39 protein-coding genes and 1 pseudogene (1 of these 40 running past the window's edge) are annotated in these 57671 nt (G+C 40.3%); 27 read left to right on the plus strand and 13 right to left on the minus strand.

Annotation, left to right across the window (positions count from 1 at the left end):
• The first annotated feature begins 446 nt into the window (after positions 1 to 446).
• On the plus strand, positions 447 to 1865 hold the full coding sequence (locus H6G68_RS14165) for a serine/threonine protein kinase (RefSeq protein ID WP_190907220.1): 1419 nt from the start codon (positions 447 to 449) through the stop codon (positions 1863 to 1865).
• Between the two features lie 767 nt (positions 1866 to 2632).
• Positions 2633 to 4189 carry an NAD(P)H-quinone oxidoreductase subunit N gene (locus tag H6G68_RS14170; protein WP_190907221.1) on the plus strand — a complete coding sequence of 519 codons (1557 nt, stop codon included), beginning with the start codon at positions 2633 to 2635 and terminating at the stop codon, positions 4187 to 4189.
• Between the two features lie 322 nt (positions 4190 to 4511).
• On the opposite strand, the gene H6G68_RS14175 is transcribed toward H6G68_RS14170, so the two are convergent.
• Entirely contained in the window at positions 4512 to 4913 is a 402-nt protein-coding gene (locus H6G68_RS14175) for an ArsR/SmtB family transcription factor (RefSeq protein WP_190907222.1), read from the minus strand.
• Between the two features lie 139 nt (positions 4914 to 5052).
• Between H6G68_RS14175 and H6G68_RS14180 the strand changes: the two genes are divergently transcribed.
• From H6G68_RS14180 to pstB, 6 genes are all read left to right on the plus strand, one after another.
• Positions 5053 to 7554 (plus strand): heavy metal translocating P-type ATPase, encoded by a 2502-nt coding sequence (locus H6G68_RS14180; RefSeq protein ID WP_190907223.1) that lies wholly within the window; start codon positions 5053 to 5055, stop codon positions 7552 to 7554.
• Positions 7555 to 8008: 454 nt separating this feature from the next.
• Positions 8009 to 9166, plus strand: a complete 1158-nt coding sequence (locus tag H6G68_RS14185) for a sulfate ABC transporter substrate-binding protein (protein ID WP_190907224.1) — start codon at positions 8009 to 8011, stop codon at positions 9164 to 9166.
• A gap of 56 nt (positions 9167 to 9222) precedes the next feature.
• Entirely contained in the window at positions 9223 to 10224 is a 1002-nt protein-coding gene (locus H6G68_RS14190) for a PstS family phosphate ABC transporter substrate-binding protein (RefSeq protein WP_190907225.1), read from the plus strand.
• A 29-nt stretch (positions 10225 to 10253) separates the two neighbouring features.
• A complete protein-coding gene (gene pstC / locus H6G68_RS14195; protein ID WP_190907226.1) occupies positions 10254 to 11195 on the plus strand; it encodes a phosphate ABC transporter permease subunit PstC in 942 nt (313 codons plus the stop codon).
• A 5-nt stretch (positions 11196 to 11200) separates the two neighbouring features.
• The gene (pstA, locus tag H6G68_RS14200) at positions 11201 to 12100 is read left to right on the plus strand and encodes a phosphate ABC transporter permease PstA (protein ID WP_190907227.1); all 900 of its coding nucleotides are present in this window, start codon (positions 11201 to 11203) and stop codon (positions 12098 to 12100) included.
• Positions 12101 to 12171: 71 nt separating this feature from the next.
• Complete coding sequence (gene pstB, locus H6G68_RS14205; RefSeq protein ID WP_190907228.1) at positions 12172 to 13002, plus strand: phosphate ABC transporter ATP-binding protein PstB; 831 nt, start codon at positions 12172 to 12174, stop codon at positions 13000 to 13002.
• 163 nt (positions 13003 to 13165) lie between these two features.
• Here the strand turns inward: pstB and H6G68_RS14210 are convergent, their stop codons facing one another.
• Positions 13166 to 13588 carry a YidH family protein gene (locus tag H6G68_RS14210; protein WP_190907229.1) on the minus strand — a complete coding sequence of 141 codons (423 nt, stop codon included), beginning with the start codon at positions 13586 to 13588 and terminating at the stop codon, positions 13166 to 13168.
• Positions 13589 to 14035: 447 nt separating this feature from the next.
• Between H6G68_RS14210 and H6G68_RS14215 the strand changes: the two are divergent.
• From H6G68_RS14215 to H6G68_RS14230, 4 genes and pseudogenes are all read left to right on the plus strand, one after another.
• A pseudogene (locus H6G68_RS14215) lies at positions 14036 to 14156 on the plus strand (LysR family transcriptional regulator); the annotation flags it as partial.
• Positions 14157 to 14370: 214 nt separating this feature from the next.
• Complete coding sequence (locus H6G68_RS14220) at positions 14371 to 14979, plus strand: DUF1003 domain-containing protein (RefSeq protein WP_190907230.1); 609 nt, start codon at positions 14371 to 14373, stop codon at positions 14977 to 14979.
• A 272-nt stretch (positions 14980 to 15251) separates the two neighbouring features.
• Positions 15252 to 15956, plus strand: a complete 705-nt coding sequence (locus H6G68_RS14225) for a cadmium resistance transporter (protein WP_190907231.1) — start codon at positions 15252 to 15254, stop codon at positions 15954 to 15956.
• Between the two features lie 14 nt (positions 15957 to 15970).
• Positions 15971 to 16594, plus strand: a complete 624-nt coding sequence (locus H6G68_RS14230) for a hypothetical protein (RefSeq protein ID WP_190907281.1) — start codon at positions 15971 to 15973, stop codon at positions 16592 to 16594.
• A gap of 153 nt (positions 16595 to 16747) precedes the next feature.
• Here H6G68_RS14230 and H6G68_RS14235 read toward each other — a convergent pair whose 3' ends face one another.
• Together H6G68_RS14235 and H6G68_RS14240 are read right to left on the minus strand one after the other, a co-directional pair.
• The gene (locus tag H6G68_RS14235; RefSeq protein WP_190907232.1) at positions 16748 to 18442 is read right to left on the minus strand and encodes a putative bifunctional diguanylate cyclase/phosphodiesterase; all 1695 of its coding nucleotides are present in this window, start codon (positions 18440 to 18442) and stop codon (positions 16748 to 16750) included.
• A gap of 149 nt (positions 18443 to 18591) precedes the next feature.
• The gene (locus H6G68_RS14240) at positions 18592 to 20976 is read right to left on the minus strand and encodes an ATP-dependent helicase (protein WP_190907282.1); all 2385 of its coding nucleotides are present in this window, start codon (positions 20974 to 20976) and stop codon (positions 18592 to 18594) included.
• A gap of 117 nt (positions 20977 to 21093) precedes the next feature.
• Here H6G68_RS14240 and H6G68_RS27215 point away from each other — a divergent pair, with 117 nt between their 5' ends.
• Positions 21094 to 22947, plus strand: a complete 1854-nt coding sequence (locus H6G68_RS27215; protein ID WP_242045267.1) for a glycosyltransferase family 39 protein — start codon at positions 21094 to 21096, stop codon at positions 22945 to 22947.
• A gap of 100 nt (positions 22948 to 23047) precedes the next feature.
• Here H6G68_RS27215 and H6G68_RS14255 read toward each other — a convergent pair whose 3' ends face one another.
• Positions 23048 to 24133, minus strand: a complete 1086-nt coding sequence (locus H6G68_RS14255; protein ID WP_190907233.1) for a RuBisCO accumulation factor 1 — start codon at positions 24131 to 24133, stop codon at positions 23048 to 23050.
• A 177-nt stretch (positions 24134 to 24310) separates the two neighbouring features.
• Here H6G68_RS14255 and H6G68_RS14260 point away from each other — a divergent pair, with 177 nt between their 5' ends.
• The 3 genes from H6G68_RS14260 to H6G68_RS14270 all read left to right on the plus strand — a co-directional run bounded on the left by H6G68_RS14260 (position 24311) and on the right by H6G68_RS14270 (position 27569).
• Complete coding sequence (locus H6G68_RS14260) at positions 24311 to 25264, plus strand: response regulator (protein WP_190907234.1); 954 nt, start codon at positions 24311 to 24313, stop codon at positions 25262 to 25264.
• Between the two features lie 242 nt (positions 25265 to 25506).
• Positions 25507 to 26196, plus strand: coding sequence for a bifunctional demethylmenaquinone methyltransferase/2-methoxy-6-polyprenyl-1,4-benzoquinol methylase UbiE (ubiE, locus tag H6G68_RS14265; RefSeq protein WP_190907235.1), 690 nt, complete (start codon positions 25507 to 25509; stop codon positions 26194 to 26196).
• 137 nt (positions 26197 to 26333) lie between these two features.
• On the plus strand, positions 26334 to 27569 hold the full coding sequence (locus H6G68_RS14270; protein WP_190907236.1) for a DUF445 family protein: 1236 nt from the start codon (positions 26334 to 26336) through the stop codon (positions 27567 to 27569).
• 20 nt (positions 27570 to 27589) lie between these two features.
• Here the strand turns inward: H6G68_RS14270 and H6G68_RS14275 are convergent, their stop codons facing one another.
• The 6 genes from H6G68_RS14275 to topA all read right to left on the minus strand — a co-directional run bounded on the left by H6G68_RS14275 (position 27590) and on the right by topA (position 35957).
• On the minus strand, positions 27590 to 28153 hold the full coding sequence (locus tag H6G68_RS14275; protein WP_190907237.1) for a Uma2 family endonuclease: 564 nt from the start codon (positions 28151 to 28153) through the stop codon (positions 27590 to 27592).
• A 117-nt stretch (positions 28154 to 28270) separates the two neighbouring features.
• Positions 28271 to 30862 (minus strand): HD family phosphohydrolase, encoded by a 2592-nt coding sequence (locus tag H6G68_RS14280; protein WP_190907283.1) that lies wholly within the window; start codon positions 30860 to 30862, stop codon positions 28271 to 28273.
• A gap of 192 nt (positions 30863 to 31054) precedes the next feature.
• Entirely contained in the window at positions 31055 to 31963 is a 909-nt protein-coding gene (locus H6G68_RS14285) for an ADP-ribosylglycohydrolase family protein (protein ID WP_190907238.1), read from the minus strand.
• Positions 31964 to 32043: 80 nt separating this feature from the next.
• On the minus strand, positions 32044 to 32544 hold the full coding sequence (aroQ, locus tag H6G68_RS14290) for a type II 3-dehydroquinate dehydratase (protein ID WP_190907239.1): 501 nt from the start codon (positions 32542 to 32544) through the stop codon (positions 32044 to 32046).
• Entirely contained in the window at positions 32522 to 32659 is a 138-nt protein-coding gene (locus H6G68_RS14295; protein WP_177176081.1) for a hypothetical protein, read from the minus strand. The genes aroQ and H6G68_RS14295 overlap by 23 nt, the downstream gene beginning before the upstream one ends.
• A gap of 649 nt (positions 32660 to 33308) precedes the next feature.
• Positions 33309 to 35957 carry a type I DNA topoisomerase gene (topA, locus tag H6G68_RS14300; RefSeq protein WP_190907240.1) on the minus strand — a complete coding sequence of 883 codons (2649 nt, stop codon included), beginning with the start codon at positions 35955 to 35957 and terminating at the stop codon, positions 33309 to 33311.
• 1566 nt (positions 35958 to 37523) lie between these two features.
• On the opposite strand from topA, the gene H6G68_RS14305 reads away from it, so the two are divergent.
• From H6G68_RS14305 to H6G68_RS14320, 4 genes are all read left to right on the plus strand, one after another.
• Positions 37524 to 38504, plus strand: a complete 981-nt coding sequence (locus tag H6G68_RS14305; protein WP_190907241.1) for a metal ABC transporter substrate-binding protein — start codon at positions 37524 to 37526, stop codon at positions 38502 to 38504.
• A gap of 85 nt (positions 38505 to 38589) precedes the next feature.
• Positions 38590 to 39366, plus strand: coding sequence for a metal ABC transporter ATP-binding protein (locus H6G68_RS14310; RefSeq protein WP_190907284.1), 777 nt, complete (start codon positions 38590 to 38592; stop codon positions 39364 to 39366).
• Positions 39366 to 40205, plus strand: a complete 840-nt coding sequence (locus H6G68_RS14315; RefSeq protein ID WP_190907242.1) for a metal ABC transporter permease — start codon at positions 39366 to 39368, stop codon at positions 40203 to 40205. Before H6G68_RS14310 ends, H6G68_RS14315 begins: the two co-directional genes overlap by 1 nt.
• A 632-nt stretch (positions 40206 to 40837) precedes the next feature.
• Positions 40838 to 41896 carry a LuxR C-terminal-related transcriptional regulator gene (locus H6G68_RS14320; RefSeq protein WP_242045268.1) on the plus strand — a complete coding sequence of 353 codons (1059 nt, stop codon included), beginning with the start codon at positions 40838 to 40840 and terminating at the stop codon, positions 41894 to 41896.
• Between the two features lie 266 nt (positions 41897 to 42162).
• Here H6G68_RS14320 and H6G68_RS14325 read toward each other — a convergent pair whose 3' ends face one another.
• On the minus strand, positions 42163 to 42336 hold the full coding sequence (locus H6G68_RS14325) for a hypothetical protein (protein WP_190907243.1): 174 nt from the start codon (positions 42334 to 42336) through the stop codon (positions 42163 to 42165).
• 172 nt (positions 42337 to 42508) lie between these two features.
• On the opposite strand from H6G68_RS14325, the gene H6G68_RS14330 reads away from it, so the two are divergent.
• Positions 42509 to 43792: an ATP-binding protein gene (locus tag H6G68_RS14330; protein ID WP_190907244.1), complete on the plus strand. Its 1284-nt coding sequence runs from the start codon at positions 42509 to 42511 to the stop codon at positions 43790 to 43792.
• Between the two features lie 242 nt (positions 43793 to 44034).
• On the plus strand, positions 44035 to 45084 hold the full coding sequence (gene tilS, locus H6G68_RS14335; protein ID WP_190907245.1) for a tRNA lysidine(34) synthetase TilS: 1050 nt from the start codon (positions 44035 to 44037) through the stop codon (positions 45082 to 45084).
• Between the two features lie 63 nt (positions 45085 to 45147).
• On the opposite strand, the gene hmpF is transcribed toward tilS, so the two are convergent.
• A complete protein-coding gene (gene hmpF / locus H6G68_RS14340) occupies positions 45148 to 46908 on the minus strand; it encodes a pilus motility taxis protein HmpF (RefSeq protein ID WP_190907246.1) in 1761 nt (586 codons plus the stop codon).
• Positions 46909 to 47531: 623 nt separating this feature from the next.
• On the opposite strand from hmpF, the gene H6G68_RS14345 reads away from it, so the two are divergent.
• The 5 genes from H6G68_RS14345 to H6G68_RS14365 form a co-directional block, all read left to right on the plus strand.
• Positions 47532 to 48737: a response regulator gene (locus tag H6G68_RS14345; RefSeq protein WP_190907247.1), complete on the plus strand. Its 1206-nt coding sequence runs from the start codon at positions 47532 to 47534 to the stop codon at positions 48735 to 48737.
• Between the two features lie 194 nt (positions 48738 to 48931).
• Entirely contained in the window at positions 48932 to 49297 is a 366-nt protein-coding gene (locus H6G68_RS14350; protein ID WP_071187941.1) for a response regulator transcription factor, read from the plus strand.
• A gap of 13 nt (positions 49298 to 49310) precedes the next feature.
• On the plus strand, positions 49311 to 49838 hold the full coding sequence (locus H6G68_RS14355; protein ID WP_190907248.1) for a chemotaxis protein CheW: 528 nt from the start codon (positions 49311 to 49313) through the stop codon (positions 49836 to 49838).
• Between the two features lie 16 nt (positions 49839 to 49854).
• On the plus strand, positions 49855 to 52821 hold the full coding sequence (locus tag H6G68_RS14360; protein WP_190907249.1) for a methyl-accepting chemotaxis protein: 2967 nt from the start codon (positions 49855 to 49857) through the stop codon (positions 52819 to 52821).
• 120 nt (positions 52822 to 52941) lie between these two features.
• On the plus strand, positions 52942 to 57671 hold the 5' portion of the coding sequence (locus H6G68_RS14365; RefSeq protein WP_190907286.1) for a hybrid sensor histidine kinase/response regulator. Its footprint extends 349 nt past the window's final position; only the first 4730 of its 5079 coding nucleotides appear in the window; its start codon is at positions 52942 to 52944; the stop codon falls past the right edge of the window.

The following is a 57671-nucleotide window of genomic DNA, read 5'->3' on the forward strand; positions in this document are numbered from 1 at the left end:
CATCTCCTTGGCTCATAAAACGCTAATTTCTAATCCCCCTGCCCCCTGCTCCCTGCTCCCTGCCCCCTGCCCAAACGAAGCAAGGCATCTCACAAAATCGCATCGCTCCCTATCCCAAGGGGCTTTTACATCGTTTATCTAACTCTTGTAAAATTTCGTGCAATCGGTTATCAATAACACCCAGAAAAGGGGGAAATTCTCAATGTTTAGATTTGGATTTATCGTTGCCTAATCATTCATATTTTCAGGGACGACTAACTAGCAATTGGTATGCTTTGTCAGTCTGATGTTTTAATGTTATAAAAAGATTCAATAATTACAGGACTTACGCAAAACCGAATGAAAGTAGCGGTAATTCATGAATTACCACTACGCAAGAATCAGGTTTTCAGTTACATCTTGCGTAAGTCCTAAATTAATTAAAGCTATTTTTAATTTTTAAGTTGATGAGCAACTTACCAGATTTCTGCGCTCATGGCTATCGAGTCGAACGAGAGCTAGGACAAAATCACGCAGGCGGTCGTGTAACCTACTTAGCTACGGACATACATACTGAGGTCTCTGTTGTTATCAAGCAGTTTCAGTTTGCTCAGTCTGGTTCTAATTGGTCAGACTACAAGGCATATGAAAAAGAAGCCGAGATACTCAAACAACTCCATCATCCTAATATTCCTCGTTACCTCGATTCATTTGAAACTCCTACTGGCTTTTGTCTAGTTCAGGAATATAAAAAAGCCCTTTCCTTAGCTAAACAACGATACTTCAATCCAGCAGAAGTTAAGCAAATCGCAATTGCTGTTTTACAGATTTTAGTATATTTACAACAGCGAAATCCCCCAGTAATTCATCGGGACATTAAACCCGAAAATATCCTGGTTAATCGTTTTGGACAAGAGATAAAAGTTTACTTAGTGGATTTTGGGTTTGCTCAAATCGGAGGAAGAGAACTAACCGCAAGTAGTGTCATCAAAGGCACGTTAGGCTTTATGCCACCCGAACAGTTATTCAATCGTCAACTGACAGAAGCGTCTGACCTTTACAGTCTGGGGATGACGCTGATTGCTTTGTTAACGCAGACAAAATCAAGCGATATTGGTCAATTAATTGATGAGAATTATCGCCTAAAAGTCAAGCAGCATTTACCTGGGTTAAACCACAAGTTTGTTGTCTGGTTAGAAAAGATGGTTTCTCCTCGGCTGGAAAATCGCTTTCCTAATGCTGCTATTGCTTTGGAAGCACTCATCCAAATTACTCAATTAAAAAATCAATCATTAACCACTGAGACAGCAGGACTGATAGTTGGCGTAATTGTTTTGCTGGGATTAGTGGGGATTCAAATCCCTCGATTTTTTAAATCTAGCCCCAGTCAAGTCATTGTTACTCCAACTCCAGAGTTAAAATCGGAGCCATCCCCTTCACAGCCAAAATCTTCCTCAGATTCCCAGCCTGTCCCTTTTTATATATCTTCTTTGGACAGTTCTTACCCATACCCTGATTGTGGGATGAAGGGAACATTTGAGGGAGAGTATCGGGTTCTTCCTGACTATGTAGAAGTAATTGTAAAAAAGGCAACTATTTATAATTATCTTCCTAACAAAAAATTCACTTATCTTCGTTCTCTTAATTTTTTTCTTTCCTATTATGGTTCACCTCAAAAATGGGAAAAGTTTCCTGATTCCAGGTTTAATATATTGCAAAAAAACCGTCTCAATTATGGAGAGTCTTATTCATTTACAAATATTCGGTTTGTGATTCCAAAATCAACTTCCACAGAACTCTCAATATTGCAGATGAGTTTTGGAATAGAGTTTGGGTTAGAGCGTTATGGTTTGTGCTATGTAACTTATCGCCCCAATTGGCGGTAATACCAAATCCAGATTTCGGATCGCTTTTTTCAGCGACCTGCTGATTAGAGAATGTTTGACAAGTCGGGAAGGATGTAAAAAAGCTCTCTCGGTATAAGCTGCACAGTTGGAAATAAGTCTTGGCTTGAGTTAACTGGCAAAGTTTGGGATTCTACTAACGAGACTTCAACATTTTTGAGGAAGAAATCAGCCTCAAACCTTTGCAGGGTCAGGGAAATACACCAAATGCCCAAAAACTGCTGAAATCCAGATATACCAACAAACCAATCAAAACAATGTAAAATTCCCTTGGGATATACGTTCGAGGCTATTTTATCGGTTTTTTTTGCCTAATACCATTTCTTTATGAGACTGCGCTTAATTTTATAACCTTGTCTTTTTCTTCTCTGTGTCCTCTGCGTCTCTGTGGTATGGCTAACGCCACGCTTCGCGAACGTTCCTCTTTGAATTTGGCGCATCTTTAATACAGAATTGGTATAAGTCCGAATGGCAGGTGACTCTTGACAGTCTCAAAGGTTTTTTAGTGTTTAGGTTTTTTAAATGGCTAACGCCGTGCGTTAGCAGTACAATTGGTGTCCTAAGCACCTTGGCTATTGCAATATATGTTAAATTATGGCTCTATATTTATAAGTAGAATTATTTATGTTTAACCTCTAACCGGCATCTGGGAGTTTAAAACATACGGATAAATGCAATTTTGGTCAAGAACTATAGATAGAATGAACAGAGTTAGCCTTAATATCTAATCGCCAGAACCTATACAACTCATGGATTTTGCTAATATTGCATCCCAGTTAAATGCTGGAACGATTTTACCAGAGGGGATTGTAATTATCACCCTCTTAGGGGTTTTGATTGTTGATTTGATTTTGGGGCGTACATCTTCACGCTGGATTGGATATCTAGCGATCGCAGGTTTACTGACTGCAATTGTCGCCCTATACTTCCAATGGGATGCTACCAATCCTATCGGCTTTACTGGTAGCTTTAATGGAGACGACCTCAGTATTATCTTTCGCGGTATCATTGCTCTGTCTGCCGTTGTGACAATATTGATGTCAATTCGCTACATTGAGCAGAGTGGCACTGCGTTAGCCGAATTCATCGCCATTTTGATGACTGCGACTTTGGGAGGAATGTTTTTATCAGGTGCTAGTGAATTAGTGATGATTTTCATCTCCCTAGAAACCCTGAGTATTTCCTCTTATTTGTTGACAGGTTATACCAAGCGTGACCCTCGCTCCAATGAAGCGGCGCTGAAATATCTGTTAATTGGAGCTTCCAGTACAGCAGTATTTTTGTACGGTGTCTCACTGCTGTATGGTTTATCCGGTGGACAAACAGAACTGAGTGCGATCGCTAATGGTATCGCTGCCGCTAACGTCAGTCAATCTTTAGGTTTAGTAATTGCCCTCGTTTTCGTCATTGCAGGTATTGGTTTCAAAATCTCCGCTGCACCCTTCCACCAGTGGACACCAGACGTTTATGAAGGCGCTCCCACCCCAGTAATCGCCTTTTTATCTGTCGGTTCCAAAGCAGCAGGTTTTGCCCTCGCTATCCGCTTATTGACGGTAGTTTTCCCCCTCGTCGCTGACGAATGGAGGTTTGTTTTCACCGCCCTTGCTGTGCTGAGTATGGTTTTAGGTAACGTCGTTGCTCTAGCCCAAACCAGCATGAAACGGATGTTAGCTTATTCATCCATTGCCCAAGCAGGTTTTGTGATGATTGGCTTAATTGCTGGGACTGATGCCGGATATTCCAGTATGATATTTTACCTACTGGTTTACCTGTTTATGAACCTGTGCGGCTTTACTTGCGTGATTCTGTTCTCTTTGCGGACAGGAACCGACCAAATAGCTGAATACTCAGGTTTGTATCAAAAAGACCCACTTCTAACTTTAGGATTAAGCATCTCTCTCTTATCCTTGGGTGGTATTCCCCCACTAGCAGGGTTTTTTGGGAAGATTTACCTATTCTGGGCAGGTTGGCAAGCCGGTCTTTACTGGTTAGTCTTGCTGGGCTTAGTTACCAGCGTTGTTTCCATCTACTACTACATTCGTGTAGTGAAGATGATGGTAGTCAAAGAACCCCAAGAAATGTCCGACGTGGTCAAAAATTATCCCCAAATCAGTTGGAATTTACCTGGATTTAGACCTTTACAAGTGGGTTTGATAGCAACTTTAATCGCTACTACCGTAGCGGGTATTTTGTCAAATCCGTTGTTTACCTTAGCAAATAATTCAGTTGCCAATACTCCCATATTGCAAGCTGAAAAAATTGCGAGTACTCAAGCAAGTGCAATTATCACTGAACAAGCAGAGTAATTCTCGGTAATAGGTAATAGGTAATTGATATAGCAGGTGACAGGGAACAGGTGACAGGTAACAGTCTGAAAAGTCTTTTGGTGTCTAGGTTTTATAATCAGTTGGTGTCCTAACCGCCCTGTCTGTTGCTATATTTTCAATTACCTATAGCCTAAGGGACTTGCGAATAAAAAAATACCCCATTGCTTTTAGGGTAGGGAAAAAAGTTGTTTTGATTCTGTGAAATTGGAAAATTTATTTTTTGGTGTTCTCTAAGAAAATGCTAAGAGCGTAAGTCTACATATAGCTTGCTTTAAGCAATTGAAAATCTAAAATCTAAAATCTACACTTCGTCCAGGTGTTCTGCTAAAGAACTATATAAATTAATGATGTGACTGTCAGCCAAACTGTAATAAACATTTCGCCCTTCTCGACGATAGCTGACTAAACGCATGGCTTTTAATAATCTTAGTTGATGACAAACCGCTGATTCACTCATTTTCATCAACGCTGCTAAATCGCAAACGCACAATTCTTGGTTTGCTAAACCAGATAGTAGACGCAGACGGTTTGGATCTGCTAATACCCCAAAGATTTCTGCCATCTGCTGCGCTTTATCTGTAGGTAGGATTTGTGACTGAGTTAAGCGGACATTATCTAGATGTATCAAATGATTGTCACAAGTGGGCGTGGCATCAGCACTTTGTAGTAAATCGTTTTCTGATTTTGAAGTTCGCTTAGTCATCACTTTTTTGTTTGGCAGCAATGGTAATCAATATCAATATTAATGTTAACTAAAAATGTACCTCTTAAACAGTTGAACAGTTGTTCAACTATCGTATTATAATTACAGTTAACTTTGTAGCCTTTTTTGTAAAGCTGCTATGACTCAAACTCCCTCCATTAAAACTCAAGCTTTGCAGGTTGGTGGCATGGACTGCGGAAGCTGCGCTAAAACAATTGAAGTCAGCTTACAGCAATTACGTGGTGTGACAGAAGTATCTGTAAGCTTTGCGACAGAAAAAGTCAAAGTATCCTATGACCCACAGATAGTCACAGAGAAAACTATTTTTGACCGGATCAAAGCTTTAGGTTACATAGTTGAGCAGAGTCATGAAGCGGCTACCCATCACAGCCATTCCTGTTCTCACGACCACGATCATCACGTCGATGTGGCTTCTAATCAAAGCCTACAAACTATAATTGGCGGCATGGATTGTGGTAGTTGTGCTAAGACAGTTGAGGTTGGTTTGCAGGAGATAGCAGGTGTTTTGGAGGTATCAGTCAGCTTTGCCACCCAAAGAGCGGAAATATCCTATAACCCTCAGCAAATTAATGAAACGGCAATTTATAACCGGATTAAAGCTTTAGGTTATACAGTTGAGCAGAGTCATGAGGCTTCCACAAATCACAGTCATTTCCATTCTCATGACCACAAGCACCAACACCAACATCATCATCCAGTTCGCCAGCAGACTCAGAATACAGACCCGACAAACTGGCCGACAAATTGGAAGTTCTGGATTCACAACCGCCGGGGGTTGAGTGTAATTTTAGCAGGACTGGGTTTAGTTCTGGGTTTGATAACTCAGTATTTGGCGCTACCCATTTGGATTGTACGGGCTTTTTATGGCATTGGCATTATCGTAGCTGGATTTCCCATTGCACGAGCAGGTTTGATGGAGTTACGCCTGCGTCGTGCCGATATGAACTTGCTGATGACGATTTCGGTGATTGGTGCAGTAATTTTAGGAGACTGGTTTGAGGCGGCGTTGGTGATATTTCTATTTTCCTTGGGGACAACGCTGCAAATCTTCACCTTCAGTCGTACCCGCAATGCTATTAGTAACTTGATGAATTTGACTCCACCGACTGCAACCCTGAAGCGAGGTTCTCAGGAAGTAAGTGTGCGCGTTGAAGAAATTCAAGTTGGGGAAATTCTCACAATTCGTCCAGGACAGCGTGTTGCTTTAGATGGAGTGGTAGTATCGGGAAATTCAGCAATTGACCAATCGCCAATTACAGGAGAATCTATTCCTGAAGATAAAGAAATAGGCGATCGCGTTTTTGCGGGAACATTAAATCAAACTGGCTTTTTAGAAGTAAAAGTCACACATACTGCTGCTGACACAACAGTGGCGAAAATTGTTCACTTAGTGGAAGTTGCTCAATCAAGCCGCGCACCTTCCCAGCAATGGGTAGATAAGTTTGCCGGAGTTTACACACCCATTGTAATTGTGAGTGCGATCGCTCTGGCCTTAATTCCTCCCTTGGTATTTGGTCAATCCTTTAATGTTTGGCTTTATCGAGCGCTAGTTTTATTAGTAATTGCTTGTCCCTGTGCTTTGGTGATTTCTACCCCTGTTTCCATTGTCAGCGCTATTGGTGCAGCCACCCGTCAAGGTATACTATTCAAGGGTGGTAATAGCTTGGAAACTGCTGGAAAACTCACCAGTCTTGCTTTTGATAAAACGGGAACGCTGACCCAAGGTGTACCCGTAGTACTTCAGGTTAAGGAGTTGGGGGAAGCGAGTGCAACGCAGATATTATTAATCGCCGGTTCTTTGGAACAACAATCTGAACATCCTTTAGCTAAGGCGATAGTTGCAAAAGCCAGGGAGCAAGGAATAGAGTTAGAGAATCCCCAGAATTTTATAGCTTATCCTGGTAGAGGCATTGCCGCAAATTTTGGCGAAAAGCAGTATTTTGTGGGAAATCGGCGGTTATTTGTGGATCAAGGTATCACCTTATCACTAGCTGCGAAATCTCTTTTGGGTGAGATGGAAAATTGGGGACAAACTCCAGTTTTAGTCGGCAATAGCCAGGGTTTATTAGGTGTGATTTCCCTGGCTGATGGCTTGCGCTTGGAGGCTACAGAAGCTATGCGATTGTTGAAAAAGCAGGGATTGCAACATTTAGTCATGTTAACAGGCGATCGCACTCAGGTTGCCCAGCAAATTGCCCAACAGCTTGATATTAAAGAGTATAAAGCAGAACTGTTACCAGAAGATAAACTGCAAATAATTCAACAACTGCGACGTTCTGGGATTGTTGGCATGGTGGGTGATGGTATAAATGATACTCCTGCATTGGCGGCTGCGGATATCAGCTTTGCGGTAGGTGGAATAGATATGGCGTTGGAAACAGCTGATGTTGTACTAGTTAGTGGTGATTTAAGAAAACTCGCTACAGCTGTTGATTTGAGTCGCCGTACCGTCAAGATAATTCAACAAAATATTATCTTTTCATTGGTGACAAAAGCACTATTTTTACTTTTAGCCACATTCGGGTTTGTCGGTTTAGCAGTTGCAGTTTTAGCTGATACCGGCAGTTCCTTGTTGGTAACGGCGAATGGGATGCGGCTGTTTAAAGCTAAATTGCCTTAATGGGGCTTAAACAAAAAAGCTCGTTGCTTATCTAAAAGTGCTGAGAGAAACCCAGTTGCTCTAAGGCTTTGAGCAATCGACATTATTTTCTACCATTTCACGAAAAACCCCATACAAATCATTGGTTGTTATAGCAGGAGTCAGGAGTCAGGAGTCAGGAGTAAAACCCTCTTATAGTGGGAGTTTCATTATCAATTGATGTCCTAACCACCCTGTCCACGGCTATATATCAAGTCCGGCTAATTGCTTATCAAAAAACTCTCCGCGTCCCCGCGTCTCCGTGTCCTCTTCCGTGTCCCCGTGCAGTTCCATAAGAATAAGTATTAAACCAGACACAAGATTACTGATTCAGTAAAAAATTAAAGCTAGATGATACATATTATTTGTAATTGCTCTATACTGATAAAATTACGGTATTTCGATCAAGATACTGTGGTTTATGGAGTAAACCCTGATGAGCAAGTCACAAAATACAAAGCACTTAGGAAATTACTTAATTCTGAAAATGCAAGTTTATCTTGTAAGAATTTTGCAGACTATACAAATTTTATACCAACACATAATTCCCCGCTGGTTAAAAAACCGGAATATAGGCAGCTTTGTCAGTATTTTTCTTATAGGTACTGTTTTGAGTATAGCGATCGCTTCCTGCTCTGGAAATAGTTTCGCTACCAAAGGTGATGTAAAACTCAAGCTTGCGTCTTTCTCTGTCACCAAAGCTGCTCATGACCAAATAATCCCCAAATTTGTAGAAAAATGGAAGCAAGAGCATAACCAAAACGTCACAATTGAAGCGACTTATGGGGGTTCTGGCGCTCAAACGGCGGAAATTATTTCAGGTTCCCAAGAAGCAGATATAGTACATTTAGCACTGCCCTTAGATGTCATCAAAATTCAGCAAGCAGGTTTGATTAAATCAGGTTGGGAAATCAAATCTCCAAGAAGTGGTATTGTGAGCAGATCCGTTGCTGCAATTGTCACCCGCGAAGGCAACCCCAAAGGCATCAACAGTTGGGAAGACTTGGCAAAAGATGGCGTGAAAATAATTGCAGCTAACCCGAAAACTTCTGGTATTGCTATCTGGGAATTCTTGGCTTTCTGGGGTTCGGTGACTTTAACAGGTGGCGATGAAGCAACAGCATTAGATTATATCACCAAAGTTTATAAACATACTCCTGTGCTGACAAAAGATGCTCGTGAAGCCAGCGATTTATTTTTTCAACAGAATCAAGGAGATGTTTTAATTAACTACGAAAATGAGGTAATTTTAGCAGGAAAAAATGGAACTAAGTTACCTTATATTGTACCTCAAATTAATATTTCTATTGATAATCCTGTAACCGTAGTTGATAAAAATGTTGATAAACACGGTACGAGAAAAGTTGCCCAAGCATTTGTTGATTTTCTCTACTCAACAGAAGCTCAACGGGAATTTGCCAAATTACAGTATCGTCCTGTTAACCCCACCGTCACCCAAGAAGTAGCAGCACAGCAACCGCCAATTCAAACTTTATTTACCTCTCAAGATTTAGGTGGTTGGGAACTTATCCAGAAAAAGTTTTTTCAAGATGGGGCAATTTTTGACAAAGTTCAATCTGCTAATAAAGCATGATAGTTAATCCAGTATTTTCTATTTGCCAATATTCACTGAATATAAATTGATATTTTATGAGCTTCCATCGCCGATTTAAAGATAGCTTTTGCTTCACATCTTTAGTGGTTATTGCCAGTACCATCAGTGGTTGTAACAGTGGACAGGAATTGAAAAGTCAGGTAAGCATTGATGGTGCAGCCGTAGGTTTTCCCATTTCTTTAGCAGTTGCAGAAGAATACCAGAAAGTTAAATCCACAGCAAAAGTTAGCGTTGCTTCCAGTGGAACAGGTGGCGGTTTCAGTAAGTTTTGTAATGGTGATATTGATATTGTTGGTGCTTCTCGTACCATCAGAAATGAAGAAATCAAAAAATGTCAAAGTAAGAAGATTGAGTTTGTAGAGTTACCTATAGGTTTAGATGGTGTAGCTGTAATTGCAAATCGTAAAAACGACTTTGCTAAATGTCTAACTATTAAGGAGATGAAAACTATTTGGAGTGCTAAATCAGACGGAAAAATATTGAGTTGGGATCAAGTTAATCCTAAGTTTCCTAAGCTGCCATTGAAACTTTATGCTCCAGCTTCTGATACAGGAACGTTTGATTATTTAACTCAAGCTGTTACTGGCAAAGCCAAAAATGGGCGTACTGATTACACTCCTAGTCATAATCAAAATCTACTAGTGCAAGGTGTTTCTGGTGATGAATCAGCATTAGCCTATGTGGGCATATCTTACTACATTCAAAACCAAGAAAAACTCAATTTAGTGGCTATCGAAAATCTCAAAGGAGAATGTAAAAAACCAGTTCCCTTAGATAATGTCCTCAAAAATACTTATACACCTTTGTCTCGTCCCCTCTTTATTTATGTGAGCAAAATATCTTTAGATAATAAGCCAGCAGTCAAAGAATTTGTGGATTTTTATCTAGAAAATTCTTGGAAATGGGTAGATAGTGCTGGATATGTAGCCCTACCTGATGAAGCTTACGTCAAAGTCAAACAAAAATTTGCTGCTGGTGAAACTGGGACAAAGTTTCAAAAAGCTAAACCTGGTGAACCAATTACAAACTTTCTTTAGAAAAATATCCAATCAAAACTTCACTATTTATGCAAAATCACACTTCTCAAGATGATCATTATTTAATACCCAGACAATCACTAGATAAAAATATATCTGAAGATATATCAGAAAAGATTGTGGGAACGATTTTATTTGCTTGTGCTTTAGTTTCTGTTTTGACTACCTTTGGTATTGTCTTAATTATTTTTCAGGAGACATTTGGTTTTTTCCAAGAAGTTTCCTTTGCTCAATTCTTTCTTGATACTAAATGGACACCTCTATTTGCAGAGAGACATTTTGGCATTTGGCCTTTAATTAATGGTACTTTCTTGACTACAGCTATTGCCATGTTAGTTGCGATTCCTTTGGGTTTATGTTCTGCTATTTACTTAAGTGAATATGCTCAACCCAAAGTAGCAGCAGTGTTACGTCCAGCAGTAGAACTTTTAGCAGGGGTACCAACTGTAGTATATGGTTACTTTGCACTATTGTTTTTGACACCATTGCTGCGGCATATTATCCCTTTAGAAATATTCAATTCCTTGAGTGCGGGGGTAATGATGGGAATCATGATTACTCCTACCGTTGGCTCTATTAGCTTAGATGCTATTAAATCAGTTCCCCGGTCTTTGCGGGAAGGAGCTTATGCTTTAGGGATTACTAAACTGGAGACTATTTTTAAAGTAGTCTTACCAGCCGCACTTTCGGGAATTATCGCCTCGATTATTTTGGGTATTTCTCGTGCTGTAGGTGAAACAATGACTGTCCTTATCGCCGCCGGACTACAGCCAAAGCTGACTATTAGCTTTGCAGAATCAATAGCAACAATGACAGCTTACATGGCACAAATTTCTGGTGGAGATAGTCCGCGTGGAAGTCTCAATTTCAAGACTTTATATGCTGTAGGTGCAGTTTTGTTTGTGCTTACCCTATCTTTGAATATTGTTAGTTACTGGATTGCTAATCGTTATAAGGAAAAGTACGAGTAATAAGTATGGCTACTAGTTATCAAGAACAGGATTCATTTACATCTTCAGCAGAATTTACTGATAATGTTGACCAAAGGGAAAGCTTAGGAAAAGTATTTGAAGTAATTTTTTTAATCGGTTTGCTGATTGGGATATTTGTCCTAGCTTTGCTACTTTTTGATATTTTAGGAGACGGATTAGGTAGATTTTTGTCCCCAGGATTTCTCACAGAAACTCCTTCTCGTTTTCCAGACCAAGGTGGTATCCGTCCGGCTATTGTTAGCAGCATTCTATTGGGACTTGTTGTAATTTTTGTTACTGTTCCCATTGGTGTAGGAGCAGCTTTATATCTCGAAGAGTATGCTCCTAAAGCTTGGTGGACAGCAATTGTGGAGATTAATATCAGCAATCTAGCTGGTGTGCCTTCTATTGTTTATGGATTGCTCGGTTTAGGAGTTTTTAATTATTTGCTTGGGTTTGGGCCAGCTTTGATTTCTGGTGCGTTAACTTTATCTTTGCTGTCTTTACCAGTCATTATTGTCACCTCTAGAGAAGCAATTCGCGCCGTTCCAGATTCTCTGAGAAATGCTTCTTATGGCTTAGGTGTCACCAAATGGAAAACTATCAGTAATCATGTCATCCCCTATGCTATTCCCGGTATTTTAACAGGGGTGATTATTTCTGTATCCCGCGCTATTGGTGATGCAGCGTCTCTAATTGTGGTCGGTGCTGTGGGTTTTCTTACTTTTAATCCTGGTTTGTTTCAGCGATTTATGGCATTACCCATTCAAATTTACAGTTATATCACTCGTCCTGAACCGGGTTTTGCTAGTGCAGCCGCAGCGACAATTATTGCTTTGTTGCTGTTGATTTTAACTTTAAATGGTGTGGCAATTTATATTCGTCAACGCTTTTCAATCCGTTAATTTACAAGCATAAGAAAACGCAGATAAACGCAGATAAACACAGATGAATTGATAGTTATTAGGAGGCAGATATGGCATACAGTAATAGTAGAAATCAATCGGGTAATATCACAAGTAATCAGCAAATTAATACGGTGTTCAATGTTGAAGGGGTGAAAGTTTTTTATGGGGGATTTTTGGCACTTGTAGATGTGTATTTGCAAATCCCTGAAAAACAAATTATTGCTTTTATTGGTCCTTCAGGATGTGGAAAAAGTACCCTTTTACGTTGCTTCAACCGCATGAATGATTTAATTCCTGGAGCTAAAGTTGATGGAAGATTGAATTACCGCGATCGCAATATTTACGACCCTAAAATCAATTCTGTGAAATTACGCCGTCAAGTAGGAATGGTTTTTCAAAGACCAAATCCTTTTCCTAAGTCAATACATGAAAATATTGCTTTTGGTCCCCGTGCTAACGGTTATAAAGGCAATATTGATGAATTAGTGGAAGATTCCCTCAGACGCGCTGCTATTTGGAATGAAGTCAAAGACAAATTAAAAGAGAAGGGAACAGCTTTATCTGGTGGACAACAGCAACGGCTTTGCATTGCTCGTGCGATCGCTATGAAGCCAGATGTATTATTGATGGATGAACCATGCTCTGCTCTTGACCCAATTTCTAGCCGCCAAGTAGAAGAACTCTGCTTAGAACTCAAAGAGCAATACACCATCATCATGGTGACTCACAATATGCAGCAAGCTTCTAGAGTTGCAGATTTCACCGCTTTCTTCAATACAGAAATTGATGATTATGGCAAACGTCGTGGTAAATTAGTCGAGTTCAGTCCGACAACTCAAATGTTCAGTTCTCCTCAAACCAAAGAAGCTGAGGACTATATCAGCGGACGCTTCGGTTAAGGAAAATGGGGGGTAAAACAAGAGAGAAAAACCCGATTTAAAATCTAGGCTTGAAGCTTTTCTATTTCTGCTTTGATCATGTCATACATTGTCAAAGATTTAGTTGAGCTAAATGCTATTTTTGGCGGAGTTGTCCCCCCATTCAAGATATTAAGATTGACTATCAATCAGATATGATTAGACTCATTGGATTTAAAGGTGTAGTAAATACAAAATAAACTACACCAGATCCTAAAATCATAATCGCCAAACTGAAAAGAATTACCCAACGATCTGTAGGTTCATAAGTATCTTCCTCAATATGACGACGGACGGCAAAATAGTGTGTTGTGGAAAGCCAAACTGTCAGCAAACCCACTAGAGAAAATACTAAACCTAACTTCCATCCAGTACCTAGATGGGGTATCAGTGGTGTTTGAAAAACACGCAGACGCACGATCACGACACCAAAACCCAACAGAGCGATCGCTGTTCGCATCCAGGCTAGGTAAGTACGTTCATTTGCCAGGTGGTCACGGATACGCGACGGATTCTGTCTTCCTGGTTTTTTCTTATCTTCTTCTGTTGGTTTGAACTTTAACTGCATCGATAATACCCTTAACCCCAAGGAGCCTGTTTTCCCAAAAATCTCAAGACAATTACTGATTAGCTTCCAAAAAATTTGTTTCCAGTACGACAATCGCAGTGACTGAATATATTTTGTGTACTTATACATCTTTATCAAAAGTTATTTTAATGTAAATTTTTTCAGAACACAAGTATCAAAAGCTCGACGGCATTTTATACAAATTCTATGTGAGCTTCCGCTAAATTTACGTAAAGAATTTATAGATAATTTCTCTACATTTAGGAAGGAAGTACTTCTTCATTGAAACCCAATATTACAAATTTTACCTCTGCTTGTTGATTTTGATGTTCAAGCCCTAATTTATACTTTATACTTCCCAACCCATAGAATCAAATGATTTTTTTTGTCGAAAGCATAAAAATAAATGATTAACTTTTGAACAATATTTTGAAGAGGCAGTTAAAAATGGCAGAAATGAACCTAGATCAGCTACGCATCTTTATAGCTTTGGCGGAACACCTATTTACCCGTGCAGCAGAGGAACTTTATATTACTACAACCTGTGGTAAGTGCAGCGATTCAAAGCTGAGAGCAAGAATACGGTATCAAGTTTTTCCATCCCAAACAAATCCTCCGCTAAAAACGGGGGATTTTTCATCAGTTTGTTTTATATCAAAGCTTATAGCATCACTTTTATTTATCGTTTTAAAAAGAAAGAGTATTTGCTTCTATCGTTTGATCAGCGTACATTGAATGTCATGAGGTCAAACAGAGATTGAAATAATACAAACAGGTGCAAAATGAAACTCGCTAACACAAACATAGTCCAAAACAACGCTACAGAAGAATTGACTCGCGGACAACGCCTTGCAGATAAATTCGCAGCACAAGTAGGTTCTTGGAAGTTTCTCATTTGCCAAAGCACTGTGTTAGCAGGGTGGGTGGGAATCAACTTAATGCCTGGGGTTCCCCACTGGGATGAGTCACCGTTCATGATGCTTAATTTAGTGTTTTCATTTGCTTCAGCCTACACCGCTCCCATCGTCTTAATGAGTCAGAATCGTCAGTCTGATACAGATCGCATAAATGCTGATATTGATCACCAAGTGAATCTGAGAGCAGGACAAAATATTGAACTTCTCCATGAAAAATTGGATGAATTACACACTAGACAGCTAAACGAATTAACTCAAATTGTCAAAGAGCAACAACAAGTTCTTAATGAATTGAGGGTAGTTTTAGTACCTGCTACTAAAGAAAATAAAGAACTGAAAGTAGCTATATTACCCGGACTCCATGTGCAGAATAATAGCAAGTTCCCCAAAGAAACTTCTAGTAATAAACTTTTTACTGTTGACCAAACAATTGGCGACAATCACAAAATTGTTGATAAACTGACTCATCGATAAGATTTAGTCCCAAGTAGTTTTTTATTACCCCAGAGAATGACAGTTTGAATATTAATTGACTCGATGCATTTCTAGGTTAGAATCTCTACAATTAGAATTAAAACTGTCCTTTAAACATTTTGATAAAAAAGAATAGTTGCTTTAATGCCAGCCAGTTCAGTGGTTAACTTTATAAGTTTTACACTTCATGTATTGCAGTTTTATAAGCATTTGCAGACATAACCTAATACTAGCTGAAACAAGTCCAACAAGAAGATTGAGGAGAAATAGAAATGGAAGAATTGTTGACTGCCATTCCCACGGGAATTACAGCTTTTACCGCTACAAACCTTGATGATTTAGTCATCCTCACCCTGTTATTTTCTCAGGTGAATGCAACTTTCCGTCGTCGCCACATCGTGATCGGTCAATATCTGGGCTTCTGTACTTTAATTATTGCTAGCATGGTTGGTTTTTTGGGAGGTTTAGTATTACCATCCCATTGGGTTGGACTTCTGGGTTTAGTACCTGTCACTATCGGACTCAATCGACTACTGAATCCAGAAAGTGATTCATCATCCGAGACGGAATCGGAATTCGAGTTGAATCATTCTTCTGCCTTTGCTAGTTTTGTATCTCCTCAAGCCTATAGTGTGGCGGCTATTACCATCGCCAATGGCAGTGATAATGTAGGTATCTATATGCCATTGTTTGCTCATACGGCTCTCTCTAGTTTGCTGGTAATCATTGCAGTCTTCTTATTATTAGTTGGGGTTTGGTGCTATGTAACATACAAAATTACCTGCCAAAGTGCGATCGCTGATTTGCTAACCCGCTACGGTAACAATCTTGTTCCCTTTGTATTAATAGGCTTAGGTGTGTTTATTATACTAGACAGCGCCTCCCTGACTCCCATTGCTTTAGCGACTAGCTGCCTGTGTTTAATGGGACTAATCAAAATAGTTCAAAATTCCAAGTTCAAAACTCAAAGTTTGTAATGCTGAAAAAAAATATGCAGTTTTTCAAAATAGTTCTTGTTGCTCTTGTATTTATCGTCAACCTCATGATTGCTCAACCTTCTTGGGCAGCCAAGGATTTTACCAAAGGGGCTGACTACGCTGAGGTGACTCAAGCACTCAATGAATTGCTCCAAGTTAAAGATACCCCTGAACAAGCTGGCTATACACCCGAACAATTTCAGCAACGGCTAGCTCAATTACAGTCTCAGAAGACAATCATCGAAACTGCCAACAAGCGGGCGCAGTGCCGTAATCAAACAGGAAAGACATTGGCTGTCTATGCTAGTAAAGGGAAAAAATATCCCACTCAACTTTACTTCTTAGCGGCAGGACAAATCACAGATGATGATTGGGATTGCGATGGTATTTACTTGCCCGCAGGTACTCAGGTAGTTCTCAGTCCCAATACTGAACCACAACAACTGACTGAAGCGATAGCTCTTAAGTTTGTCGATGGTACACAGTCAGTCGCTAAAACCAATCCTGCCACTGGTGCAATTGAATTGAATGTTGAACCTGCCAAAATCTTCAAAACGGGTGAAGGCAACTGGTTAATACCCACCTTATCTCAAGCAGATATCGATTCCCATATTCCTAGTCCACAACTCATTGACTAATCTTGGATGAACTACTAACCCTTAATTCGTTTTAGCTTGCTTCTGCGTTGGCGTAGCAGTAGGGCTGGTTTCTACATCCAGCCCCATAACCTATTTTCCGCACTTCATTTTATAATCTTTTTTCTCACCTCGCTTCTATCTGCTTTGTAAGTTCTAATTTTGAGAAATACTCTTGAGCATTTGCACAATTGTCTCAGCCGGTGCAGGACGACTGATATAATACCCCTGACCTTCATCACATCCCCGTTTCTGTAAGTAGTTAAGCTGTTCTTCCGTTTCTATCCCTTCGGCTGTAATGTTTAATCGCAGGCTTTTAGCTAAAGCAATGATGGCATTTGTCACCGCTGCACTATCAGGATTAGATGTTACATCTTGTACAAATGATTTATCAATCTTCAGAATATGGACAGGTAAACGTTTTAAGTAATTGAGGGAAGAATACCCAGTGCCAAAGTCATCTAAAGCCAGCAATATACCAAGTTCTCGTAATTGCTTGAGGGTAGTTATAGAGTTCTGAATATCAGCGATTAAGAAGCTTTCTGTTACTTCCAATTCTAAATAAGACGCGTCTAGTTCCGTCTCTTCAAGAATTTGACTGACAACATTCACTAGATTTGGTTCTTCAAATTGCCGAGCTGAGAGATTTACTGATATGCGAATTGGCGGAAGTCCTGCAAGTTGCCAATTTCTGATTTGAGTGCAGGCACTTCGCAATACCCATTCACCAATGGGGACGATTAAACCATTTGCTTCCGCAATGGGAATAAACTTGACTGGAGAAATCAAACCTTTGGTGCTATGTTGCCAGCGAACTAACGCCTCCATTCCGGTTATTTGTCCGCTATGCAAATCAATCATGGGTTGGTAATAAACAATTATTTCTCCGCGTTCTAAGGCTCCATGTAATTCATTTTCTAATTCCAGTCGCTCATGTAATTGATCATTAATATCTGATGAATAAAATTGGTATTGGCTACGTCCTTGTTGGGTAGCTTGGTAAAGTGCTATATTAGCTTCTTGCAAAAGTTTTTCTACACTTTCAGGATCATCTATGCTATTGATTGTAATCCCAAAACTGACTGTAATATGAATCTGGCTTCCTTCTATTAAGAAAGGTTTGGCAATGCTATTCTGTAGCAATTGGGATAATTTGATCAAATTCTCAAAAGAAGGTATTTCTGTTCTAGCAATCACAAATTCATCTCTGTTGATATGTCCAAGAATATCTGTTTTCCCTATGCAGGTACTTAAACGTTGGGCAACTTCTCTTAACAGCACATTTGATTTTTCATTCCCTAGACCATGATTTATGCTGGCAAAATCATCAATACTAAATAAAAGTAAAGCTATGATCCACTCATGACTATGGGATTGTAATATGGTGTGGTAGACGCGATCGCTAAACAAATCCCGGTTAGGTAGTCCAGTGATGCTGTTGTAGTTAGTAATGTAGTGAATTAATTCATCTAACTTGTGAAGAGTGTGTGCAGTATCTGCCATCAAAGTTCCAGCTTCGTCGGCGAATTTTGTTGGCAATTTGGGTAAAGCTTGATGACTCATATAGTCTTGTAAAGCTTTAGATGTCAAAATGACTGGAGCAAGCAAGTAGTTGAGGATAAAGAGAGTAACTCCTGTACCTACTAAAGTTGCGAACAGAGCAATTAACAGAACTCGCACTACCATCTCCATAGAAAAGGAATTGGAGATGACGAAACTAAAGAGTAATGCCAAAAGTGGAATGTGCGTACCTAAAAACGCCACCAACATAATTTTGGCAGTATAACTTTTTTTAACCAATCTAAAACGATCTAAGGATGAGTATAGATAAAGTTTTTGATAACGCTGCATAAATTTTGTGTGAAGATTGTAAATTTTATAAAAAATCAGCAGGATGTGTGATATCTATTTGGGAAAAGTTGTATTTTTTCCAGTAGATCCAACACCCTAAGTTTTAATATTCCCAATCTACAATCCAAAGTTTCTATCATTATTGATAATTAGGGATTTTTCCAACTAACTACATTTTTGGGAAACTGGCGTTTTAATGCTGCAAATACAGGACAAGAAGGTGAAGCTTGTAAATTATGCGGTTTACTCCAAGTAAATGGTGCTTGTTGAGCCGCAGACATCCATAACAACTGTTTGGCTCTGGTCATGGCAACATAGAGTAAACGATATTCTTCTGCGGTTTTTAAGTGCTTGGCTTGTTCCCAAGCTTGGCTAACATCGGGTATAGCTTCTGCTTTTTCATGGAGTGCGGCGCGAATTTGGGCGCGTGCGACTTCTGATAAAGTAAAATCACCTAAGAATTGGCTTTGGGGAGGAACCCAAAATTTACCAGGAATGAGATTTTCGTGCAGAAAAGGCAAAAACACATAATCCCAGTCTAGCCCTTTGGCTTTATGCATGGTGATAATCGTCAGTTGACCTTTTTTGGTATATTGTTCTTCCACATTTTCTGTGTCTACTGGTTCAAATCTTTCGGAACTGACGATTTCACTTAAAGCTGATAACATCGCTCCCATTGAGGTGTTACCAAACAGTTGCTGGTTTACTCGTTCTGCAAGTTTGTCAGCGGTTGCTAATTCAGCTTGGTCATAATTTAGGGTTAAGGCTAAAAAGGAAATTATCTGATACAACGGAAGTTCTAAACGGGCGCGGAGTAAACTACGACAAAGATGAGCCGCTTTTTGGACTATATCGGTTTGGGGTGCGGCTAAGGGGCTAGGATACAAGAATTCTTCTGGGAGACTAGCGAGAGTATTGATATCTTGGGTAGGAATTAATTGACGTTGAACGAGTACATCCAGGGCGGCTTTTAGTTTTCCGGGGGAGTGAGGGCGATCGCAAAATTGCAATAATGATAAAATTTCTTGGGGTACATGAGAACGCCGTTCCCTTTCTCCCACGTCGTAAAGTTGGATTTTATGCTCTTTGCATATCGGTTCTAAAGCCGCCGCTAACCATCTTCCTTGGCGATTTTCTCGCACTAACACCGCAGCACAGGAATCAGATTTTTCTGTAAATAACTCAATTACTCTTTGGGAAAGTAATTCAACTGTTTGATAAATATCACGAGGTGTATACAGTTCTAATCCTCTTCCTACTGGTTCAGGATTTCCATTTGTTTGATTAACTGGTTGAATTTTCTGGTTGAGAAATGGTGTTTGTCCATTTTTAGTTGTTGCTAACCCTTGATGATTTACCCATTCCAACGCAAAGTTAGCTGCATCAATAATAATTTGCGTACTTCGACCGGCTTGATCCATTGTTGCTAGTCGTTCTTTCTTTTGACAATCTTCGCAAAATTCCCGAAAATAAATGGGATCAGCAGGTGTAAAAGTTGAGTTAATTGCCTGATTAGGATCACCAACTCTGATTAAGTTCAATACTGATTTATTTAAATTATCCCTATCTGCTTCACTCGCTAATATTTCTAACAACTGAGTTTGCAATGGGCTAGAGTCTTGGGCTTCGTCTTCAAATACAGCGAAAACTTTATTCTGTTCAATGCGTCGGGCGCTATCATTTTCGAGAACTCGCAGGGCGGCTAAAATCATATCGTCGTAGTCAATGAAGTCTTGCGATATCTCCGACGATTTTCCTCTACCCATCAATTTTTCATATTCTTTATACAAACCTGCTGCTACTTGCAAAATTCCATATGTATCTGTGATTTTTTGACTCCACTTGTGCAGCTTTTCTGGTAATATTCCTGAACTTTTAGCTTCATGAATAACTGTATAAGCTAAATCTGGCAATACTTCTGTTCGCAGTACTGACTGACGACGTAATTTTTCTGTTTCTTCTCCATCAAATTGCTTACCTCTGAGTAAACGCCCATAACTTTCGGGATGGTTTGCAATCCATTGTTCTACAGCGGTACGAATGAAGCGGTGAGTTTGGTTAGGTGTAATTAAGGTGACATTTTCTAACTGCAAACCAGATAAGTCTGGATAACGAATAGCAATATCTAAAGCTAAACCATGTAACGTATGAACAGCAAAGCCTGTTTGCGGTAAAGATAAATCATCTCGTAAATATTTACGGATTTTTAACTTAAGATTAGCAGCAGCGGAACGGGTAAAGGTAACAACTACCAACTGTCGTCGATAATTACTGTTTGTGGAACGAGAATACTGATACTGACGCGCAATAGCTATTGCCGCCGCCGCTGCCATCCCTGTAGATTTACCAGCACCAGGAACAGCTGATACAGCTAATGAACCAGATTCCCAGTCAGCCATCTGCTTTTGTCCAGTTCGCAGACTGGTGCGAATTGCGACAATATTATCTTGCAATTTAGCAACAGTTGATGGCGGAAATATCCCTTCAATTTGGGGTTCTTGAGAAACTGTAACGGTAAAATTATCTTTCGACATATAATTCGACATATAAAATTTAGATTTAGATTGTGATTTTGATTATTACCGCGCAGATATGAACAATATTGATTTATTATTTATGTGCATTTTTAGTTACAACTCTTCAAGTGAGTAATGATAAATCGCAGACCTTTTCTACAACATTATCTAAGTTTAGCTAGAGCGCTACCTGCTGTGAGCGTAGCCATCGCCATTGGCACTGTTTTGCGATTTTGGCATTTAGACTCAAAACCTCTGTGGATGGATGAAATCATTACTGCCATTTTCAGTTTAGGTAAAAATTACCGTGATTTGCCTTTGGATGTAGTCTTTCCTCTCAACCAGGTTCAGGAAATTTTTACTTTTCAGCCCGGTGTTAGTTGCGCTCAAATTGCAGAAAATCTAGCTAATTATTCTACCCATCCACCGCTGTTTTTTTGCATAATGTACCGTTGGTTAGAGTGGATGAGTCCTTTGGGTATAGAATGGGTGGCAAAATTGCGATCGCTCCCCGCTTTATTTGGTGTAGCTGCAATCATCGCCATTTATGGTGTTAATTGTATTGCTTTTTCCCCCACATCTGGAGTTATGGCAGCATTGCTTATGGCTTTATCTCCCTTTGCTGTTTACCTCTCTCAAGAAGCAAGGCACTACACTCTACCTATGCTTCTTATTATTTTATCATTATTCTTGCTCATCCAAATTCAACGCGATCTCTTTGAAAAGCAGCATCTGAGATTTTGGGTTTGGTTATTATGGGCAATTGTTAATAGTATTGCTCTTTATGTTCACTACTTTTTTGCTCTAGCTTTTATCTCCGAAATTGCTACACTATTCGCACTGATTTATCGAGGTAAAGCAACTATCCTGAAATTACCCCAACTCTGGTTATATTTAATTATTTCTAGCAGCAGCGTTTTGATTAGCTTTATTCCCTGGTTACTGGTGATATATAGGCATTTTCGCCAATCTGAAACTAATTGGCTACCATCTCCTCATCACATTGAACCTATCTATCAAACTCTCATGCATTGGGTATTAATGATAATTATTCTTCCAGTGGAAAGTCAGCCTCTAGCAATTACCGTTATTTGTGGTTTCTTAATGGTGATGTTTACAATTTGGGTAGGTTTACAAATCTTTTCTAATTTAAAATTACTCTGGTCTAATAGTACAACTCATTTATCTACCTTCACACTTTTAAGTTTTACTTTTTTTGTATTATTACAATTTTTCTTGATTGCTTATTTATTAGGTAAAGATATTACTGTTGTTCCCCGTTATAGCTTTGTCTATTATCCTAGTTTTTGCGCTTTACTAGCAGCCAGCTTGGGGAATTTTACGAAGAGACGCGGGGACACGGAGACGCGGGGACACGGAGACAGAAATTTGACTCCGATTGTAACCTCGCTCAATTTCAAGCCTCTGAATCTTTCGTTATGGACACGAGGACGCGGGGTATTTAATGCGTCTTTGCATCTTTGCGTCCCCGTATCATCTTCGATGAAAATTCAAAAATTTATCTTTTTACTGGTTGGTATCGTCAGCTGTATTTTTGTTGTTTCTAATTTAGCATTCCAAAAACCTTTTCAACCTGAACAAGTTGCCCAAAATATGAATCTAGATCCTGCTATACCATTGATGTTAGTTGTAGGATATGAAAGTTATCAAGATGTCGCCGCAGGATTAAGTTTTGCTTTGGCATTGGAACAACAGAGAAGTCATGAAGTGAAAAGTAACTTACATCTGGATAATTTGGCTTTTGTACATAAATATCCTGATTTTTCTGACTTTAGTAACAAGCTGGCTCAACTTTCTATAGCTGAGGTATCTGAATTAAATTTATGGTTTGTAGGCTCAGGGATGATCAAACAAGATTACCCATCACAATTGACACTTGCTGGGCAAATTACTTGCAATATAGAACTTACCCAGCACTATCGTATCGGTAGATTTCCCTATCAGCTTTATCGTTGTAGTAATTCGTAATTTGGCAATAGGAAAACTCAGACTGTCACCTGTCACCTGTCACCTGTCACCTGTCACCTGTCACCTGTCACCTGTCACCTGCTATACCAATTACCCAACCTTATTCGTCAATCTGCCAAGCATCCTTGGTAAAGTCTTCATCGAGAACTTTCTTAGGACGTAAAATTACAATTATTTTTCCTAATAGCTGATTTTCTGGTGCAGTTTCAAACCACTGAAAATCAATTTTCCCATCATCATCAACTGCAAAGTAGCTAGACGCATCCCATTCTCTTTGAGCGCGATCTATGACAACTAGCACTGGTTCTATTTTAATGTGGGTGGGGTTGGGGAAGATATCACTACTGGCAATAATTCCTACTGGATCTTCAGCAGAGCGTAGCACGTGCCAACCTGGTAAGGATACCCAAGCTTGTTCTCCGGTAAATTTGACAATTCTAAATGGACCAACTTCTGTGATGATGGGTACAGCTTTCACATCATTGGGTGTTAATGGCAACTCACCCACAACAGGTACAAGCTGGGGTAAATCTTCGTCCGACTCTAGTCGGAAAAAAGGTAAAGTGGGTGCCGGTTTGCTGGCAATGTTGGTAAAATCAATTAGTAATTGTTCTATTTGCTTCCTGGCAGTTGGTGAGTGAGCAAAACGTAACCCTTTAGCAATTAAACGCGATCGCTGTTGTAAGTCTGAGTTTTGCCTTGCCAATTTCCACACTTGATAAGCTACCGCATCCCCTGGATGGGCTGTAAAACCAACTGGTGGGGCAGAAAAACGGGAAAAATCTTTAAGCGCTTTGGCAATATCTCTCACCTCGTCTACATCGAGTTTATGGAGAAAAATCAAATCAGCAGCAGCAGCCCTGTCTTCTTGTGCAAGTAGGCGTAGTTCATACAAAATATCACTAGCCCTCATACCGTAATATGCTCTTGTTGCCTCTGATGCGCCAAACTTTTCTAAAGAACTATATACTTGAGAACCAACAATTAACTGATTTTGTTGGATTGGCTCAAATCCAGTGGCTTCAAAGATGTCTTGGGGATTGTAACCGGATTTTTGTAGGTAGGCAATGGCTACTCCCCATTCCACCCAGTTACCTTGCTTTTGTCTCAGCTTAACTAGTAATTCTTGTGCTGTATCGTTGACAGCATTCTCAGGATTTGGGGCGTTGGGTGATAGTTCAGTCATAATCTGGAGATTTTCCTATGAATAAATATTAAGCTTGCCAGCATCTTTGCTGCTGTTCTATGTATTCTAATTAGTCCGCAGGAAAATACTGATTTCTCAATACTCATAACTAATAGAGTCTTCTCAACTCAGCTTAGTATGGAATATAACAAAAACGTGAAGATATTAAATTAATTTATGAATAATCTAGATCTCGAAGTTGATCAAGCTCCCCCTCAATTGAGTACCCGTGAACGTCCAAAAAAGCTAAAAATTTTGGTGGTTGATGATGAACCAGATAATCTGGATCTGCTTTATCGCACTTTTCGCCGAGATTTTAATGTCCTCAAAGCTGACAGTGGCATGAGCGCTTTGCAATTGTTGGAAGAAGAGGGGGAAGTCGCTGTTATTATATCTGATCAGCGAATGCCAGAAATGAAAGGAACTGAATTTCTGAGTAGGACTTTGCCACAATTTCCTGATACCGTCAGAATAATTCTCACAGGATTTACTGACATTGAAGATTTGGTAGAGGCGATTAATAGCGGACAAGTCTTTAAATACATTACCAAACCTTGGGACTCTGGAGAATTAAAGGAGGTTGTACAAAGAGCAGCAGCAACCTACGATTTGCTTAAACAGAGAACAGAAGAACTACGCCGTGCCAATTCCCAAATGGATCTTTTGACTGTTTTGGTGGAGGTAACACAAGCGGCCTCTGGCTTGGAGGAAACTCTTGCACCAATTGCCAAGGCTTTTAGTGATGCATTTACAGCTGATGGTTGTATTATACAACTCATTCAAGAAAATGTTCTGGCAGCAGAGCAAGGTATTTACAGTGAAACTGGGATTGTGGAAAATTGGCTCTCCCAAGATCCATTGACAAGGGAGGCGATCGCTACTCGTCAAATACAATCATCCTTAAATATATCTAAAGATCCTCGTCTCAATAGTCTTAGTTACTACCAAGATGCTGGAGTTCAAGCACATTTAATCATCCCGATTATTTATCGGCATCAAATGTTGGGGGTATTATCACTACAGTGGCAAGAACCTTGCTCTTTAAGAGCGGATGAACTCAAGCTGATTCATTTATCAGTGGAACTAGTCGCGATCGCTCTTGCTAGTAGTTGTCTATCAACCCAGAATTGATTAACGACTAATGATATCGTGTTCAGTTAAAAACTTATAATTAGGGCTGACCCGGAAAGATGCGAACGCTCTTAGGCTCTGATGTGAAGAGTTTTTTTTGATAAGTACAGGACTTACGCAAAATTTCTCTAAACCCTCTTTCCTATGCCTTCGGCACGCTACGCGAACGCGCTCTTCGCGTCTTTGCGGTTCGTTTTTTCCTTACTTTTGCGTAAGTCATAAAGTAATTAAGCGAACATGAGATGAGTAATGAAATTCGTGACATTTTTGACCGGATTGCTCCAGTGTACGACCAACTCAATGATTGGTTAAGTCTGGGACAACACCGGATCTGGAAAGAAATGACAGTTAAATGGAGCGCAGCTAAACCCGGTGATACTTGCTTGGATTTGTGTTGTGGTAGTGGTGATTTAACCTTTAGGTTAGCACGGAGAGTAGGAGCGACAGGAAAGGTTTATGGCGTAGACTTCTCCCCCAAACTGCTAGAAACTGCCAAAGAACGCTGCCAAAAAAGTTACTCCCAAAGAGCGATCGCTTGGTTAGAAGCCGATGTCCTCAATTTACCCTTTGACGACAATCAATTTGATGCAGTCACAATGGGCTATGGTTTAAGAAATGTCAAAGATATTCCCCGTAGTCTCCAAGAAATATATCGCGTCCTCAAACCTGGTAGCAAAGCCGCAATTTTAGACTTTCATCGACCGAGTGACATACCATTTCGCACCTTTCAGCAATGGTATTTAGACAATCTCGTCGTTCCTATGGCCACTAATTTAGGGGTCAAGGAAGAATATGCTTATATCAGTCCTAGCTTAGATCGCTTCCCCATTGGTAGCGAGCAAGTAGAGTTAGCCCATCAAGTCGGTTTTACCAATGCCACACACTACCCCATATCTAACGGTATGATGGGAGTATTAGTAGTAATTAGATGATTGGTAACGGAAGGCAGAAGGTAAAAGGCAGAAAAAGAGATATTCACTAGAAATATTCTCCGCGTCAGAGCGTCTCCCCATCTTTCCATCTCCCCAATCCCTAATCTATATTTCCCTGTTCCCTAATCCAAAATCCTGTGGATTGGTCTCATCTTTGGCTTTATGTATCACCCCCAATTTTGGGTGGAGTTATCGGCTACTTCACTAACGATATAGCCATCAAAATGTTATTTCGCCCCTACCAAGCGATTTATTTTCTGGGGCGAAGAGTACCGTTTACTCCTGGATTGATTCCTAGCAATCAGGAGCGTTTGGCAAAAAACATTTCTGATACCATTATGGGATCGCTGTTAACGCCAGATGAATTACAAAAACTGGCTAAACGGCTGCTACAAACTGAACGAGTACAAAGCGCAATTCTTTGGTTATTGCGGCTGGCTACTGAACAAATCCAAGGTGATAAAAACCAAAAAAGTGCCAAAATTGTAGCCGGAATTTTACGAGATTTATTAGGGGAGTCATTACCGCGCCTCCTCAAAACTTTAGCGCGACAAGAAAATTTTTTAGAAACGCAGATCAACCAAATTTTTGATCAGGTATTGCTGGAATTTCAACTGAGTGAAGAACAATCCACAAGGTTAGCCGATTGGCTGTTAGAAGTGATTTTACCACCGGATGTGTTGCGACAAGCAATAGTTGATTTTTTAACAGATCGGACAATTCAAACTATTGATGACAGCTTTCGGGAAAAAACCAGCGGTACTTACTGGGTAGTCGCTAATCTATTTGGTTTACGTAATACTCTCACCAGGTTACGAACATTTTGCTTAGATGAAAAAGAAGCTAGTAATAAACGCTTGCAAGAATTAACTCAAGACTTGCAAATACGCGATCGGTTCAGAAAACTATTACAAGATTTATCTTTCCAAAATTTGCCAATTGGTACAGTCCGTCAATTAAGAAAAACTATCAGGGATAGTGTTCGTCATTACTTGCAAAATAGTGGTAGCAGTTTATTACAAGAATTAACGGAATCAGCCGATTGGGAAAATATTGCTGTCGTGTTGCTAAAGCGGTTGAGTAATTCCCCGGTTGTCAGTACTTCCTTGGAAGTTGTTGCTCAAGAATTGGCTTTGATTTTGGAAAGGTATTTAGAAAGAGATTTAGAAGCAATTGTCGCCCAAATAATTCCCATTTTATCTATAGATCAAGTGATTGTGGATCGAGTAAAGTCAACTTCACCTGCTGATTTAGAAGCCGCAATTGAGGGAATTGTTAAAAATGAGTTGCAAGCAATTGTGACTTTAGGTGGAGTTTTGGGTTTTGTTGTTGGGTTATTTCAAGTCGGATTTTTAATTGTCAGTCGATATTAATTCGCTCTTTGCTCCGGTAACTAACCAGACATTTTTAACCAGTTAAAAATCTGCCCTACTGTAATTTGTAATTCAACTCCTGGCAGTACTGGTAAAATATCATTCCCTTGTAACAATTCTGGTTGTTTTTCTGGTAAAAATATTAATATAGTGGTGTCATCTGGATCAATAAACCAACCTAATTGACAACCATAATTTAGACAATGGAGAATATTACCAATTACCTTATTGGGTTTTTGTTCAGGTGAAAGAATTTCTATTGTCCATTCTTGATGAACATTAAAGTTGTCAACAACTTCCCCTGTTGCTGTAAAAGAAATATTTTGCCACTTAAAGACGGCTATATCAGGTACGATTGACCTACTACCAAAAGTACAGCGCAGTTCTGAAAAAGCGTAAGCAATCTTTTTTTCTTCAGTTATTTGGTTAATAGTCGTACTGAGTTTAGTCTGTAAGCGGCTATGTCTTCCCTTTGGCATAGGTTTTTGGATAATCTCACCTTGAATATATTCACTAGCTGGCTTACTCTCAGGAAGCTTGAGAAACTCTTCTAGGGTGATTTGTGGAGCAGTGGTAGTGGTCATAATTGACCTCTTGTATTGTTAGTCAATTCTAGCTTGAGAATATTTTATATCAATTCCCTACTGAATTACGAATTACGTTGGCGGTAGCCTGCCGTAGGCACTATTACGAATTACGAATTATTTTAACTTAGGATAAGCAATACGTTTATGATGAAATTGCTGCCAAACATCCACAAAGATTTGGGCAATTTTTGACATTTCTTCCCTTGTCAATCCCGAATCTATTAATTGCTGATCTTGCCATTTAGCTCGCAAAATATTATTGAGCATATTTAATGCTTGTTCTGGGGTGGCATCTTTGAGACTTCGCAACGCCGCTTCACAAGAATCTGCTAACATAACAATTCCTGTTTCCCGTGATTGGGGAATCGGTCCATCATAACAAAAATCAGCTTTGTCTACCGTTATAGTAGGGTCTTCCTTCGCCATTTGCTGGGCTTGGTGATAAAAATAAGCGATCGCCATTGTTCCCTGATGTTCGGGAATAAAAGCCTGAATCGCTGTGGGTAAACTATGTTTTTTTGCCATCACCAAGCCTTCGGTAACGTGCTTTTTAATTATGGCTGCACTTTTCCAAGGATCTTTAATTTCTGTATCGTGTTTATTTGTACCACCCATTTGATTTTCAATAAATCCCAGAGGGTCGTGCATTTTCCCGATATCATGGTAAAGCGTGCCAGCCCTGACTAACTCAACATTGCAGCGGAGTTTTTTCGCCGCAGCTTCAGCCAAAGTCGCAACTAACAAGGTATGTTGAAAAGTTCCCGGTGCTTCTGTCGCAAGTCGCTTTAATAAAGGGCGGTTAGGGTTAGCCAATTCTGCCAAGCGGATAGGGGTAATTAGATCAAACAGTTTTTCCAAATAAGGACTTAACCCCAAGGCGATAATACTCCACAGCAAGCCAGATAAAGCGAAAAAAGCTGCCTCTTGGAGGACCAGATACCAGCCAGAACGGAATACTGCACCAACAAGTATATTTAGAAATAAATAAATACCCCCTTGGGTTAAAGCAATAAAAATACCTAATAATGCCAGTTCCTCGCGCGATCGCAATCTTTGTGCCACACAACTGCTCAAAATTCCCCCGGCAGTACCCGCTAACAGCCCCATTTTACTGATTTCTATGCTCACTGGTAATATTAGCGATAGCAGCCCCACAACGGTAACAGCCAAAGTCGATCCGTAGAAACTACCCAACAATAAACCAATGGCGCTCCAAGTAGTATATGGCACACCCATTGCTATCACACTAGGGACACTGACAGCCAGCAGGAATATCAACAAGCGATCGCGTTCTCGCAAGTGGCTGCCAATCCGTCGTTCTACCCAAATAAAACTGCCAATAGCGGTGCTAACCAAGCCGGCTAATCCTATCAAACCCAGCCAATTCACCTGTCGGCGAATCAGGTGATAATGCTCCAGGACATCAAATTTCCATTCTGTAATCCGTTCTCCTTTTTTGACAATCACCTCCCCCCGCCGCACGTCTACCATCACAGATGAAACTTTCTCAACTGCTTGTTGAGTCTGTTGTTTTGTTTGTTCTTCATCTTGCTTCAGATTTGGCTTGAGTACAGTTACCAAAACTTTAGTAGCTAAAGATTCCGCTTCCCTAGGTACAGAAATTTGCGTTTGTAGGCTGATTGCATCCTCTAAAATACGACGTGGTAGTCCGTAGGGTAGCCCTTGGGTGAGCATTCGCTCTGCACTTTGATAGATTCCCCTTTGGGTTTTTGCCCAGTCTTCGTCTGACAATTCCAATAGAAATGTATCCCCATAGACTCTTTCTGAAGCTTCATCCTCCATTGGCACAAGTTTGGCAGTAGCTTGGATATATCTTTTTCTGCTTTGGGATATTTTGGCAATCAGTGAAGACGGGTCTTTGTCTGATGTTGTGAGACGGTAAGCTACTAGTTCCGCCAGCGCTTGATTAAAATCAATATTACTTTCCTGCTGGAGTGTGGGAGTAGATGATGTAGAAGGTGTTGGTTTAGCTGCTGGACTCGGCTGGGGTATGGACAATTGAAAATATGGTTTTTGTGTATTTTCTAAATTTACTAATAGCTGTTGCCATTCTGATTCCAGACAAGAGCGGAGGTAACGCTGGGTAGGTATAGGCAAAACTGAAATATCGAAAAAGGGAAAAGACCCAGCAACAGCACGAATTTCATTCCCATGATTGAGAACTTGCTGTAAATGTTGATAGATTTGTTCATTTTTTTGGGCATCGACCATCAGCACCGGGGCAGAATTTCTTTTAACTGCTTTGCGCTCCGCTTCTGTTTGTTTTTTGTCTTCGATACTTGCAGGATGGGGAGCAATAAATGTCTGTGGCGCACTAGTCCCGACTTTCATCTGGGGCTGGTTGTATAATTCATGCCCCATAACACCTGTGAGTGATACGATGGCAACGGCTAAAATTACAGAAGAACGCTTTTCATGTACCCAACTGAAAACATTATTTTTGAGAGATTTGCCCGTTGATTTAGGTGCTTGTCTCCTTTTTAGATGTCCGCTCTGATCATGATTTGGTAATAAATACAGGAGTATATTTTTGAGAATAATCCTATAAACTTCCTTTTTATGGCTTTGACTCCTGGGACTGCTGACTACGGCCAGCCACTTGACTTTACGGCATAACACTTTGTACTGTCTGCGCCATTGCCTCAATTGCTGGGTCAAAGATTGCAATAATTGCTGCGTTTTCATTACCTCTGGGTGTAGTTGCTTACTTTGATAACCCAAAACAAGACAGTTATGACTACTGGCAATGCAGACCACTACCATAGCCTAACTTTTGACTACACATCACACTCCTTTGCTTTTTAAGCTTTAGCTTGTGTGAATTGTACCAGTTGATTTCCCGTTGCATATCAAATGCTGTTGCCAGACAATGATTTTCTATCGCGGGCGAATGACGCTAGGCGCTGCAAATGTTGGCAACATACCTAAGTCTGATAATACACTCTTCTCTGGCTCCAGGTCATAAATCCCTGACCAAACTGTTACCAGTGCATCGGCTAATTCTAATATCTGGGCAAAACTACTCTTTCCCCATGCTGGCTTTGTGACTGATGAAACCTGCCAATTTACAGGAATGCCGGCTGTGCTGTTATATGCACCTGATAATGCCCCAGTAATTGCCCCTCTCGTTTGTGACCTTAAGGACAAAGGATCTTGCTTTCGATCATTGTCCTTGTGAGTAGCCCGTAAAACTGTTAGCCGGAAGTCTTCTAATGTACTCAAAAAGCAGTAAAAGGCTAATGCAATATTCTTACTCAGTTGTTCTTGCTTACTCAATTCGGCTCGCGCTTGTTCTAATCCTGCCCCTTGTTGCAATAAGCTATTGACTTTTAATAAATCTTGTGGTAGTGAAGTTGGTGTTTTGTCTAGAAAAGAAATTGTTTGGGGAATGAGAGTCAGGGGGTTAAGTTTTTCTGTGAGGGATTGTGCGATCGCATATCCTACAACTAGAGCAGCATCTTCTAATATTGGCTCAGTCTTCCAAATTTGTAATACTTGCTGCAAGTTGTGTTTAAGTTTAATATTATCTTCGTGATAAAAAATTGCCACTGGGAAGGTAGCTAAAATTATTTCTCCCCAACCAGTCTCAGTTGTTTCTAACTCTACAGAGGCTTGTTGGTAACGCTTTAACCAATCATCTCTATCTAATCTACCTAGTGCAATTAAACTTTCGCTCCCCAGAATTGCCCTTTTACCTAAATCACTAGGATTCTGTCTAGCTAAATTTTCCCCTAGCAATGCTCCCAGGAAAATACCTCTAACCCGATTTACGAGAGAATAACGCATACAATTTGGGATTTTGGAATTTAGATTTTGGATTTTATATTTCAGCATTTAGTCCAAAAACTAAAATCTACAACACGCTGTTAAACTTCATCTTCACTCAGATGATGTACCAGTGCTTGTAAACCCAACAAATAACTTTGGACACCAAAACCACTAATTTGACCAATCACCACTGGGGCGATATAAGAATGATGGCGAAAATCTTCTCGGCGGTAAATATTACTCAGGTGTACTTCTACTGTAGGTAAGTTCACAGCGGCGATCGCATCTCGCAAAGCTACACTTGTATGAGTATATGCTCCAGCATTAATCACAATGCCCTGATATTGCCCTAACGCCCCGTGAATCTTATCTAGCAAAACCCCTTCATGATTTGACTGAAAAGTAGTAATTTTCGCCTGTAACTTGAGTCCTTCTGCTTCTAACAGGCGATTAATATTCTCTAGGGTGAGAGAACCGTAAATTCCCGGTTCTCGCTGTCCTAGTAAATTCAGGTTTGGCCCGTGCAGTACTAAAATACTTAAAGGTGTCAACGTCAACTCCAAAACCTTGAGGTTATTAGCGACGGCGTGACCGTTCATTCACAGGAATCGGAATCAGTTCCGGTTCCGCTTGTGCCTCTGGCCCTACCAATGCTTCAATTAGCTTCCGCGCTAATTCCTTCAGCTTTTCCAGTACCTTTTCTATATAGTCCATTGAACTGACCGCTCCTGAGATACTACCTCAATTTTAATTAACTTTCTTCGCCGAAACTGGTGTTTTGTCCCACCTGTGGTTTCTAACGTGGCTGACACACTCGCGCATTTAGGGCATTAGCCAATTCTAAAGTTTGGTTTTGTGTTTTCCGCTATATAAAATTTACTCTAATCTACTCATGAGACTCCAAAAAGTTGGCTGCCTGTTTTCCCCAAGGTATTCGGCTGCTTCTTTTCCACAGCAGCATATTGGGGAGTAGCTCTGGGTTAATTAACCTTTGCTTTTGGTCTTGTAATCATAACACTTAGTTAAGTATGGTGTCTACCATAGATGTTCTGGAAAGATTGAGAGAGATTTGAGTAAGTTTATTGTTACTGTTTCCAAACCTTACTTCTTAGAGTACCACATCATTTTGGTGATTGGGTAAGAGGAAATGGGGTAAGTAGTGGGACAAAATTAAATTCATTGGTGGAGACTCTTAATTCTTAACTGTTAACAAGAAAACAATAGACGAATTGCCAAAGTCGGGAAAAGCGGAAGGTGGGGTTCTCACTTCGTGGGGATAATATTAATTCACTTAAAATTAAAGCTACAAATGAATCCCCGCGTTAGAGCTTCCCCCAGTCCCCGCGTCCCCAGTCAAGATTTCCTAACTTGAGGTGTCTTTCTTTTTAGCACCCGTTGTTGATGACTTGGGAGTTGACTTAGTCTTAGAATTCGTTGATTTACTGGTCTTGCGGGTAGATTTGGTAGATGCTTTAGCTTGCAGCAAATCCAGGGCTGTTGACAGCGTAACTGTTTCTACTGTCTGACCTTCAGGAATACTCACATTAGTTTTGCCGTGCTTAATGTAAGGGCCATAGGGTCCATCGTAGATATTTATGGGTGCATCGTCCTCTGGATGTGTACCAAGTTCTCTTAAAGCTGCTTTGGATTTGCTAGTGCTAGAAGCGCGTCCCTTTTTCGGTTCAGACAATAACTCAATTGCACGTTCTAGGGAAATTGTCAATACATTGTCAGCAGCTTTGAGGGAGCGGTAATCTTTTCCCTCTTTCCCCTGGTCATGAACAACGTAAGGGCCAAATCGTCCCAAACTAGCTTGAATTTTCCCACCAGTGAGCGGGTGGACTCCCAAGGTTCGGGGTAGCGCCAAAAGACCCACAGCCATATCGAGGGTGACATTTTCATGTGTCACACCTTTGGGTAAGGAAGCTTGTTTTGGTTTGGGGTTTTCGTCGGTTTTGTCCCCTAGCTGTACATAAGGTCCATAAGTGCCAATTTTCACATAAATTGGTTCACCTGTTTCGGGATGCCGTCCTACTTGGTCAGGCCCGGTAGTTTTTTGCCGCAGTAGGACTTCTACCTGTTTGGGGTCGAGGTCTGCGGGTGTGAGGTCTTTGGGAATAGATGCGGTGACAACACCATCACCATTTTCTACTTCGATGTAAGGCCCATATTTACCAATGCGGACTTTAGCATCTAAATTTTCTAATATTACGGTTCTAGCAATAGTTGCATCAATTTGACTTTCTTGTTCCCTCACCAGAGTTTCTAACCCTTTCTCACCCAGATAAAATTTCTGCAAGTAGGGTAGCCATTTAGCTTCTCCTGTGGAGATGTCATCTAGGGTTTGCTCCATTTTGGAGGTAAAGCTGGGATCAACAATATCGGGGAAATGTTTCTCTAGTAAGTCAGTGACAGCAAAAGCGGTGAAGGTGGGAATCAAGGCATTACTGACCAACTGGGCATAACCTTTGTCGATGATAGTGCCAATGATGCTGGCGTAGGTACTAGGACGACCAATGCCTTCACTTTCTAAGGTTTTGACTAGACTGGCTTCGGTGTACCTAGCTGGGGGTTGGGTTTCATGTCCCACCGCTTCTAGTTCTGTACAAGTTGGATGATCCCCAACTTTTAAGGGCGGTAAAATTACTTCTTGGTCTTCTAATGCGGCTTCAGGATCGTCGGAACCTTCGACATAGGCGCGGAGGTATCCAGGAAAGTCAATGCGCTTCCCAGAGGAACGAAAACCAGCATCTTCAACTTGTAACTGAACAGTAATTTGGGTTTGGCGAGAATCGGCCATTTGACAAGCGACGGTGCGCTTCCAAATTAAGTCATATACTGCAAATTCTCTGCCACCTAACCCGGTTTCTTGGGGGGTGCGGAAACTGCTACCTGCGGGGCGAATGGCTTCGTGTGCTTCTTGTGCGCCTTTGGATTTGGTGGTGTATTGCCGAGGTTGGGGGCTGAGGTACTGTTTGCCATACTTTTCTTCTACACAACTGCGGGCAGCGGCGATCGCTTGATCTGACAAATGCACCGAATCTGTACGCATATAGGTAATATACCCTTGCTCGTACAAATTTTGGGCAACCCGCATGGTGTCTCGTGCCGAAAGGCGCAATTTGCGGTTAGATTCTTGTTGCAGCGTCGAAGTGGTAAACGGTGGCGCTGGTTTGCGGGTAACTGGGCGTTCTTCAATGTCGTTGACATTCCAAGTTTTACCCGTCAGTCGTTCCTTTAGAGCTTCTGCTTGTTCCTCACTCAGCAATACTACATTGCGCCCTGCGGTGATGTTTCCGGTGGTGGGATCAAAATCGCTACCAGTGGCAACTTTTGTACCTCCTAGCGTCACCAATTGGGAGCTAAAGGGGGTTTTTTCCTGTAGCAAGCTGGCTTTTAAATCCCAATATGTACCCTCATGAAAAGCACGGCGTTGGCGTTCCTTTGTTACCAATAGACACACGGCTACGGACTGTACTCTTCCTGCGGATAAACCCCAGGCGATTTTTTTCCATAGCAAGGGAGATAGGGTATATCCTACCAATCGATCTAAAATTCGCCGGGTTTCTTGGGCGCGAACCAACTGCTCATCAATGGTACGGCAATTTTTCAAAGCCTTTTTGATGGCATCTTGGGTAATTTCGTGGAACACCATTCGCTTAGTCGGCACTTTTGGCTTCAGCAATTGGTATAAATGCCAACTGATGCTTTCACCTTCCCGGTCTTCGTCAGTTGCCAGAATTAATTCATCAACACCTTTGAGGGCTTCTTTAAGCTGGGTGACAACTTTCTTTTTATCCTTGGGGACGACATAGACTGGTTCAAAGTCCGCGTCTATATTCACCCCAAGCTGCGCCCATTTTTCCCCTTTGACGGCGGCGGGAATTTCACTAGCCGACTGCGGGAGGTCACGCACATGACCCATTGAAGCTTCTACCCGATAGTCTTTTGGCAGGTAGTTGCGAATGGTACGAGCTTTGGTCGGAGATTCGACGATGACGAGAGTTGACATGGAAATTTTAAAAAAAGAATAGCTGTGAAGCTAAACAGTCAAGTTGAGATAATTTTGGCGAAATGTCAAGATGAAACGTCACCCTTAGGTGGTGATCTAATCCTCACAACTGCCCGCTAGGGGAAAAATCTGCTCAACTTCAGGTTTAGTCCTTCCCAGGAAACTGGGGCGGAAATGGTCGAGTGTGAATTGTCAGATATTTCAATCTTTAACTTATCTAACGCATAATTGGCGACTAAAGTTTGAAAAACATACAGCAACTGTCACACTGCGATACCTTCTGTCTTTGATAACTAGGGGTTCTGAGCAATTATAAATTCTAATTTACCTGACTACCTGTGGAGCAAGTTGAGCGGTAAAGGATACCTCGCTTAATTTAACTAAAGTGCGATCGCTTCACTAGTCGTAGACATCGCTTATGAGCGCTTCCTTATCTCTTGGGTAAAATTTGGGTAAAAGGGTAATATTTACAGTAATCTACGCATTTTTTATTTAGTTAAGTATAAATTTTTGCATTGGATATCAAGCTAATTCCTAACTATAGTGACTCGTTAGAAATGGTGAACAAATATTTTCTAGTGGATATGTAAGTAAGTCGGCACTATTTGGTGATTTTTCTATGAGAGTTATCAGTTAATTACTCCATCTAAACTAACCTCTAAACTGTTTAAAACTTCCCCCAGGATTGCTATAAATATGCGGATTTTAGCTTCATTCAATATACACCTTAACAGGTATATTTATGAATTTTGATTTGTACCAATAACCTAAAAACCTCCCATATTATGCCTCCAGCATAGCTGCTTTTCGCCTTAGAGGATGTTTGAAAAGTTTGCTTTAGACAAAACCAAGCGATTACCTAACCCTCCAACATTACCCCAAGGATGGGTTGAAGTGCATTTTGAAGAATTGTGATGTCTTTGGCAAGCGCAGCTATCGCAGTGGGAAAAATCTCAAGGAAAAGTTTCATCCGTACAGGCCAATAAGTGGGAAAACCACCCTGTCCACGGCTATATATATAATCATATCATTTCGGTATTTAAACACAAATGAAAAACTGTAAATTCATATAGACAAACTGTTTTAGACTTCAATTCTTACAAATTTTAGGCATTATTTTTATTACTTTTAGTTTTCTCTATAAAATGTCCGAAAGAACCGCATATTTTTGCTAATCTTAATAGTGATGGCACGATCTAAAACACATAGATCATGTTTTTTGTCAATGCGTAAGTCCTAATTAATTTTGAGCGCATTGAAATTCTCAAAATGCCAGCTTCAGCTTCAATTCTATTTGGTAGTCCAGAACTGGGTGGTGAAGATGAAACTGCATAAAATAAAATTTCCAGAACAACTACCGCAGATATAGCCTTTCCTAGTCTGCTGAGGGACAAATTCATTTGCGTCTATCTGCGGTTAAATCTTTCTTGCTGTACCTCAAGTGGGAATTGCTATATAGAATCCCGTTGGGTACTTCATTGGGATTGAGCTAACCAAAAAGACATCTGTTGCTACCCGTCCTATGGTAAATTCATTGAAAAATGATAAAATTATGAAAATAAATAAATGAAAATAACTTTTAACAGTTTCCAAACAGGGCTATCGGTTGCTGCATCTGGGATACTACTAGGTTTTTGGCTGAGTGGGTGCAGTCCTAACCCTGCTGATGACCAGTTGGTAACTGCTACACCAACGGCTAGCAATGCTGTGAATCCTGCGAAAAAAGACAAAAAGGTCATTCTTACGACTTTCACCGTTATTGCAGACATGGTACAAAACGTAGCAGGTGACAAGGCGATTGTGGAATCAATTGTTAAACCAGGAGCGGAAATTCACGGTTATGAACCGACACCTAGCGATTTAGTTAGGGCGAAAAAAGTTGACCTCATCTTGGATAACGGTCTGGGTTTAGAAAGGTGGGCAGAGAAATTTTACAACAGTGTTCCCAAGGTTCCCCACATTACCCTGAGTGATGGAATTGAACCTGTGAAAATTGCGGAGAATGCTTACAAAGGCAAACCAAATCCTCATGCTTGGATGTCACCACAAAATGCTGTGATTTATGTAGAAAATATTCGCAAAGCACTGGTAGATTTAGACCCAACCAACGCAGACACTTACAATACTAATGCTCAAGCATACAGTCAGAAAATTCAGGCAATTGACCAAAAATTGCGAAAAGACTTGTCAGTTATCCCTGCCGATCAACGCTACATAGTCAGTTGTGAGGGTGCTTTTCCTTACATTGCCCGCGACTACGGTTTGAAAGAAGTTTATCTTTGGGCGGTAAATTCAGAACAACAAGCCACTCCCAAACAGGTGGAAAAGGTGATTAACACTGTTAAGGCAAATAAAATACCTACCATCTTCTGTGAAAGTACGGTAAATGATAAAGCCCAAAGAGAAGTTGCTAATGCTACAGGCTCAAAGTTTGGTGGAGTCTTCTATGTAGATTCTCTCTCTCTATCAGATGGGCCAGCATCGACTTATCTCAAGTTACTTGAATATAACGTAAACACGCTAATTAAAGGTTTACAGGAGAATTAGCAGTGGGGAAGTGAGTTAAGGTTTTTAGTAGAGAATATAAATTTCGGGTCTCTACACAACAAAAAATAACCAGTGATAAATGATTATGGACTCAATCAGTATTGATGTTGAAAATGTGACAGTCGCCTACCACGGCAAGGTAGCTTTGCATGGTGCTTCTGTGCAACTCAAAGCCAGTTCAATTTGTGGGTTGGTGGGGATGAATGGTAGCGGGAAATCAACGCTGTTCAAAGCCATTATGGGGTTTATCAAGCCGACAACAGGAAGAGTGTTAATTAATGGCTTACCTATCAAAATGGTACAAAAAAATAACCTAGTGGCGTATGTACCGCAGTCAGAAGAGGTGGACTGGAATTTCCCGGTGAGTGTTCACGATGTGGTGATGATGGGGCGTTATGGGTATATGAATATATTGAGAATTCCCAAAGCTTTGGATAAACGGGTGGTGAGGGAAAGTTTGGAGAGAGTGCAAATGTGGGAAATGCGCGATCGCCAAATTGGAGAACTCTCCGGTGGACAAAAGAAACGTGCCTTTTTTGCCCGTGCTTTAGCACAACAGGGAACCATCCTACTGCTAGATGAACCATTCACAGGGGTAGATATCAAAACAGAAAAAGCCATGATTGACCTATTACTGGAATTACGAGAACAAGGTCATACAATTTTGGTTTCTACCCATGACTTGGCATCAATCACTACATTCTGTAACCAAGTCATCTTGATTAATCGTACTATCTTAGCCTATGGCAATACTGCTGACGTTTTTACAGAAGAAAATTTGTCTCGCACCTTTGGTGGTTCCCTGGGTGACTTGACGCTGAGTAAAAGTCGTTTAACTCGTGAAAATCAGGAGCAAATGTAATGGAATTACTACAGTGGTTTACTGTACCTTTGCAAAACGAATTTATGGTCAAGGCAATTCTTGTCAGTGCCTTAGTTGGGGTAGTTTGTTCAGTACTATCATGTTACATGACCCTAAAAAGTTGGGCATTAATGGGGGATGCGGTTTCCCACGCGGTTATGCCTGGAGTGGTGATTGCTTATATATTGAAAATACCCTTTGCTGTTGGTGCATTTGTATTTGGTGTGGGTTCAGTTATTGCCATTGGTTTTATCAAAGCCAAGACAAGAATTAAAGAAGATACGGTAATTGGATTGGTATTTACGGGTTTTTTTGCCTTGGGGTTAGTGCTAGTTTCTAAAACACCAAGTAGCATAGATTTGACACATATCCTGTTTGGTAATGTACTGGGTATTTCTCAATCAGATATTATTCAGACGGTGATTATTAGTGTCATTACTTTGGTGACAATTGCTATTCTACGCAAAGACCTTTTATTATTTTGTTTTGACCCCACCCATGCCCGTTCCATTGGCTTAAATACAGGAGCGCTCTACTATATTTTGTTATCATTACTGTCTTTAACTGCTGTCGCCGGACTACAAACTGTGGGGATTATTCTGGTTGTGGCGATGCTAGTAACACCCGGCGCAACTGCTTATTTATTAACTGACAGCTTTGACCACATGATGCTAATTGCTATGGCTTCTGGAGTATTTTCCAGTGTCATGGGTACTTACATTAGCTATTACATTGATGGTGCAACTGGCGGTTGTATTGTGGTCTTACAAACCTTATTATTTGTCATAGCAATGATATTTGCACCCAAGCATGGTTTATTAGTTAGAGCAAAGAAATAGAAGGTAATTAGTAATTCGTAATAGTGCCTACAGTCCCGCTAGGGACAAGTAATTTGTAATTTATAACGGAGATTTAGTGCCTATTTGGAGCGCCTATTTCCGGCGCTATGAACTTTGTCTGCCTAACATACTTGCTGCTTATAGAAGAGGGGGACTTAAACCCCCTGAAGTAGTTAAATTGGTATTAATTAGTTAGAATTCACAATGCGGCTCGGATAAACTCTAAAAGAATCGAAAAAATTAGTTGCTTCTGTAGTTAATTCATTTGATAGGGCTAAAGCCCTTACTACTAACTTTTCTTTTATTCAGTCTTACTACTTAGTTGTCTTTTTTGTATTTTTGACTCTAGTTTCTGCGATACTAGTAACACTTCTCTTTGGACTAACTAGCTTTGGTTCTAGAACCATTACTTCACCTTATTTATGTCACGAAAACCTAAATAGAGTTATTTGTGACTTTGTATTAGCAATAAATGTGACATATTTGCTTACAGGTGTCAACCCTAGAACACGGATTTATATTTTCATCAAACTTATGCAAGTATCGCACTTGTCTAACTCCTAATAGTGATAGAGAATAATTGGTGTTGACTTGCTGTAAAATAGTCACAACCGTGAACTCAATAATTACTGATGCAATTAAAACTAAGGATGAATCAACCAGAATTTGAACACATTTTCAACAAGCTGACAGATCGACGCAAAGAAGTGTTGCAAAAAATACTAGCTGGTGAGACGGATGCTGACATAGCTGAAGCCATGAATATTGGAGAAGCATCTGTCAGAAAATATGTAGAAAGAATATGTTACGAATTTGGACTAAATAATGAACCTTCTGATAGTCGTCGCTACAAACGCTCAGAACTAGTTGCGCTGTTTGCTCAACACAAACCTGAGTTAGTAACAGATCGTGAACCTAAATTTAGAAAAGAAGAAATAGGAGGAGAATCGGTAAATGAAGAAGACGTAAATATTAGTGAATCTATCTTGCGCTTGTTATCTGTTAGCAAGCATATCCTAGAGGATTTAAAGAAGGTACTAAGTCGAATTAAATTCAATGAACAAGAAAGGAAACAAATTGCTAAATCTCTAAATGAAATAGGACATAAAAACTACCTCAATTATGATTTTCCCAATGCGGTAGCTTATCTAGAATTAGCTGTTGCATTTAACCCAAACTATGGTCATGCTCACTATAATTTGGGAGCAGCTTATGAAAGATTAGACAATTTGAGCGGTGCTTTTCATCACTATCAGATTGCAATTAGATATAATAATCGCGCTGCTGATGCTGCTGTGAATAACTTAGCTCGTTTGGAAATTCTCCAAGGAAATAGTGCTGATGCTGTGGAAATTATTGAACCAATTTTGTCAAGGGTGAAAGACAACACAGTCAAAATTGCATTGCACAAAAATCTTGGTTGGGCATATTTTCAGCAAGATGCTTACGAGCAAGCAAAACAACATTTACTCATCTGTCTAGAATTAGAAAGTGATTACGCTCCAGCTTATTGCTTATTAGCACAAGTTCAAGAAGCGGAGGGAGATCAGCAAAGCTCTCTAGCATCATGGAGGAAATTCCTGCAATATTATTCCCATGATCAGCAAGTTACAAAAATACCTTGGAAATTACCAGAGTTAGAAGCGTGGAAACTTTATGCTATAAGAACTCTGAAATCTTCAACTATGTGATTTATAGCAGCCATCTGTAGGGTTTTAGGAATGCTAAACCTCTACAGCATTGCTAAATCTATACAACAATAAAACCCTTTTTGTACATGGCTTTGTTAAGCTAATTTGTACTTCATTTACCTGCAATCTCCTGTATCTAATGGGTATGTTTAGGAGGGTATATCAAACTTGATAAATTGGTTTTTATGAACAAATTTTCTCTATCTGATGCACCCTACCACATACATTATCCATAGTCTCTTTTCAGAGTGATATTAAAGCGATCACTAACTAGGTGGAACAATGGGACCATCATCCTCATCCCCTATTAAGGAAATACTATGTACTGTTAGTTGTTGTACTGCTAGTAAGAAACTATGATATTGCTGCTTACTATCCAGAGCAGTGTGTGGATTTTTTTGACGATCAATATTGATTGTGAATGAATTTTTGTGAGCCATAGAAACCTCTTTTTTGTCCTTACAACAGCAAGTATGACCGAGGCGTATGTGATTGTAAATACAATTGTTAATCAGTATTTTGACTTAATAAAGTTAATTTTTTAATATAGTTAATATAGTTAATACAAATTCAGATACAATTCAGAAGAAAGTATCGAGAAAAAGCTGGACTATGAATGCTCAAGAGCTAATCAGACGGTTAAAAGATTGGGTAAAGCGCAAAACGGGAGAAGATCTGAAATTAGATGCTTGCGAAGAACAAATTCTGGAATATTCCTTAGAAGGTACAAAATATAAGGATATGCATATTGTTGGTTACGCTCCCAGCAGCGTCATGTATCTCAAAGGTCCGCAGTTATTTCAACGAATTGAAGAACTCACAGAAAAAGAAGTTAACAAAACTAATTGCGGGTTAGTTCTCACACGACTATTAGGACAAAATGGCGAAGAAATCAAGAAGCCACCAACTAAATATCCCCGACATAATATTAAAGATTTTTATGGACGTTCTCAAGAACTCGATGATTTAGAAAAATGGATAGTTGGAGAATGCTGTCGTTTGGTTGGGATTTTTGGTATGACCAAAATTGGTAAAACTGAACTTGTGAAAAAGTTAATTGAAAATATTAAAGAGCAATTTCAATATGTCATATGTAAGAATCTTGAAGATTACCCTTCTTTGGAAGAAATTTTAACTGATATAGAAAGCTGCTTCTCATACATAAACACAGAATCAAATATAAATCGTAGAATTAACAATTTGATTAATAATTACTTAAATCAGCATCGTTGTTTGTTGATATTTTATCATTGGGAAGAGGTAATTAAAACTAGCGAAACACCGGAGAGCCAGCAACAAAATTGCTTAAATTATGAGAGGCTTTTGTCAAAAATTGGGACGGAAGAACATAAAAGTTGCTTAATTTTTACAAGTCTAATAAAGCCTGAGATAATGAATTTAATTATCGAAGGAAAAAGTATTCGTGAACTTACATTGGCTGGCTTTAAAAATGAAGAAGCCAAAGCTCTATTACAAGATTTTGGACTTTCTAATCCTGGATTGGAACAATTGATTAATCAGTATGCAGGACATCCAGTAGCTTTAAAAATAGCTGCTGGAATCATCCAACGTCATCATAATAATCAAATTGATAAATTCCTTGAGGGAACAGTTTTTGTAAGTAATATCTTACGTAATTTATTAGATAAACAATTTTCTTATTTATCGAAGTTAGAAATAGATATTATGCAAAAGTTGGCTACGGAAAAAGAGCCAAAATTACTATCTCAAATTTACCAATATTTCCCTTTTAATTTCCAATCAGAAATCATTCTAGCTGTAGATAAATTATGGGAAATACGGCTTATTGAACAAGAAGATATACAAGATATTAGAATGCTTTATAGTCTGAATCCTCTAATTGAGAAATATATTAGAAAACATTATAATAAATAATTTACAAAGTTACTTAAATGAGACATTTCTACAAAAAAATTCCTGAAAATTCAATTGCTATCCTGTCTTTTAAGAAATAGGTACATTACCTAGGTTGGGTTGACATAAGGAAACCCAACATGATCAAAAATTTGTTGGGTTGCGCTGTCGCTTAACCCAACCTACAATTATCTTTAATTAAACCGTATTGCACCTTATTTCTGAATTATTAAATAAAGTCAATGTTCCCTGTTCCCTTCTTTATGACATGGACTACCCTACACGCCCAAATACATCGAACCATCCGCGCACGTCGTCTATTTGAGCATAACCAACGGCTATTAGTGGCTGTATCTGGTGGACAAGATTCTCTATGTTTAATTAAATTATTATTAGATTTACAACCCAAATGGCAATGGGATTTAGGTATTGCTCACTGTGATCATTGTTGGCGTGAAGACTCCCAAGCGAATGCTCACCATGTCGAAAATCTAGCTAAATCTTGGGAAACACCTTTTTACTTAGAAACGGCTAATGAACCGATAAATACCGAAGCTACAGCCAGAAATTGGCGCTATCAAGCTTTAACTAAAATTGCCCAATTTCATAATTATCAATATATTATTACCGGACACACTGCAAGCGATCGCGCGGAAACTCTACTTTACAACTTAATCCGTGGTACTGGTGCCGACGGTTTACAAGCCCTGACTTGGCAACGTCCACTCAGTGATAACATTAGGTTAGTGCGTCCATTGTTAGAAATTACTCGTTCCCAAACAGAGCAATTTTGCCAAGACTTTAATTTACCAATTTGGGAAGATTCTACAAATCAAGATTTTAAATATGCGCGAAATCGTATTCGCCAAGAATTATTACCATATTTACAAACAAATTTCAACCCCAAAGTAGAATTAAATTTAGCTCAAACAGCCGAACTGTTACAAGCAGAAGTGGAATATTTAGAACAAGCAGCCCACAAATTGCGACAAGAAGCAATTCTCACCACGTCTCCTGCTCCCCGCTCAACTTGCGAAGAGGAGTTGGGGGTGAGGTCTTTGAATAATGGGGAAGAGGAGCGATTAAATATCAGGCTAAATCGGCGAATATTAAAAACAGCACCTTTGGCAATACAACGCCGTGTCATGCGTCAGGTGCTGCAAGAAATACTTCCTGATGCTCCCAACTTTGAACATATCGAGAAATTAACGGCTTTAATTACAGCCCCGAACCGTTCCCAAACTGATCCTTTTCCTGGTGGTGTGATAGCGATCGTACAAGGTGACTATATTTGTATCCAGCAGCAAAGATGAAAGACACGGGGACGTGGAGAGAGCATTCAGACAGGGATGGAAACCCCGACTGAATACGAGCCACTAAGATGGGACTACTTCCGGTAGATTAATTAAACTCTGGATAGCCTGACGCATTTCGCTAATAGTTTGAAGATGAGAATCACCACTTTCTTGAACGTGAGTCAAAGAATCAGAAATTGCTTGCAGCTGATCCCGTAACCCATCCAAGATATCTTGAATTGGTTGTAGCGCTTCTTGATAGAGATTTACCTTACCCCAGCATTCAGCAGTTGCTGTTTGCAAGTTGAGTAATTGTTCTTCTATCGTTTTGAGTTCTTGGCGCTTTTCCTCTAGATCATCGGTTTGATTGCCAATTGCTCTTTTTGTCATCTCCATATCTACAAGCAGCTGCGAAATCTCATTTTCCAGCTTTTGCACCTCTTGGGACTGTTGTTGTCGTTGGGTATCAATTTGCAAAAGAATTGACCCTAAATTAATTGTGTTATCCCCAGGAGAATTGACAACAGTCTGTCCTTGTCGTTGCAGCAGTATAGTTTGGTGTTGTGAGAGAGTTTGCTGCCGCTCTAGTAAATTGCGGCGTTGTCCTACCAAACTCTCATTGAGCATTTGGTAGAGGACTGTTTCATCTCCTAATTCTAGTTCTAAATTTTTTAAATCTTCCCCAGATGCCTGCTGGATTTTTGTTTGCAGTTCTTCTATAGCTTCTTGTTTGTAATTTAGTTCTTGTTCTTGATCTTGAACGAAACTAGAATCGATTTCCAATTTATCCTGCAAGTCCTGGACAATTTTTTGCAGTTCTTCTAGGGGCATTTTCTGCAAAGTTTCCACATCAACTTGCTGGCCGAAAACCACATTACCAACAGTTGCTACCAAGGCATGGGTCTGTTGGTATAAATCTTCTTGATTTTTCAAATGTTCTTTGAGTATGGCAGCAAATTCTTGTTTGTTGTGAACTGTTGCAGTAGACAGTTGTAACTGACTTACTTCTTGCTCCAAAGAATTTTCTACTTGTTGAAGTTCGGTTTGATGATCGCGCAAGGTGCGTAACAATTGTTCAACTTTCCCTTGTTGTTGTTGAGCTAAAGTGCGTTGCAATTCCAGTTGTTGCCAGTGTGGGTTCAAAACTGCTTGTTGCTGTTCTATGAGTTCAAAGGCACAATTGAGATTTTCTTGTAGTGTTCCAGTAGAACTAACACCATTAGACAAGCGTTCAAGTAAATCAGTAATTACCTGAGTTTGCCCTTCATCCAAAAATGTTCCCTGTTGGGTATCTACTTTGCTTTCATCCAGACGACGCTGCTCTCCCCGGAGATGCTCCCAAGCGCCTTCGAGTTCCTGTCGGTTTCGTTCAATTTCCGCCTGCAACCGTTCAATTTGCTCACGGTTGGTATCAACCTCCTGTTTTTGTTGTTCTAAGCGTTGAACATCATTTTCCAGTTGTTGAACTTGTTCCAAGCGCGACTCCATCTCCATTTCTCGGCGATTTAGCTCTTGGACTTGAAACATGAGTGACTGCTTCCACTGGTCAATTTCGTCTTCTTTGAGCTTAAATTTTTCCATTTGACGGGAAAAATTCTGCAAAATGTTTACTAGCGGACGGCCAGCTTCTTGAATCCGCTGTACCTGACGATTAGGACTCAATTCCACTAGTACCAGTGCGCCATCATTTAATTTATTTCCATCCTCATAAGCAATAGTTTCTTCCGATACAGTACTCCAATTCTGGTCGCTTCGTTGACAAGCCAGTAGTTTTAGTTCCGTTTTGGAACCACCACTGAGTAAGCCGCCTTTCTGTTTTTGTACTTCTGCTAAATACAGCACACCGTTAATCCTTTTGATGCACTTTACGTCCGTGTTTTGGGATATACCTTAGATTATTCTGTTAACTTGTTTTGTTTAACCTCAGTTTAGCAGCACAAGATAGACAAAACTACTTATGGAAGTGATATCTCACATCTTGATATATCTTGATATTTGGTAGACGCGGTTAAGTCGCATCTTTTATATCCTGTACTCATGATAGTGATTGTGACTACCGTATGATCACCAACTTTGTCAAATATCGCTCACAAAAACTTTATCTCGGCTTGCTCAAATGCTTGTATAGATAATAGTCTTGCCAGTATACTACCTCATTCGCCCACTGGAAACAGGAAAATGCTGAAGTTCACAATTTTCAGCGTTAAACAGTGAGCTTATGTCAATTCACTTAATTAAAGCTACAAATGAAGCTCCGCGTCTGTGCGTCTGTCCATTTGTATCAACGTGAAAGTGAAAGGGTATTATGCTTCATGGCTGTAGAGCCATTCCAGCGTGTTGAGTCGGTGACGAAGCAAACGTCACATATCAGATGATTGCAGAATGCTGATAGCTGATAGATAAACGCTGGTTCACAATTAATCAAGTATTCTTAACTAGAATACCAAGGAGTGTTTTTTACCTAAATGCAAGGAAATTTAAACGAGATTGATATTTGCAGTATCTTACAACTGATCGAGTTAGGACAACGAACTGGACAGTTGTGGGTAGAAGCTCACAGTTCTTACCAAAGTTACAAACTGAGTGAAGAAGAGGTCTCCAAGCATCATCCTGCCTGGGAGAGCAAACCGCAGTCTTGGTTTGTATTTTTCTTAAACGGTCAAATAGTTTATTGTCAAGCTGGGGAAAGTAGTTTATCTCGAATTGATGATTACTTACGTTATTACCGAATCGAGAAGCGACTTAATAAAATGCAACTTGCTACCCTAGAATCAACCAATTCCCCAGAATATGCTTACCTCTGGGCGCTCTTGGAGCATAATATTATCACCCCACAAGTAGCGCGGAATATTATTCATGGCTTAGTCCATGAGACACTGTTTGATCTACTGAGTTTACACCAAGGTAGTTTCATTTTCGATTTAGGTACAGCACTTGTTCCCCAATTAACCAGCTTGGAAATTGGTATTTTAGTTACCAAAATTACGAAGCAGGTGCAAGAGTGGAAGCAGCTATATCCACATATTCAATCACCAGAACAGTTACCAGTCCTAGCTGACATAGCTAGATTGAGCGACTCACTACCAGCATCAACAGTGAATAAATTACAACATTGGGCAGATGGGAAAACATCCCTACGTCAATTGGCTCGCTATCTCAACCGTGATATTTTAACCGTTGCCAAAGCCATCTATCCTTACGTACAACAAGGTTGGTTACAACTAGTATATTCAGTTACATTAAACCCTAATATCAAGATTGGCAGCTGGGAGCAAGTAGACAAACGCAAACGGCGAATAGTTTGTATTGAAGATGCGATCGCAATCTGCGAAACTGTAGAGTCAATCTTAAAACCACAAGGATATGAAGCGATATCTATCACCAAACCCTTAGAAGCCCTAAGCCTAGTGTTTCAACTCAAACCAGATTTAATTTTATGCGACATTGCCATGCCGGAATTAGACGGATATGAAATTTGTGCCATGCTACGACATTCCAGAGCATTTCGGCTGGTGCCAATTATCATGCTAACGGGAAAAGAAGGATTTATTGATCGCGTCAGAGCTAGGATGATTGGAGCTACAGATTATTTAACAAAGCCATTTGTAGACACCGAATTACTTATGCTGGTAGAAAAATATATCAACATAGATTCTGTTGTGGGAATATAAACGGAATACAAGACTTGTGAATTTGCTCAAAGATAGGGTAAAAAATGTTATCACAGAATCAGCGAACCCCAGGGAAACATCCAGTTTCAGTAAATTAGTACAATAGTAGAATTAATTTATACAATTAATATTTTGTTAGGGATCAGGAAATATTCCAGAAAGGAAAGTTTAAATCAGGAGGTAGATAGGCATTTATGAGTACAGTTTTGATTGTGGAAGACAGTATCGCCCAAAGGGAGATGATTACAGACCTCCTCAAAGCCAGTGGCTTAACAGTCACCCATGCTTGTGACGGATTAGAAGCTTTAGAAGCAATTCAAAGCACACCTCCAGATTTAGTAGTCTTGGATATTGTCATGCCCCGGATGAACGGTTACGAACTTTGTCGGCGATTAAAGTCCGATCCGAAAACCCAAAATGTCCCTGTAGTCATGTGTTCTTCCAAAGGTGAAGAATTTGATCGTTACTGGGGCATGAAACAAGGGGCTGATGCTTACATCGCCAAACCGTTTCAACCAACCGAATTGGTAGGAACAGTCAAGCAACTGCTGCGGGGATAAGGATGACAACAACATGGTCAGCAAACCAGACTTTTTAACTGGCAGTGGTCAAGACCAATTTCGCCCGGAATTACAACTAGAAAGTCCCGAAGGTGAGTTACATTTGCGGTTTTACATTTCTTCTGATCAGGAGTTTGCATTACAAGCAACTGGGATTCGGGAGGTGATTGAACTAAGTCCAGATCGCATCACCCCAATTCCTAATGTTTCTCCATTACTTTTAGGTACTCTCAATTTACGAGGGCGATTAATTTGGGTGGCAGATTTGGGTCAATTTCTGGGGGAAGCAACGGCATTAAACACGGATAGGTCTGAGATACAAGTAATTGCTATTGAAGATCAAGATATCATAGTAGGCTTAGGAGTAGAAGAAATCTGTGGTATGGACTGGCTTGATGTACAGTATCTGATGCCACCAAATAACGTACCAGATACTATGGCTCCTTTTTTGCGTGGCGAATGGTTAGATACTACAAAAAATAAGTATCTGCGACTAATTGATCAAACAGCAATTTTGCGAAGTGCGCGGTGGGCAGGATGAAGTCGGGAGGGAGGAAATGGCAATAAATATAAATGATGATAATTCAACATATCAACAGGCAATGACAGCCTATGTCCAAGGGAACTATGAAGTTGCCGCTACTTTAGTAGATCAGGTGGTGAAAAATTTTCCAGATGACCCCAACTCTCATTTGTTGAGGGGGCATACATACTACGTTTTGCAGCAGTACGACATAGCAAAAGCCGAATATCAAAAGGTGTTAGATTTTACAGATGATCAAGAAATCATTGGTTTTGCCACTAACGGGCTAGAAAATATCAATGAATACCTCCAGGCATTAGACTCTGATGAACTGACACAAGAGCCTAGTGAGTTAAAGAATTCTGTGGAAGTATCCTCTGGTCTCATCAACGATGAGTTAGAATTGCCAGATTTGGGAATTGATGGAGAGTTGGGTAATACCAGCTTTGATCTGAACTCCTTTGATGATTATCAATCATCGGTGGATGATCTTGAAGATATATCTGTGAGTAATCCTTTTAATCTCGCTGTAGACCATACAGAATTCCATCCAACACCAAATAACGCAGTAGCTTTTGGCGATGACCCCTTTGTGCTAGATCAACAAGTTCTAGAACCAGCAGAGAACAGTGGTGAAGCGTCAGGAGCCTTAGAGTTACCTCCTTTCTGGCAAGAAGATAATTCCGGAGTGGATGTTGAAACATCATTCGGAAATAGTCCTTTCGCCGACTTTGATGTGAATTCAGCTAATGAAAATTTAGTAATTAGTGAAGAGGACAGTCATTCACCTTTTGGAGAAATTAATTTACCACTCAACAATACCTGGCAACCGACACCTGAATTATTGAGGGAAGAAGATTCACCAGAATTGGAAGAGATGAGTATGGGGAATATGGGCTTCTCCAATCAGAGTCAGGAAGATATAAATATCGTGGTGGACGAACCGGAAATCAACAATGGTTTGATCACTAATAATTTAAGAAACAGTAATGAAGATATATCTTTGGGCAGCCCAGATAATTGGTTAAATCAGATTCCAGAGGAAACAAACCCGACACCAGCACCTAACTTAAATCATCAAGTGTCTTCATCTTTGAACAGCAATTCGACTGTGCATGACCAGCAGGTTAACGTTAAAAGCTATCAAGAACCAAATAACTTTGAGAACGAAAGTTTGGATTTAGAAGCATTTCAGAAGGCCTTCGGCTCAGAAAGTTTCTCAGATGAAGAAGATAACAACAGTATTTTGAGTGGAGAAAATTCTCAAAACAATCACAATAACGATATCCGGTTTTTAGACGACTTTGGTGACTTTGGTGACTTTGATGATATCGGTAGTATTCCCAGCTTTGATCTGTCAGGAGAGGGTGAATTCAGTGATATTGGCTCAGGATCTGAATCACGGGAAAAGAGGGATAATATAACCAGTAGTTTTACTGAGAGTTTCTCCAGCAATAGCGTTGCTGATCGGGATGAAGAGTTCACGATTACAGGATCTCAAGACGCAGTTGCAGTATTTACTCAGTCAGATGTTCCTAAGCTAGAACCGAACGTCAGTGTAGACCAAGGCTTGTTTGGATTCTTTGAGAATGCTTCTTTAGAGAAAAAGCAATGGTATATTGCTGGTGCTGTGGGCTTAACCTCAGCAGTGGTTGCAGCTTTAATCAGCTTTGGAGCTACTTCATTTTCTCCAACCTCACAACGAGAATCTGTCAGAAATACAGGCTGGGCAATGGCTTTAGCCGCTGGCTTGGCAGGTGGAGTGACAGCAGGCTTTATGGGCAATCTGACACTGAAGCAAATTCGGCGGACTACCAAAGATCTGCAAGCTCAGTTTGATGCTGTGCGGGAAGGAAATCTGAATGTTCAAGCTACAGTTTACTCCGAAGACGAATTAGGGTACTTAGCTACCAGCTTCAACGATATGGCGCGGGTAATTTTTACGACCACTAATGAGGCTCATCGGAAAGCAGTTGAACAAGAAGAAGCCAAAGAAAACCTGCAACGCCAAGTAATTCGTCTCTTAGACGATGTGGAAGGTGCGGCTAGGGGAGATCTCACAGTTCAAGCCGAGGTGACAGCGGATGTCCTCGGAGCAGTAGCTGATGCCTTTAACCTGACAATTCAAAACCTGCGGGATATTGTCCAACAGGTGAAAGTGGCTGCACGGGAAGTGACTAAAGGTTCAACCAACTCAGAAACCTTCGCTAGAGCCTTATCAGGTGATGCTTTACGTCAAGCAGAAGAGTTGGCTGTCACCCTCAATTCCGTGCAAGTCATGACCGAATCTATTAAACGGGTAGCAGATGCCGCCAAAGAGGCAGAAACTGTAGCCCGTGATGCTAGTGTAATCGCTCTGAAAGGAGGGGAAGCAGTAGAAAATACCGTGGCGGGGATTTTGGAAATTCGGGAAACAGTCGCAGAAACTACCCGTAAAGTGAAGCGATTAGCCGAATCTTCCCAAGAAATTAACTCTATTGTCGCCTTGGTTTCCCAAATTGCTTCTCGCACCAATTTGTTGGCACTCAATGCTAGTATTGAGGCTGCCAGAGCAGGAGAAGCTGGTCGTGGATTTGCGATTGTTGCAGATGAAGTCCGCCAGTTAGCAGACAAATCTGCCAAATCTTTAAAAGAAATCGAACAAATAGTCATGCAAATTCAGAGCGAAACTAGTTCTGTCATGACAGCAATGGAAGAAGGCACACAACAGGTAATTCAAGGGACAAAATTGGCAGAAGAAGCCAAGCGATCGCTTGAAAACATCATTGATGTCGCAAAGCATATTGACACTTTGGTACGTTCAATTACCAGCGACACTGTAGAACAGACGGAAACCTCCCGTGCTGTAGCTCAGGTGATGCAATCAGTGGAACTAACAGCCCAAGAAACCTCTCAAGAAGCACAGCGAGTTTCCGGCGCACTACAGCACTTAGTGGGTGTATCCCGCGACTTAATTGCCTCTGTGGAACGCTTCCGAGTGGAAACTATTGAATCTAGGTAAAGGATGAAGTATAAAGTATGAAGTATAATTTATGCTTCAGACTTAATCCTAACCCTATGTTTCTCATGTAGAGTACGGGGATTTACGGCCTATATTCATTCATCCTTTATTCTTATGCAGATGCAGCCGGAACAACAACAGAAGATTTTGGGTTACTTTATCGAAGAAGCCAGAGAACACCTGAATACCATTGAGCAGGGGTTACTGAAGCTCCAAGATACTCTCAACGACCCAGAAATGATCAAAGAAGTCTTCCGGGCTGCTCACTCCATCAAAGGAGGGGCGGCCATGCTGGGGTTGAGTAGTATCCAGCACACGTCTCACCGCTTGGAAGATTGTTTCAAAGTTCTCAAAGAACATCCAGTACAAGTTGACCAAAAGTTAGAGTCACTATTTCTTGGTGTTGCTGATACATTGAGATCTTTATTAGACCATCTTAGTAGTCCCTTTGGTCTTTCAGACGAAACGGCGAATACCTTGATGTCAGAAACTGAACCAGTCTTTGAATGGCTGATTCAGCATTTAGAACTACTTGTACAACCAGGGAGTAATGCAGCCACAGTTGCTGAATACCCAACCATCATCCAACCGATCGGTTCCGCATCTACCAAACTTCAACATCAGGCTCCTGTATCAACACCACAAGAACAGAAACCTCTGGTAGCAGAGAGTAGAAATGATAATTGGTCAGAATTTCAAAACCAGGTGCTGCAATCCCTGCGGGAAATGTTGCAACTGTTTAAACAAAGTACCACACCATCATCACGAGAAAAGCTCCAGGAATGCTGTCATCGGTTAGTAAAACTGGGTGAAAAATTAAATTTACCCAATTGGTGCAGTTTATCTCAATCAGCAGCCAATGCGATCGCAAATCCAGACAATAGCTATCTGACTTTAGCCAAAATCGTAATTACCGAAATCAAACAAGCCCAAGAATTAGTTCTCCAAGGAAAAGAAGCCCAAATTGCCACTAGTCGCCAACTAGAAGCACTGGAACTGATTCCAGAATTGGATTTCTTCACACTAAATTTTGATTCCGTTGATGAAGAACCACAAGCATTAACAGCATCTACTAGTACTCTAGAAATACATACAGAATCTTTGCCGCTAGAAGAAAGCAGCACAATTATATTTGCACCAACAGAAGAACTAACCCTACCAGCAGAAACCAGCGATATCCAGGTTGATCTATCAGATATAACAATTTCTCACCCCTTCTTTACTCATCAAGACGAAACACTCAACAGAAATAGTAATATTATTGATACCGAGGGACTGAACGTAGGCGCTGCCGAGTTACATACTCTAGCTGAGATATTTAAAGACGATACTCTCGACATAGATAAAACTTGGCAACAACCAGAAATACCCTATATCAATATCCATCAATTAGAAATTAGTAACGGTGATTTAGAAGATGAAGATGACGACGACTTAAAAGAATTTCTGTCATTAGATGATCCTAAAAATAATGATCGTCGTCAAAATCTTCCCCACATTACAGAAGACCTACATACAATATTTGGTAAAGAGTTTTTTGAACAAGAATTTTTAGAACCGAACAATCAAATCACAAATCCTCAAACCACAGAAACTAATAATATTGTTAGTCCATTAGAATTTTTCCTGGATGATGTTGCCAATGAAGAATCGACAGTAACTTTTAACGAATTGCCACAGTTATCTGTAGAAATCGCTCCCAAAAATGTCAATATTAATCAGGCAGAAGCAGACACATTGGGACAGATATTCGACGAAAATCAATTTTTGGATATACAGGAAGTCACTTCAGCAGAACTAGAAATTATTCCTAGCACAGAAATATCTACCGTACCTAACAATAGTTTTGATGACTTTTTATCAGCAACTACGAATACCGATCCTCTTGAAGAACTTATCCCTAGTGAAACTATAGACTCAGAAGAAACCCAATCTCAACCAGAAAGCTTGTCTTTGGATACTCTGTTTGATGAACTAGAAAACAATACAATCCAACCAATTGATGATTCCGCCGCTGATGATATATTTGCTTTAGCAGAAACAACAGCAACAGAAGTTTCCTCTGCGTCAGACGATTTCAACAACTTCTGGAACTATACAGAGGCAGCACCAATACAGGAAATAGCTGTAGTTGAGCAAGATGTGGCTAGGGAATTAGAAGAAAGTATATTTGCATCTGCATCTGGAGAAGCTGTAGGTGATAGTCAGCATTCCTTCCTCGACGACACTTACCTGGGAGATTTTGACTTTCCGGAAGAAGAACAAGTAGGAAATATTATATTCACATCAGATGGAGAGGATGACTTCTTTGCTGATTTTGCTTCTTCCCTCAGCATTGATAATGGTGAATTGTCCTTACCAGAAATTCAGAGTTTCTCACAAGAGCCAGAAGCGGTGGATTTCATACCACAATTTACTAACCAGTCTCTGGAAACATCAGTTGATCTGGAACTAGATGTGTTTGGGAATTTTGAGGACGACAGCAGTCAGGATTTCTCAGTTTCCTTAGAAGATATAGCAGTAAATCACTCAGCTAATATTCAGCAGGATACCAAAGATATCAGTCTGATTGACCAGACAGAGGTGAGCGAAATTTCGGTAGATGGTGAGGCATTTACAGAAATAAATGTGCCGGAAACAGAAATATTCAATTTAATCGCTGATTTACCAGAGACAACAAATCAAGAAGAGTTAATTGCTAATATTCACAGCATTGACTACTTAGAGAGTCAGTCAGCAGAAAATATCGACACAGCCTCAGATTTTGATTTCTCTGAGTTGAGTTGGGAAGAAGACAAAATCACAGCAAATGCATCAGCAGAACAGCAAATAGTGAGTGAGACAAATGAAGCTCACCTGATGTTTGGGGAAGAAAATGCTGAAGAATCAGAAGTAGAAACTACAGCAGCCCAAAGCGATGAAAATGAGTTCTCCTCCCCAGATGAATTTGCCTTTTTAGACGCATTACTAGATGATCCATCAGAATGCGTTACCAATTCTGTCTCCATACCAGACACAGATTTTGACGCTTTAGTAGCATTGCTGGGTACAGACAATTTTGAAGCTACAGAAATGCCTAAAGTACAGCCAGCATTGACTCCAAGAGTCTTAGCAAAATCTAATAATGCTGGTTTAGGCTCAGAAAAGGTTGATGATGACTTTAAGGAATTGGAAGAACTGCTGAGAAAAGCGGATCAAACAATGAACGCCCAAGGGAGAGGGTCCAAATCCAACAGCACCAAAACACAACGTCCCAATACTCGTCGTGTGACTAGAGAAGAAAGCATGAAGATTCCAGTCAAGCAACTGGATGAGATGAGTAACTTAGTTGGGGAGTTGGTAGTCAATCGCAATACATTAGAACAGGATCATGAACGTCTGCGGCAGTCACTAGATAACTTGCTGATACAAGTACAACATCTGTCGGATGTAGGAGCAAGGATGCAGGAATTATACGAGCGATCGCTATTAGAAGCCTCTCTCCTCACCAGCCGCAGCCGCTCCAAAGGACACAGCCACTCATCAGGAAATTCTCAAGATCGGGGTTTTAGTGAGCTAGAAATGGATCACTTTACCCTTTTCCATACATTATCCCAAGAGACAATAGAGTTCATTGTTCGAGTCCGTGAGTCAGCCAGTGATATTGACTTTGTCACCGAAGAAACCGAGCGCGTAGCAAGGCAATTCCGCCAAGTCACAACTCAGCTACAAGAAGGACTAACCAGAGCGCGAATGGTACCTTTTGCTCAAGCTGTAGATCGCTTGCGACGAGGTGTGCGCGATAACGGCATCAAGTGCGGCAAACAAGTAGAGTTGGTAGCAGAAGGTGCAGACACATTAATTGACAAGATGATTTTAGATCATCTGACTGACCCGCTCACTCATATGCTCAATAATGCGATCGCTCACGGTATTGAAACTCCAGAAGTACGGAAAGCTGCTGGTAAATCACCCGTGGGCATCATTACCATCTGTGCTTTCCACCAGGGCAACCAAACTGTAATTTCTGTGGCTGATGATGGCGCTGGTATCAACCACGAAATTGTCAAACACAAGGCGATTGAAAGAGGTGTAATTACACTAGAAGAGGCTCAAAGGATGTCTCGCCAAGAAGTTTATGAACTTTTGTTCGTGCCTGATTTTAGCACTGCCGATGAGATTGATGATATCAAAGGTCGGGGTGTAGGCATGAACGTAGTCGAGAACAACATTAACGAAATTCGTGGCACAGTTACTACTGACTCCACCCTGGGCAAAGGAACCACCTTCACCATTCGTCTACCACTCACCCTGAGTATTTGTAAAGCTCTCTGCTGTGTCTCCGATAAGTCAAGAATCGCCTTCCCAATGGACGGAGTAGAAGACACACTAGATATTCCCGTCACCGATATTCAGCAAGATGCTGATGGACAACCATTTATTTTTTGGCGGGATACAGCCCTACCATTCCGTCCTCTAAAGGAAATTCTAGCCTTTAATCGCCAGATTAGTCGCGGTAATGTCTATAGCGCCACCAGAGAAGATGACATGGTTTCTGTAGTTGTAGTCCGTTCAGGAAATACAATGGTTGCTCTACAGATTGACCAAGTACTAAGTGAACAAGAAATTGTTATTAAGCAATTTGAAGGGCCTGCTCCCAAACCTAGCGGTGTAGCTGGTGCTACAGTTCTCGGTGATGGTCGCATTATGCCCATTGCCGACGTTTTGGAAATCATTGACATCTTCCAAGGCAAGATGTCCAAACAAATTGGTGGCGGTTCTTGGCAACGGAAAACTACTCCTTCGCTCCCTGAAACTCCAGAGGCTAAGATTGAGCCAACAGTACTGATTATCGATGACTCCATTACTGT

The organism is Anabaena catenula FACHB-362 (assembly GCF_014698735.1).
GTDB lineage: Bacteria > Cyanobacteriota > Cyanobacteriia > Cyanobacteriales > Nostocaceae > Anabaena > Anabaena variabilis_A.

What these genes read in the sequence shown, in the direction of transcription:
- H6G68_RS14225 (WP_190907231.1), top strand. Translation starts at nt 15,252, where the DNA reads ATGGAAGAATTGTTGACTGCCATTCCCACGGGAATTACAGCTTTTACC.
- H6G68_RS14275 (WP_190907237.1), bottom strand. Translation starts at nt 28,153, where the DNA reads ATGACCACTACCACTGCTCCACAAATCACCCTAGAAGAGTTTCTCAAG.
- pstA (WP_190907227.1), top strand. Translation starts at nt 11,201, where the DNA reads ATGGCTACTAGTTATCAAGAACAGGATTCATTTACATCTTCAGCAGAA.
- H6G68_RS14230 (WP_190907281.1), top strand. Translation starts at nt 15,971, where the DNA reads ATGCAGTTTTTCAAAATAGTTCTTGTTGCTCTTGTATTTATCGTCAAC.
- H6G68_RS14165 (WP_190907220.1), top strand. Translation starts at nt 447, where the DNA reads ATGAGCAACTTACCAGATTTCTGCGCTCATGGCTATCGAGTCGAACGA.
- H6G68_RS14180 (WP_190907223.1), top strand. Translation starts at nt 5,053, where the DNA reads ATGACTCAAACTCCCTCCATTAAAACTCAAGCTTTGCAGGTTGGTGGC.
- ubiE (WP_190907235.1), top strand. Translation starts at nt 25,507, where the DNA reads ATGAGTAATGAAATTCGTGACATTTTTGACCGGATTGCTCCAGTGTAC.
- H6G68_RS14320 (WP_242045268.1), top strand. Translation starts at nt 40,838, where the DNA reads ATGCAATTAAAACTAAGGATGAATCAACCAGAATTTGAACACATTTTC.
- H6G68_RS14220 (WP_190907230.1), top strand. Translation starts at nt 14,371, where the DNA reads ATGAAACTCGCTAACACAAACATAGTCCAAAACAACGCTACAGAAGAA.
- H6G68_RS14280 (WP_190907283.1), bottom strand. Translation starts at nt 30,862, where the DNA reads ATGAAAACGCAGCAATTATTGCAATCTTTGACCCAGCAATTGAGGCAA.
- H6G68_RS14345 (WP_190907247.1), top strand. Translation starts at nt 47,532, where the DNA reads ATGCAAGGAAATTTAAACGAGATTGATATTTGCAGTATCTTACAACTG.
- pstB (WP_190907228.1), top strand. Translation starts at nt 12,172, where the DNA reads ATGGCATACAGTAATAGTAGAAATCAATCGGGTAATATCACAAGTAAT.
- H6G68_RS14175 (WP_190907222.1), bottom strand. Translation starts at nt 4,913, where the DNA reads ATGACTAAGCGAACTTCAAAATCAGAAAACGATTTACTACAAAGTGCT.
- H6G68_RS14210 (WP_190907229.1), bottom strand. Translation starts at nt 13,588, where the DNA reads ATGCAGTTAAAGTTCAAACCAACAGAAGAAGATAAGAAAAAACCAGGA.
- H6G68_RS14315 (WP_190907242.1), top strand. Translation starts at nt 39,366, where the DNA reads ATGGAATTACTACAGTGGTTTACTGTACCTTTGCAAAACGAATTTATG.
- H6G68_RS14255 (WP_190907233.1), bottom strand. Translation starts at nt 24,133, where the DNA reads ATGACTGAACTATCACCCAACGCCCCAAATCCTGAGAATGCTGTCAAC.
- H6G68_RS14240 (WP_190907282.1), bottom strand. Translation starts at nt 20,976, where the DNA reads ATGTCGAAAGATAATTTTACCGTTACAGTTTCTCAAGAACCCCAAATT.
- aroQ (WP_190907239.1), bottom strand. Translation starts at nt 32,544, where the DNA reads ATGAACGGTCACGCCGTCGCTAATAACCTCAAGGTTTTGGAGTTGACG.
- H6G68_RS14235 (WP_190907232.1), bottom strand. Translation starts at nt 18,442, where the DNA reads ATGCAGCGTTATCAAAAACTTTATCTATACTCATCCTTAGATCGTTTT.
- H6G68_RS14350 (WP_071187941.1), top strand. Translation starts at nt 48,932, where the DNA reads ATGAGTACAGTTTTGATTGTGGAAGACAGTATCGCCCAAAGGGAGATG.
- tilS (WP_190907245.1), top strand. Translation starts at nt 44,035, where the DNA reads ATGACATGGACTACCCTACACGCCCAAATACATCGAACCATCCGCGCA.
- H6G68_RS14305 (WP_190907241.1), top strand. Translation starts at nt 37,524, where the DNA reads ATGAAAATAACTTTTAACAGTTTCCAAACAGGGCTATCGGTTGCTGCA.
- pstC (WP_190907226.1), top strand. Translation starts at nt 10,254, where the DNA reads ATGCAAAATCACACTTCTCAAGATGATCATTATTTAATACCCAGACAA.
- H6G68_RS14325 (WP_190907243.1), bottom strand. Translation starts at nt 42,336, where the DNA reads ATGGCTCACAAAAATTCATTCACAATCAATATTGATCGTCAAAAAAAT.
- H6G68_RS14295 (WP_177176081.1), bottom strand. Translation starts at nt 32,659, where the DNA reads ATGGACTATATAGAAAAGGTACTGGAAAAGCTGAAGGAATTAGCGCGG.
- H6G68_RS14260 (WP_190907234.1), top strand. Translation starts at nt 24,311, where the DNA reads ATGAATAATCTAGATCTCGAAGTTGATCAAGCTCCCCCTCAATTGAGT.
- H6G68_RS14355 (WP_190907248.1), top strand. Translation starts at nt 49,311, where the DNA reads ATGGTCAGCAAACCAGACTTTTTAACTGGCAGTGGTCAAGACCAATTT.
- H6G68_RS14185 (WP_190907224.1), top strand. Translation starts at nt 8,009, where the DNA reads ATGAGCAAGTCACAAAATACAAAGCACTTAGGAAATTACTTAATTCTG.
- H6G68_RS27215 (WP_242045267.1), top strand. Translation starts at nt 21,094, where the DNA reads ATGATAAATCGCAGACCTTTTCTACAACATTATCTAAGTTTAGCTAGA.
- H6G68_RS14285 (WP_190907238.1), bottom strand. Translation starts at nt 31,963, where the DNA reads ATGCGTTATTCTCTCGTAAATCGGGTTAGAGGTATTTTCCTGGGAGCA.
- H6G68_RS14360 (WP_190907249.1), top strand. Translation starts at nt 49,855, where the DNA reads ATGGCAATAAATATAAATGATGATAATTCAACATATCAACAGGCAATG.
- H6G68_RS14190 (WP_190907225.1), top strand. Translation starts at nt 9,223, where the DNA reads ATGAGCTTCCATCGCCGATTTAAAGATAGCTTTTGCTTCACATCTTTA.
- H6G68_RS14330 (WP_190907244.1), top strand. Translation starts at nt 42,509, where the DNA reads ATGAATGCTCAAGAGCTAATCAGACGGTTAAAAGATTGGGTAAAGCGC.
- H6G68_RS14170 (WP_190907221.1), top strand. Translation starts at nt 2,633, where the DNA reads ATGGATTTTGCTAATATTGCATCCCAGTTAAATGCTGGAACGATTTTA.
- H6G68_RS14310 (WP_190907284.1), top strand. Translation starts at nt 38,590, where the DNA reads ATGGACTCAATCAGTATTGATGTTGAAAATGTGACAGTCGCCTACCAC.
- topA (WP_190907240.1), bottom strand. Translation starts at nt 35,957, where the DNA reads ATGTCAACTCTCGTCATCGTCGAATCTCCGACCAAAGCTCGTACCATT.